The following is a 55,719-nucleotide window of genomic DNA, read 5'->3' on the forward strand; positions in this document are numbered from 1 at the left end:
GAAGTACCGCCACCCGAAGCACCGCCACCCGAAGCACCGCCACCCGAAGCACCGCCACCCGAAGTGCCGCCGCCCGAAGTGCCGCCACCCGAACCGCCGCTACCCGAACCGCCGCCACCCGAACCGCCGGTGCCGGACGCATTGCCTCCGCGGCCCGTGCCGCCTGACGTTGCGCCTGTCGCTCCACCAACACCAGCAGGTCCGACGGCACCGTTTCCGTTATTTCCACCGCTGCCGCTGCCGCCGCCGGGGTTTCCGCCACTGCCGCTCGCGCCGGCACCGTGACCACCGATGCCACCGCCCGCATAGACGAGCGACGCGCACGCAGCCGGATTGGCCGCGCACGACGAAGCGTCCTCGACCAGCATCATGACGGTGTCCGCGTCGGCGTTCGCGACGGGCGCGGAGTCGGGCGCCGCATTCTGCGCGACTGCATACGAGCAGCAGCACGCAAACGCAGCTGCGGCCATCAAGGTCGCGCGATAGCACCGTCCCGCCGCGCGGAACGGCTGTTTTGTCTTAAGCATCATGGCCTCCCGTGCGCGCGAAGTGTCGTAGCCGCGCGGCTATCTACGTGTGGTGCAGGGGGCCAGCAAAGATTCGTTATCCTTTCGGTCGCCGATTGCCTTCGGGCTGGCGCTTGAAGCCAGCCGCGAACGCGGATCGGCACGCGGGCCCGCCGTGCGAAGCCCTATCTGCGAGATTCGTGCCATCGGCCGCTTATGCCCGTGGCGCAAGGCGCACGCATGCGTGCGACGGCGCATGAAACGTCGTCGAGGGGGTTTTGTTTCCGAAATGAAACGTCTGAACGATGCTCAGCGCGCCGGCGCGTCGGCCGCGCGCTGCCAGCGGTGGAACAGGATCGATGCGATCCAGCAGACGAGGAACAGCGCGACGATGCCGTAGCCGATCGAGCCGAAGCGTTCGCCGAGCGCATCGAGCGCGTCGCGCACGGGGCCTGTCAGCGACAGCTTGTCGGCCAGCAGGCCGGCCGCCTCGATCCCGCCGATCGCAAGCGCGACGGCCGCCGAGACGAACGTGATGCTCGCGTTGTAGAGCAGCTTGCGCTGCGGATCGTCCATCGCCCAGCCATACGCATGAATCATCAGCACGTTGTCGGTCGAGTCGATCAGCGTCATGCCGGCGGTGAACAGTGCGGGAAACAGCATGACCGTATAGACCGGCAGGCTCTGGCTCGCCTGCGCGGCTGCGATCGCGAGCAGGCCGATTTCGGTTGCAGTATCGAAACCGAGCCCGAACAACACGCCGACCGGATACATGTGCCAGCTTTTCGACACGAACCGGAACAGCGGGCGCAGCAGCCGCGACACGAGTCCGGCCGGGCGGTGCACGTGCGGGGCGCCGTGCGCGTGCTCCGGCGCTCCGCGATAACGCCGCCACACGTCGCGCAGGATCATCAGGTTCACGCACGCGAGCACGAGCAGGAAGGTCGCCGACACCGCCGTGCCGATCGTGCCGCCGATCTCGCGAAACGCATCGAACCGGTCGCGCAGCGCGAACGCGGTCAGCGCGATGCCGAGCGTCGCGGCGATTACGATCGTCGAATGGCCGAGCGAGAAGAACAGCCCGACGCTCACCGGACGCTGGCCGTCCTGCATCAGCTTGCGCGTCGCGACGTCGATCGCCGCGATGTGATCGGCGTCGACCGCATGACGCAGCCCGAGCCCGTACGCGATCGCCGCGGTGCCGAGCAGCAGCGGATGGTCGCGCAGCACCGCGAGCGCCCACAGCCAGACGGCGACGTTCGCGGCGATCAGGCCGGCGTAGAGCATCAGCAGACGGCGTAGAGCATCAGCAGACGGCGCAGGGCAGGAGTGGGCGGCGGCATCGGGACGGTTCCATCAGACGAATCGCATTGCATTGTGGCATGCGAAAAAACGCGTGACGGGCCGATCAAAAAAGCCGCGGGCGGTGCGCATCGGACAAAAAAAACCCGTCCGGCGGAACCGGACGGGCTTTGCATGATGCGGCAGGGCGCAAGCGCCCGGCGCTTACTTCGTTTTCGCGTTGATCACGCCTTCCGACACGTTGGCCGGCGTTTCCGCGTAGTGCTTGAACTCCATCGAGTACGTCGCGCGGCCCTGCGTGGCCGAACGCAGCGACGTCGAATAGCCGAACATCTCGGCCAGCGGCACTTCGGCGCGCACGAGCTTGCCGCCGCCGCCCGCGATGTCCTCCATCCCCTGCACGATGCCGCGCCGGCTCGACAGGTCGCCCATCACGTTGCCCATGAAGTCCTCGGGCGTCTCGACCTCGACGGCCATCATCGGCTCGAGCAGCACGGGCTTCGCGCGGCGCATCGCTTCCTTGAACGCCATCGAGCCGGCCATCCGGAACGCGTTTTCGTTCGAGTCGACGTCGTGGTACGAGCCGAACGTCAGGTGCACCTTCACGTCGACGACCGGGTAGCCCGCGAGCACGCCGCTCTTCAGCGTTTCGGTGATGCCCTTGTCGACGGCCGGGATGAATTCGCGCGGAATCACGCCGCCCTTGATCTCGTCGAGGAACTCGTAGCCCTTGCCCGGGTTCGGCTCGAGCGTGATCACCGCATGGCCGTACTGGCCGCGGCCGCCCGACTGCTTGACGAACTTGCCCTCGACGTCGGACGCCGTCGTGCGCACCGTCTCGCGATACGCGACCTGCGGCTTGCCGACCGTCGCTTCGACGCCGAACTCGCGCTTCATCCGGTCGACCAGGATTTCGAGGTGGAGCTCGCCCATCCCCGAAATGATCGTCTGGCCGGACTCTTCGTCGGTCTGCACGCGGAACGACGGGTCTTCCTGCGCCAGGCGGTTCAGCGCGAGGCCCATCTTTTCCTGGTCGGCCTTCGTCTTCGGTTCGACGGCCTGCGAGATCACCGGCTCCGGGAATTCCATCTTCTCGAGGATGATCGGCTTGGTCGGATCGCACAGCGTGTCGCCCGTCGTCGCTTCCTTCAGGCCGACGGCCGCCGCGATGTCGCCCGCGCGCACTTCCTTGATCTCCTTGCGTTCGTTCGCGTGCATCTGCAGGATCCGGCCGAGCCGTTCCTTCTTGTCCTTCGTCGCGTTCAGCACCGTGTCGCCGGATTCGACGACGCCCGAATACACGCGGAAGAAGATCAGCTGGCCGACGAACGGGTCGGTCATGATCTTGAACGCGAGCGACGAGAACGGCTCGTCGTCGCTCGGATGACGTTCCGCCGGCTTTTCCGGATCGTGGAAGTCGTGGCCGAGGATCGCGGGTACGTCGACCGGCGACGGCAGGTAGTCGATCACCGCGTCGAGCATCGCCTGCACGCCCTTGTTCTTGAACGCGCTGCCGCACAGCATCGGCACGATCTCGTTGGCGACCGTGCGCTTGCGCAGCGCGGCCTTGATCTCGTCCTCGGTCAGCGATTCGTGGTCGTGCAGGTACTTCTCGAGCAGTTCCTCGCTGGCTTCCGCCGCGGCCTCGACCATCTTCTCGCGCCATTCATGCGCGAGCTCGACGAGGTTCGCGGGGATCTCCTCGTACGCGAACTTCACGCCCTGGCTTTCGTCGTCCCAGACGATCGCCTTCATCTTCACGAGATCGACGACGCCCTGGAAATGATCTTCCGCGCCGATCGGAATCTGGATCGGCACGGCGACGCCCTTCAGGCGCTCGCCGATCTGCCGCTGCACGCGGAAGAAGTCGGCGCCGACGCGGTCCATCTTGTTGACGAACGCGATGCGCGGCACCTTGTACTTGTTCGCCTGGCGCCACACGGTTTCAGACTGCGGCTGCACGCCGCCGACCGAGTCGTAGACCATGCACGCGCCGTCGAGCACGCGCATCGAGCGCTCGACTTCAATCGTGAAGTCGACGTGCCCGGGCGTGTCGATGATGTTGATCCGGTGTTCCGGGTAGTTGCCGGCCATGCCTTTCCAGAAGGCAGTGGTCGCCGCCGACGTGATCGTGATGCCGCGTTCCTGCTCCTGCTCCATCCAGTCCATCGTGGCCGCGCCGTCGTGCACTTCGCCGATCTTGTGGCTCACGCCGGTATAAAACAGGATGCGCTCGGTCGTCGTGGTCTTGCCGGCATCGATGTGAGCGCTGATCCCGATATTGCGATAGCGCTCGATGGGGGTTTTGCGGGGCACGTGAACCTCCTGGTGGTTCGGATCGTAAGCGGGCAGGCTGGACCGGCCCGGGTTTGGAACAAGCGAGACTTAAAGCATAGCGCTTGCGCGTGGCTTTTGCAGATGCGGCCAGCGCCGGCGGAATCAAGCCGGGCAGCGCCGACCGCAGGCGAAAAAAAAGCCGGCGCGCAACGGGCAGCCGGCTTCGGTCGGGGCGCGGCGCGAGGCCGCGGACCGCTGTTACTGCGCCTTCGGCAGGCCTTCGAGCTTCATGCCGGGCTTGATGCCCTTCGCGGCGAACCAGCCCTTGCTCATTTCGAGCGCATAGACGCCGTTGTTGCGCGGGCAGTGGTTGTCGGTCGTCTCTGCCTTCATCTCGTCGATGTCGGTGATCGTGCCGTCCGCGCGGATGAACGCGATCGACAGCGGGATCAGCGTGTTCTTCATCCAGAAGCAGTGCACGGCATTCTCGTTGAACACGAACAGCATGCCTTCGTTCGGCGCGAGCTGCGAACGGTACATCAGCCCCTGTTCGCGGTCGGCGTCGTTCGCGGCGACGGCCGCGTCGATCACGTACATGCCGGCGCGCAGCTTCAGGCGCGGGAACTCGCTCGGCTGCTTGGCGCCGGGCGGCATCTGCGCGCTGGCGGCCTGCATGCCGAGCGCGAGGACGGCGAGCGCGGCGGGAAACACGGCGGCGCGCGCAAGGCGGCCGAGCGACGAGCGCAGGGAGAATTGCACAGCGAGGCTCCTATCTGGAAAACGAGACCCGCATGGTACGCGATGCGCGCCGGCGGGCACAAAAAGAAAAAGGCAGATCGCCTTGCGGTGATCTGCCTTTCAACGCCGTAAGAACGGCAAGACTGCGTGTTCTTGACTGCGTTATTACAACCAGCTTGCTTAGTTCGAAGCAGCTGCCGGGGCTTCGGCTTCGCTTGCAGCCTTCTTCGCAGCGTGGTGCTTCTTAGCTGCGTGGTGCTTCTTGTGCGTTGCCTTCTTAGCCGGTGCCGAAGCAGCTTCTGCCGGAGCAGCAGCAGCCGGAGCGGCCGGAGCCGAAGCTTGTGCGAAAGCAGCCGTTGCGAAGAGACCAGCGACCAGAGCGGCGATCAGTTTGTTCATGTTGTGTTCCTCAGCTTTAGTTAATTAACCAAATGACCCGGCATAGGAGTCATGACGTCTAACGGTGCCATCCACCTTTCGGTTGACAGACGCTTCGAGAAATTTCTCATTGCGCTGCGGGCGCCGAATCGTATTCGAATAAAACGTCGCTTTCGTGACGCAAACACGTTCGGCTGCCAATGCCGGATAGCTCAGGGTGGCATCTGCGTGGTTTAACGCGCGATCTTCGCAGGCGGTTGACGAAAAAGATGACGAAAAAATCGCGCGCCGCGGATTCGTCATCCGGCGGGCGCGAAACCGTCCCACGGCGCGCGCGGCGGCAGTGCGATTGTTTCTCCCGGTGCAATGCCGAGCGCGAATATGTCCAGCGCACCGATGCCGACGCGCACCAGACGCAACGTCGGGAAGCCGACGGCCGCCGTCATCCGGCGCACCTGCCGATTCTTGCCTTCGGTGATCGCGAGCTCGATCCATGTGGTCGGGATCGCGGCACGGTAGCGGATCGGCGGGTTGCGCGGCCACAGCGCGTCGGGCGGCTCGATGAACTCGGCGCGGCACGGGCGCGTCACGTAGTCGCCGAGATCGACGCCGCGCGCGAGCGCCTTCAGGTCGGCCGGGCCGGGCGCGCCCTCGACCTGCGCCCAGTAGCGCTTGACCAGCTTGTGGCGCGGCTCCGCGATGCGCGCCTGCAGCGTGCCGTCGTCGGTGAGCAGCAGCAGACCCTCGCTGTCGGCGTCGAGCCGGCCGGCCGCATAGACGCCGGGCGTTTTTACCCAGTCGCCGAGCGACGGCCGCGTCTCGTGCGCGGAAAACTGGCAAATCGTGCCGAACGGCTTGTTGAGGGCGATCAGGTTCATGGCGGGGCGCCCGCCCGGCGCGCCGCGGGAAGCGGGGCAGGCGGTCTATGGCAAATGGCGGAATCTTAATGCATAATACGGAACGGCAAGTCCTCTGTCTTATATAAGACATAAGTGAGGTCTTGTACGCAGTGCCGCGCTTCATGCCGAAGTGCCCGGTTGGGGCGCTAGAATAGCGGCTCGCTGTTGCCGTCACGGGGTGGCCATGCCGCGCCCCCGACGCGCGCGCAGCTTCGACCAGCATCACCTGCTCAGCCACGTCACTGGAGTCGATCATGCCGTATCAGCACATCAAGGTTCCGGAAGGCGGTGACAAGATCACCGTCAACAAGGACTTCTCGCTCAACGTTTCCGATCAGCCGATCATTCCCTATATCGAAGGCGACGGTACGGGCTTCGATATCACGCCGGTCATGATCAAGGTCGTCGATGCGGCGGTCGCGCATGCCTACAAGGGCAAGCGCAAGATTCACTGGATGGAGATTTTCGCGGGCGAGAAGGCGACGAAGGTGTACGGTCCGGACGTGTGGCTCCCGGACGAAACGCTGCAGGTGCTGAAGGAATACGTGGTGTCGATCAAGGGGCCGCTCACGACTCCGGTCGGCGGCGGCATCCGTTCGCTGAACGTCGCGCTGCGCCAGGAACTCGACCTGTACGTGTGCCTGCGCCCGGTCCAGTACTTCAAGGGCGTGCCGTCGCCGGTGCGCGAACCGCAAAAGATCGACATGGTGATCTTCCGCGAGAACTCGGAAGACATCTACGCGGGCATCGAATGGGCCGCGGGCTCCGAGCAGGCGAAGAAGGTGATCAAGTTCCTGCAGGACGAGATGGGCGTGAAGAAGATCCGCTTCCCGGAAACCTCGGGGATCGGCGTCAAGCCCGTGTCGACCGAAGGCACCGAGCGCCTCGTGCGCAAGGCGATCCAGTACGCGATCGACAACGATCGCAAGTCGGTCACGCTGGTGCACAAGGGCAACATCATGAAGTTCACGGAAGGCCTGTTCCGTGACGCCGGTTACGCGCTGGCGCAGAAGGAGTTCGGCGGCGAGCTGATCGACGGCGGGCCGTGGATGCGCGTGAAGAACCCGAAGACGGGCAACGAGATCGTGATCAAGGATTCGATCGCCGACGCGTTCCTGCAGCAGATCCTGCTGCGCCCGGCCGAATACGACGTGATCGCGACGCTGAACCTGAACGGCGACTACATCTCCGATGCGCTGGCCGCGCAGGTCGGCGGCATCGGGATCGCGCCGGGCGCGAACCTGTCGGATTCGGTCGCGATGTTCGAGGCGACGCACGGCACCGCGCCGAAGTACGCGGGCAAGGATTACGTGAACCCCGGTTCCGAGATCCTGTCGGCGGAAATGATGCTGCGCCATCTCGGCTGGACGGAAGCGGCCGACACGATCATCGCGTCGATGGAGAAGTCGATCCTGCAGAAGCGCGTCACGTACGACTTCGCGCGCCTGATGGAAGGCGCGACGCAGGTGTCGTGCTCGGGCTTCGGCGAAGTGCTGATCGAGAACATGTAAGTCCCCTTGCGGGGTGGGCCGGAGCGTTTCCGGCCGCCCCGGCGCCTACTGCCGGCGCCGGGGCGTTTCGTGGATGGCAGGTTTGTTGGCAGGGCGGTCCGGCATGCGGGCCGCGGCGCCGCGATGCGGCCCGGATGCCCTGCAAGGTAGAACATGACGGCCCTCGCAATACCACCGCCCGGCTGAGCCGGCGTGCCCCTTTCGCGACCGACCCGGTCGCTCCCCGCCGGTTACCGCCGGCGCTCCTCAGTCCCACAATCACGTAGCAATGCTTTGACCACCATGTCCACTTCGCCCAAGATCATCTATACCCTCACCGACGAAGCGCCCGCGCTCGCGACCTATTCGCTGCTGCCGATCGTCAAGGCCTTCACGCGCTCGTCCGGCGTCGCCGTCGAAACGCGCGACATCTCGCTCGCCGGCCGCATCATCGCGGCATTCGCGGACGTCCTGCCGCAGGAGCAGAAGGGTTCCGACGATCTGGCCGAGCTGGGCCAGCTCACGCTGAAGCCGGAAGCGAACATCATCAAGCTGCCGAACATCAGCGCGTCGGTGCCGCAGCTCAAGGCCGCGATCGCCGAACTGCAGGCGCAGGGCTACGCGCTGCCGGCCTACCCGGAAGACCCGTCGACGGATGAAGAGAAGGCCGTCAAGGCCCGCTACGACAAGATCAAGGGCAGCGCGGTGAACCCGGTGCTGCGCGAAGGCAACTCCGACCGCCGCGCGCCGCTGTCGGTCAAGAACTACGCGCGCAAGCATCCGCACAAGATGGGTGCGTGGCAGGCCACGTCGAAGGCGCACGTCGCGCACATGAGCGAAGGCGACTTCTACGGCAGCGAGAAGTCGGCGCTGATCGCCGATGCGGGCAGCGTGAAGATCGAACTCACGACGACCGACGGCGCGAAGAAGGTGTTGAAGGAAAAGACGGCCGTGAAGGCCGGTGAAGTCATCGACGCATCGGTGATGAGCCGCAACGCGCTGCGCAGCTTCATCGAAGCGCAGATCGCCGATGCGAAGGCGCAGGGCGTGCTGTTCTCGGTGCACCTGAAGGCGACCATGATGAAGGTCTCCGATCCGATCCTGTTCGGCCATTTCGTGTCGGTGTTCTACCGCGACGCGCTCGCGAAGCACGCGGACGTGCTCGCGCAGGTCGGTTTCAACCCGAACAACGGGATCGGCGATCTGTACGCGCGCCTGAAGGACCTGCCGGCCGACACGCGCGAAGCGATCGAAGCCGACATCAAGGCTGAATACGCGGTGCGCCCGCGCCTCGCGATGGTCAACTCGGACAAGGGCATCACGAACCTGCACGTGCCGAGCGACGTGATCGTCGACGCGTCGATGCCGGCGATGATCCGCGAGTCGGGCTGCATGTGGGGCCCGGACGGCGAGCTGTACGACGCGAAGGCCGTGATTCCGGACCGCTGCTACGCGGGCGTCTACCAGGCCGTGATCGAGGACTGCAAGCAGCACGGGGCATTCGATCCGGTCACGATGGGCAGCGTGCCGAACGTCGGCCTGATGGCGCAGGCGGCCGAAGAATACGGTTCGCACGACAAGACGTTCCAGATCCCGGCGGACGGCGTCGTGCGCGTCACCGATGAAGCCGGCAACGTGCTGCTCGAGCACGCGGTCGAGTCGGGCGACATCTGGCGCATGTGCCAGACGAAGGACGCGCCGGTGCAGGACTGGGTCAAGCTGGCGGTGAACCGCGCCCGCGCGACCGGCGCACCGGCCGTGTTCTGGCTCGATCCGGCGCGCGCGCACGATGCGCAGGTCATCGCGAAGGTCGAACGCTACCTGAAGGATCACGACACGAACGGCCTCGACATCCGCATCATGACGCCGGAAGACGCGACCCGCTTCTCGCTCGAGCGCATCCGCGCGGGCAAGGACACGATCTCGGTCACCGGCAACGTGCTGCGCGACTACCTGACCGACCTGTTCCCGATCATGGAGCTCGGCACCAGCGCGAAGATGCTGTCGATCGTGCCGCTGATGGCCGGCGGCGGGATGTTCGAAACGGGTGCGGGCGGCTCCGCGCCGAAGCACGTGCAGCAGTTCGTCGAGGAAGGCTTCCTGCGCTGGGATTCGCTCGGCGAATTCCTCGCGCTGGCTGCATCGCTTGAACACCTCGGCCACGCGTACCAGAACCCGAAGGCGGTCGTGCTCGCGAAGACGCTCGACCAGGCGACCGGCAAGTTTCTGGACGAGAACAAGTCGCCGGCGCGCAAGGTCGGCGGCCTCGACAACCGCGGCAGCCACTTCTACCTGTGCCTGTACTGGGCGCAGGCGCTCGCCGAGCAGACCGAGGACGCGGCGCTGAAGGCGCAGTTCGAAGGCGTGGCGAAGGCGCTGTCCGACAGCGAAGCGCGCATCCTGGAAGAACTGGCAGCCGCGCAGGGCAAGCCGCAGGCAATCGGCGGCTACTACCGTCCGAGCGTCGACCTGACGAGCCAGGCGATGCGCCCGAGCGCAACGCTGAACGGTATCGTCGACGCGGTCGCCTGACGCCGGCCGCGCGATCGCGCGGGCCAGTGCGGAAGTCGGTGCGGCGGGTTTTACCGTCCGCCGCTCTACGCAAAAGAAAAACGCCCCGGACGCCCGGGGCGTTTTTCGTTGCAGGCTTGCCATTCAGACGTGAACGATTTCCCACTCGGCGATTTCGTGCGGCACTTCGAGCGTCGCCGTGTCCATGTCAGACAGTTGCGGGCAGTCGCCGCGGGAGATGTGGTCGGCAGCCACTTCGGGGCACGAGAACGCGCCGAGCAGGGCGTTGCCGAACGTCGCTTCCCAGCCGCCGTTACCCGGCAGGATGTAGAACGACCCGAGCGCTGAACCAAAGCGAAATCCCTTCATTTCCGTTCTCCCTTTCTGATCACAAGCGATTCTGTTGTGCCGCCTGCCGGCTCGGCCGGCTGTGGCTCGACTGGCTGCTTGCGCGGGGTTCCGTATCGAACCTCGTGGCGAAGCGTCAGTGCATGGAACAAAGTCTACGTCCGTGGCCCGCTCGGATGGTGCACGTAGAACAGCTTCTCGAAACAAAAATTCTCATTTAAAAACAATGCATTATTTTTGTCGTTTTGTATTGCGGAACGATTTTTGGCATCGCGAAACAGGAAATTTGTGCCCTGCACCACGAATTTTTACAACGCAGGGACTTGTTCCGCATCGTGAAATATTCCCAATTTCGCGGGGGATGGCGCGACGAGCGCTTATGCCGGGGCGAACGGCCGGCGCCAAGCGGTAGCCCGGAGTCCGGGATCCGAGCGGATGAGAGTGGCGGCGGCGGTCGCCGGTGAATAGGCGTGCATCACTGATCGACGATGCCGGTCGATGCGTGTCGAACCCGGCTCGGCAGCGCCGCGCACTGTGGCGTATCGCCGCCCGACCGGCGGCGGCGCGTTTCGACAGGGGCTCGCGGTTATGATGACGCGGGCATCGGGTTTCGCGTCGCACATCGGCATTCGAGCCGGCCGGCGCGGTCGTCGCGGCTGCCGCGCGACGCAGCATGGATAACGAGGAACGATTGATGATACGGAGAACCTTCCTGTCGCGCGCCATCGGTGTCGCGGCCGCGTCGCTGTTCGCGCGCACTGCTTGGGCGCAGCATGCCGGTCATGAGGGCATGGCCGGCATGGATTCGATGGACGACATGCCCGGCATGGCGGGCATGTCAGGGATGTCGGATCATGCGCCGCACGGCAAGCCCGCGCAGGCCGCGCTCGCGGCCGCCGACGCGCTGCCGGCCGGCGCGCCGCTCGCCGCGCTGCGCACGCTCGCGAACGAAAGCCGCGAGCCCGGCACGTTCCGGGCAACGCTCGTGGCGCAGCCCGTTGCGCGTCCGATGCTGCACGGTGCGCGGCCGACCACTTTCTGGCAGTTCGGCGCGGGCACGCAGGGGCCCGTCGTCGGTCCGCTGATCGACGTGCGCGAGGGCGACACGGTCGAGATCAGGTTCGTGAACAAGCTGCCGCAGCCGTCGACGATCCACTGGCACGGGCTGTCCGTGCCGCCCGACCAGGACGGCAATCCGTCCGATCCGGTCGCGCCCGGCGCGTCGCGCGTGTACCGCTTCACGTTGCCGAAGGGCAGCGCCGGCACCTACTGGTATCACCCGCATCCGCACATGATGACCGCCGAGCAGGTGTTTCGCGGGCTGGCCGGCCCGTTCGTGGTGCGCGCCGCTGACGATCCGCTCGCCGGCTGGCCCGAGCGCAACCTGTTCGTGTCGGATCTGAAGCTTGCGCGCGACGGCACGATTGCACCGAACGACATGATGGACTGGATGAACGGCCGTGAAGGTCAGTTCGTGCTGGTCAACGGCGCACGCCGACCACGAATCGACGTCGCCGGCGACGAGCGCTGGCGGGTATGGAACGCGTGCAGCGCGCGCTACCTGCGCGTCGCGTTCGACGACGGCCGTGCGTTCGAGCACGCGGGCACCGACGGCGGGCTGTTCGACGCGCCGCGCCGCGTGACGTCGCTGCTGATTGCGCCGGGCGAGCGCGCGGAGTTGCTGGTGCGCGCCGGCGATCGTGCGTCGCGCGCGGTGCTGCAGGCGGCCGAATACGACCGGCGCAAGATGGCGATGTCGCACGACGACGGCCACGGTAGCCTGCCGCCCGATCCGGCGCTGGCGCTGGCCGATGTCGCGTTTGCGCCTGCCGAGGCGCGCGCGCTGCCCGCCACGCTGCGCGCGGTACCGCCGCTAGGCGAGCCGGTTGCGCACAAGACGGTCGCGTTCGGCGAAGAAATGGACATGGACGCGATGATGAAGGGCGCGGCGCACGGCCGCCCGGCCGGCATGCGCTTCACGATCAACGACGAGACCTATGCGCCGCACCGCGCGACGCTGACGAGCCGTCGCGGCGACGTCGAACGGTGGGAGATCCGCAATGCCACCGACATGGATCACCCGTTCCACCTGCACGGCACGCAATTCCAGGTGATCGAGCGCGCGTCGGGCGGCTCGCGCGCGGCCGAACCGTTCCGCGCATGGCGCGATACCGTGAACGTACGCAGCGGCGAAACCGTGACGATTCTCGTCACGCAAGACATGCCCGGCGAGCGCATGTTCCATTGCCACATTCTCGAACACGAGGATCTCGGCATGATGGGCACCCTGAAGGTCGTGTAACGAAGGCGCTAATGTGTTTCACATGCCGGATCAGTTTCCGATCTGCATGCGTGACAAGACAATACGTGTTCAATAATCGGGATTGAACGAAAAGGCCGGCCAATCGATAATCGATTGGCCGGCCTCAAAAAAAGAAACCCGGCGCATTGCGCCGGGTTTCTTCGTCCGATATCCGATGCCTTTATGCGGCCTGGATGTTCGACGCTTGCTTGCCCTTCGGTCCTTGAACGACGTCAAAGCTCACCTTCTGGCCTTCCTTCAGCGTCTTGAAGCCATTCATGGTGATAGCCGAGAAGTGCGCAAACAGATCCTCACCGCCCTCGTCGGGAGTGATGAAACCGAAGCCCTTCGCGTCGTTGAACCACTTAACGATACCAGTTGCCATACCTACTTCCCCTGTCACACAGTCGCTGCTACTTACCACGAGCACGCTCGAAAAGCTAAACGACCGGAAAATGCAGCCGTTCCCCCCTCACAAGCTCACCTCGGCCTCATTCATTTCGCCAACCGGCAATATGAAAAAAGTGCCAGCTTGATTGTTGGCGCTCTTTATTGGAGTGTCAAGAGGAATTTTTAGACGTATGGAGGGCCGTTGTAAAGAACACATTTTCAGGGTTTTTCCGGCTTTGCTTCGCAGCATGCGGCCAAGCGCCGGGACTTGAAAAGCCGCATAATCGGCTCATATACCAGGCTCGAGTGACACGCGTTCGAGTCGTCCCGGCTTGTGGGATACTGGATGCGGATGCGACGTTCCGGTGCGGTTCCCCCTGACGGTTCGTGTTCCGCGCCACGCGTGAAAGCCGGCACCGCAGCCGGCTTTCGCATGGCGCGAAGACGATCGCGTGTTCCGGGATACCGGGGAGGGCGCCGGCCGGTCGGTCGGGTAATGGCAGGATTGCGGGCCTGTCCGAGTTGTTTAGAATGGGTGTATGGCGATTATCCCGGACAAGCAGGACAGTACCGTCCTGGAACGCAAGCAGCAGAAGCTCAAGCCGCCTTCGATGTACAAGGTGGTGCTGCTGAACGACGACTTCACGCCGATGGAGTTCGTCGTGATGGTGGTCCAGGAGTATTTCAAGAAGGATCGCGAGACGGCCACGCAGATCATGCTGAAGGTCCATCGCGAAGGGCGAGGGGTTTGTGGGGTCTATACGCGGGACATCGCGTCGACCAAGGTTGAGCAAGTCGTTACCCATGCGCGGCAGGCCGGGCATCCGCTGCAGTGCGTGATGGAGGAAGCATGATTGCCCAGGAATTGGAAGTCAGCCTGCACATGGCGTTCATGGAAGCACGCCAGGCGCGCCATGAGTTCATTACGGTCGAGCATCTGCTGCTGGCCCTGCTGGATAATCCGACGGCAGCCGAGGTGTTGCGCGCGTGCGCGGCAAACATCGAGGACCTGCGTCAGAACCTGCGCAATTTCATCCACGACAACACACCTACCGTCCCGGGCACCGACGACGTCGATACCCAGCCGACGCTCGGTTTCCAGCGCGTGATCCAGCGCGCGATCATGCACGTCCAGTCGACGTCGAACGGCAAGAAGGAAGTGACCGGCGCGAACGTGCTGGTCGCGATCTTCGGCGAGAAGGATTCGCACGCGGTGTACTACCTGCAGCAGCAGGGCGTCACGCGCCTCGACGTCGTGAACTTCATTTCGCACGGCATCGCGAAGACGAACGGCGGCGAGGCCGCCAAGTCGACCGACGCGAACGCGGAAAGCGAAGACGCGAATGCGCAGAAGGAAACGCCGCTCGCGCAGTTCACGCAGAACCTGAACCAGATGGCGAAGGACGGCCGCATCGATCCGCTGATCGGTCGCGAGCCCGAGGTCGAGCGCGTCGTGCAGGTGCTGTGCCGCCGCCGCAAGAACAATCCGCTGCTCGTCGGCGAGGCCGGCGTCGGCAAGACCGCGATCGCGGAAGGGCTCGCCTATCGCATCACGCGCGGCGAAGTGCCCGACATCCTCGCGAATGCGCAGGTCTACTCGCTCGACATGGGCGCATTGCTCGCGGGCACCAAGTATCGCGGCGATTTCGAGCAGCGCCTGAAGACGGTGCTGAAGGAACTGAAGGAGCGCCCGCACGCGATCCTGTTCATCGACGAGATCCATACGCTGATCGGCGCGGGCGCCGCGTCGGGCGGCACGCTCGATGCGTCGAACCTGCTGAAGCCGGCGCTGTCGTCGGGCACGCTCAAGTGCATCGGCGCGACCACGTTCACCGAGTATCGCGGCATCTTCGAGAAGGACGCGGCGCTGTCGCGGCGCTTCCAGAAGGTCGACGTGACGGAGCCGACCGTCGAGCAGACGGTCGCGATCCTGCGCGGGCTGAAGTCGCGCTTCGAGGAGCATCACGGCGTCAAGTATTCGTCGGGTGCGCTGTCGGCCGCGGCCGAACTGTCGGCGCGCTTCATCACCGACCGTCACCTGCCGGACAAGGCGATCGACGTGATCGACGAGGCGGGCGCCGCGCAGCGCATCCTGCCGAAGTCGAAGCAGAAGAAGACGATCGGCAAGAGCGAGATCGAGGAAATCATCTCGAAGATCGCGCGCGTGCCGGCGCAGAGCGTGTCGCAGGACGATCGCAGCAAGCTGCAGACGCTCGACCGCGACCTGAAGAGCGTCGTGTTCGGCCAGGATCCGGCGATCGACGCGCTGGCGGCATCGATCAAGATGGCGCGCGCGGGCCTCGGCAAGATGGACAAGCCGATCGGTTCGTTCCTGTTCTCCGGCCCGACCGGCGTCGGCAAGACCGAAGTGGCGCGCCAGCTCGCGTTCACGCTCGGCATCGAGCTGATCCGCTTCGACATGTCGGAATACATGGAGCGTCATGCGGTGAGCCGGCTGATCGGCGCGCCGCCGGGCTACGTCGGGTTCGACCAGGGCGGGCTGCTGACCGAAGCCGTCACGAAGAAGCCGCATTGCGTGCTGCTGCTCGACGAAATCGAGAAGGCGCACCCGGACATCTTCAACGTGCTGCTGCAGGTGATGGACCACGGCACGCTGACGGACAACAACGGCCGCAAGGCGGATTTCCGCAACGTCATCATCATCATGACGACGAACGCGGGCGCCGAGTCGATGCAGAAGGCGACGATCGGCTTCACGACGCGCCGCGAAACGGGCGACGAGATGACCGACATCAAGCGCCTGTTCACGCCGGAATTCCGCAACCGCCTGGATTCGATCATCAGCTTCCGCTCGCTCGATGAGGAAATCATCATGCGCGTGGTCGACAAGTTCCTGATCCAGCTCGAGGAGCAGCTGCACGAGAAGAAGGTCGATGCGCTCTTCACCGACGCGTTGCGCAAGCATCTCGCGAAGCACGGCTTCGACCCGCTGATGGGCGCGCGGCCGATGCAGCGGCTGATCCAGGATACGATCCGTCGCGCGCTGGCCGACGAGTTGCTGTTCGGCAAGCTCGTCAACGGCGGTCACGTGACCGTCGACGTCGACGAAAACGACAAGGTGCAGTTGTCGTTCGACAAGCTGGCGAATCCGCCGCACAAGCCGAACGAAGAGACGGTCGAAGTCGAGTAAGCGATAATTCGTTGTTCATGCGAACGGCGCGGGAAGTTCTCCGCGCCGTTTCGTTTTATCCGGCGCCGGCGGCGCAATGGTGGTGCAGGGGAGTGGTAACGCAGTGACACAACAACAACGGTCGTTCGACAACATCGTCGCGCGCGAACAAGGGTTGCGCCACGCGCTGACGTCGGGGCAGATGGCGATGATCGCGATCGGCGGCGCGATCGGCACGGGGCTGTTCCTCGGCAGCGGGTTCGCGATCGGGCTCGCCGGCCCAAGCGTGCTGGTCTCGTATGCGATCGGCGCGTTGATCGCGCTGCTGCTGATGGGCGCGCTCGCGGAAATGACCGTCGCGCATCCGACGGCCGGCTCGTTCGGCGCGTATGCCGAACACTACGTCGGCCCGCTCGCGGGTTTCCTGGTGCGTTATGCGTACTGGTTCGCGGTCGTGTTCGCGATCGGCACCGAGATCAGCGCGATTGCCGTGTTCATGAAGTACTGGTTTCCGGCCGTGCCTGGCTGGTACTGGGTGATCGGCTTTTCCGCGCTGCTGATCGCGGTGAACCTCGCGAGCGTCACGCTGTACGGCTCGGTCGAATATGCGTTCTCGCTGCTGAAGATTGCGGCGATCGTCGTGTTCATCGTGCTCGGCGCGTCCCTCGTGTGGTCGGCGCCGGCCGCATCGGGCATCGGCTTCGCGAACTACACCGCGCACGGCGGCTTCATGCCGAAGGGGCCGTGGGGCACCTGGGTCGCGGTGATCGTCGCGATCTTCAGCTACATGAGCATCGAGGCCGTCGCGATCGCAGCCGGCGAGGCGCGCGATCCGCAGCACGCGGTCACGCGCGCGTTCCGCTCGACGGTGTTCCGGCTGGTGCTGTTCTACCTGCTGACGCTGTCCCTGATGCTCGCGATCGTGCCGTGGACGCAGGCCGGCACCGACGAAAGCCCGTTCGTGAAGGTGATGGCCGCGACGCACGTGCCGTACGCGGCGGGTGTGATCAACTTCGTGCTGCTGATCGCGGCGCTGTCGGCGATGAACAGCCAGCTCTACGTGACGACGCGGATGATGTTCAGCCTGTCGCGCGCGCGGCTCGCGCCCGCGGTGTTCGGCCGGCTCGGCACGAACGGCGTGCCGCGTGCGGCGCTGTGGATCTCGACGAGCGGCGTCGCGGTGGCGGCCGTGCTGGTCGCGCTCGCGCCCGACACGGCGTTCACCGTGATGATGGCGATCGCGATGTTCGGCGCGCTGTTCACATGGCTGATGATCTTCGTCACGCACCTGTGCTTTCGTTCGCAGTATCGCGGCCCCGCGCTCCCGTTCCGGATGTGGGGTCACCCGTTCGGCGGCCTGCTCGGCGCGGGGCTCGTCGCGGCGATCCTGTTCACGACCGCGTTCACGCGCGAATTCCGGATGACGATGGTGGTCGGTGTCGTGTTCGTCGTGCTGCTGACGCTCGCGTATGCGCTGCACTATCGGCACCAGCACGCACGCTGACCGCGCCCGCCGGCCATTCCGTTCTTCACATTCGCTAAGGTTCCGTTAAGCCGGCGGCGACTACATTCGATCCTGTCTGCAACGCGGGCCGGCACGCGCCGGCTCGCCGCTTTCCTGCAAAAGGGGTTCGAATGAACAAACTTCCCGAAATCACGCTTGCGTTCTGGATCATGAAGATCTGCGCGACGACGCTCGGCGAAACCGGCGGCGACCTGCTGTCGATGACGCTGAACGTCGGCTATGCGGTGAGCTCGATCCTGCTGTTCGGCTTCTTTCTTGTGACGCTGGGCACGCAGCTCAAGACGACGGCCTATCGTCCGGCGATCTACTGGGCCGTGATCGTCGCGACGAGCACGGCCGGCACGACGATGTCCGACTTCATGGACCGCACGCTCGGCCTCGGTTATGCGGCCGGCTCGTCGATACTCGTCGCGATCCTGCTGGCGATCTTCGCGGTCTGGCGGCTCAGCGGCGAATCGCTGTCGGTCGACCTGATCCGCACGCGCAAGGTCGAGTTGCTGTACTGGATCGCGATCCTGTTTTCGAACACGCTCGGCACCGCGCTCGGCGATTTCCTCGCGGACAGCTCGGGCCTCGGTTTCGGCGGCGGCGCGCTGCTGATCGGTGGGTTGCTTGCGGTGATCGTGCTCGCGCACTATTTCACGCGGATTTCCGGCGTGCTGCTGTTCTGGGCTGCGTTCGTGCTCACGCGCCCGTTCGGCGCGACGGTCGGCGACCTGCTGACGAAGCCGGTCGCGAAGGGCGGCCTCGCGCTCGGTACGGTCGGTTCGTCGGCCGTGCTACTCGGCGTGCTGGTCGCGTTGGTGATCCATGCGAGCATCGCGCAGGCGCGGCGACGCGAACCGGTACCCGCGCGAATCGCGCAGCCGGCCAGCGAATGACGGCGATCGACGGCGAACGAAAAAAAGGGCCTCGCGGCCCTTTTTTTGTGTGTTGCGTCGTTCAGTGACGGCCGGTGCTGCCGAAGCCGCCTGCGCCGCGATCGCTTTCCGCGAAGTCGTCGACGATGTTGAACTGCGCCTGCACGACCGGCACGATCACGAGCTGCGCGAGCCGTTCGAACGGGTTCAGCACGAACTCGGTCTGGCCGCGATTCCACGTCGAGACCATCAACTGGCCCTGATAGTCGGAGTCGATCAGGCCGACGAGGTTGCCGAGCACGATCCCGTGCTTGTGGCCGAGGCCCGAGCGCGGCAGGATCAGCGCCGCATAGCCGGGGTCGGCGAGGTGGATCGCAAGGCCGGTCGGCACAAGCGTCGTTTCGCCCGGCTGCAGCGTGACCGGCGCGTCGAGGCACGCGCGCAGGTCGAGGCCCGCGCTGCCGCTGGTCGCATAGGCGGGCAGGTAGTCGCGCATGCGCGCGTCGAGAATCTTCAGGTCGAGTTTCATGCGGTCGTCGAATCGGTCGGGAAGGGCGCGGCGGCGAGGGCTGCCGCGCGGGAGATCAGATCAGGCGGTTGTCGGGCAGGCGCTTCGCGATTTCCGCGACGAGCGCGTGCGCGAGTTCGTCCTTTGGCGCGCGCGGCAGGCGCGTGAGGCCGGCGGCTTCGAACAGCACGACTTCGTTGTCGTCGCGGCCGAACGTCAGCGGGCCGAGGTTGCCGACGAGCAGCGGCACGTTCTTGCGTTTGCGCTTCTCGTCGCCGTGCACGTCGAGGTCGCCGCTTTCGGCCGCGAACCCGACGCAGAACGGCGGATTGGGCAGCGCCGCGACCGACGCGAGGATGTCGGGGTTCTCGACGAATGCGAGCGCCGGCATCTTGCGGTCGGCCGTCTTCTTCATCTTGTGCTCGGCTGGCTGGTCGACGCGCCAGTCGGCGACCGCAGCCACCGCGATGAAGATGTCGGCATCGGCGACTGCTTGCATCACCGCGTCGTACATCTGCTGCGCGGTCTGCACGTCCTGGCGGGTCACGCCCCACGGCGTGTCGAGCGCGACCGGCCCCGCGACGAGATGCACGTCGGCGCCGGCCTGCTGCGCGGCGCGCGCGAGCGCGAAGCCCATCTTGCCGCTCGAACGGTTCGTGAGGCCGCGCACCGGGTCGAGCGGTTCGAACGTCGGCCCGGCGGTGATCAGCACGCGGCGGTGCGCGAGCACCTTCGGCGCGAAGTGCGCGACGATCGCTTCATAGATCGCGTCGGGTTCGAGCATGCGGCCGTCGCCGACTTCGCCGCACGCCTGCGCGCCCGAATCCGGGCCGAGCACCGACACGCCGTCCGCGCGCAGTTGCGCGACGTTGCGCTGCGTGGCCGGGTTTTGCCACATCTGGCGGTTCATCGCGGGAACGACGAGCAGCGGACAATCGCGCGCGACGCATAGCGTCGACAGCAGGTCGTCCGCGAATCCGTGCGCGAGCTTCGCGAGGAAATCCGTCGACGCGGGCGCGATCACGATCGCGTCGGCTTCGCGCGACAGGTCGATGTGCGCCATGTTGTTGTCGATGCGCGCGTCCCACTGGCTCGTATAAACGGGCCGGCCCGACAGCGCCTGCATCGTGACGGGCGTGATGAATTGCGTGGCGGCGTCGGTCATCGCGACCTGCACGGTCGCGCCGGCCTTCGTGAGCAGCCGCGTGAGCTCGGCGATCTTGTAGCAGGCGATGCCGCCCGTCAGGCCGAGAACGAGGTGTTTTCCTGCGAGTTCTGCGTGTGCCAACTCAGGCCTCCAAGGGTCAAACGGGACGGCCGGCGCGAGGCCGGCCGTCGACGCCGAGTATGCGCGCTTAGCGCGAGCCGCGCACGCGACGCAGTTCGTCGTAGATCAGCAGCACCGCGCCGACCGTGATCGCGGAATCGGCGAGGTTGAACGCCGGGAAGTGCCAGGCGCCGAGGTGGAAATCGAGGAAGTCGATCACGTGGCCGTACACGAGCCGGTCGATCACGTTGCCGAGCGCGCCGCCGAGGATCAGCGCGAGCGACACGCTGAACAGCCGCTGGTGACCGTGGCGCTTCAGCAGGAAGCAGATCACGAGCGTCGCGCCGATGCCGAGCGCGGTGAACGCCCAGCGCTGCCAGCCGCTCGCGGTCGACAGGAAGCCGAACGCGGCGCCGCGGTTGTACACCAGCACGAGGTTGAAGAACGACGTCAGCGCATGCTGCGCGCCGTACGCGAACGTTTTCAGGATCGCGATCTTCGACAGTTGATCGAACAGGATCACGATCAGCGAAATGCCGAGCCAGGGCGCAAGCGCGCCGCTGGCCGGTTTCGACAGGGTTTTCGCCATAGTTAAGCAGCGCTCCGGATTTCGCCGTTTTCAAAGAGGTTCGAGAAGCAGCGGCCGCACAGCGTCGGATGATCGGCGTGCGCGCCGACATCTTCGCGGTAGTGCCAGCAGCGTTCGCACTTCTGGTACTTCGATGCGGCCACGTCGACGCTTTCCTGCGCTTCGTCGTCGACCTTGACGACCGTCGCGGCCGACGTGATCAGCACGAACTTCAGGTCTTCGCCGAGGCTCGTGAGCGCGTCGTAGCGCGCGCCGCTCGCGTGCACGGCCACTTCGGCCTGCAGCGACGAACCGATGCGGTTCGCGGTGCGCGCTTCCTCGAGCGCCTTCGTCACGTTGCCGCGCACGTCGCGCAGCAGCGCCCACTTCTCGATCAGCGCGGCCGAGCTGGCGACTTCCGGATACGCATAGTAGGTTTCCGTGAAGATCGTGTCGCTGGCCGGCTGGAACACCTTCCATGCCTCTTCGGCCGTGAACGACAGGAACGGCGCGAGCACGCGCAGCAGGCCGTGCGTCAGGTGGTACAGCGCCGTCTGCGCGGAGCGGCGTGCGCGCGAATCGGTCGCGCTCGTGTACAGGCGATCCTTCAGCACGTCGAGGTAGAAGCCGCCGAGATCCTCCGAGCAGTACGTCTGCAGCTTCGCGACGACCGGGTGGAATTCGTACTTCTCGTAATGGCCGAGCAGTTCCGCCTGCAGTTGCGCCGAGAACGCGACCGCATAACGGTCGATCTCGAGCCATTCGCCGACCGGTACCGCGTGCTGCGTGTAGTCGAAGTCCGACAGGTTCGCGAGCAGGAAGCGCAGCGTGTTGCGGATGCGGCGATAACCTTCGGTCACGCGCTTCAGGATTTCCTCGGAGATCGCGAGCTCGCCCGAGTAGTCGGTCGACGCGATCCACAGGCGGATGATTTCCGCACCGAGGCGGTTCGCGACTTCATGCGGGTCGATGCCGTTGCCGAGCGACTTGCTCATCTTGCGGCCTTCGCCGTCGACCGTGAAGCCGTGCGTGAGCAGGCCCTTGTACGGTGCGTGGCCGTCGATCATCGACGCGGTCAGCAGCGACGAGTGGAACCAGCCGCGATGCTGGTCCGAGCCTTCGAGGTACAGGTCGGCCGGGAACTGCAGTTGATCCTTGTGCGAGCCACGCAGCACGTGCCAGTGCGTCGTACCCGAATCGAACCACACGTCGAGCGTGTCGCGGTTCTTTTCGTACAGGTTCGCGTCGTCGCCGATCAGCTCGCGCGGGTCGAGCGTCTGCCACGCCTCGATGCCCGACTGCTCGACGCGCTTCGCGACTTCCTCGAGCAGCTCGAGCGTGCGCGGGTGCAGCTCGCCGGTTTCCTTGTGCACGAAGAACGCCATCGGCACGCCCCATTGGCGTTGGCGCGACAGCGTCCAGTCGGGACGGTTTGCGATCATGCTGAACAGGCGCTGCTTGCCCCACGACGGGTAGAACGCGGTCGCGTCGACGCCTTCGAGCGCCGTTTCGCGCAGCGTCTTGCCGCCGTCGCGCGGCGTCACGTCCATGCCGGCGAACCACTGCGACGTCGCGCGGTAGATGATCGGCGTCTTGTGGCGCCAGCAGTGCATGTAGCTGTGCGTGTACTTCTCGCTGCGCAGCAGCGAGCCGGCCGCGTTCAGCGCGTCGACGATCTTCGGGTTCGCGTCCCAGATCGACAGGCCGCCGAACAGCGGCAGCGATTCGATATAACGACCGTCGCCCATCACCGGGTTGATGAAGTCCGAATCGGTCATCCCGTGCGCCTTGCAGGACATGAAGTCCTCGATGCCGTACGCGGGCGACGAGTGCACGACGCCGGTACCCGTGTCGGTCGTCACGTAATCGCCGAGGTAGACGGGCGCGGTGCGCTTGTAGCCGGGGTGGGCCGGTGCGAGCGGGTGGTGGAAGCGCAGGTTCGCGAGCTTCACGCCCGGCGTGGTCGCGACGACGCGGCCCGTCAGCTTGAACTCTTCCATGCATGCGGCGACGCGCTCTTCGGCGATGATCAGCAGCCCGCGCTCGGTGTCGACCAGTGCGTAGACGATTTCCGGATGGAGGTTCAGCGCCTGGTTCGCCGGGATCGTCCACGGCGTGGTGGTCCAGATCACGATGCCGCCTTCGGCGCGCGGCAGTGCCGGCAGGCCGAACGCGTGAGCGGTCTTTTCCGGTTCCGCGAATGCGAACATCACGTCGATCGTCGGATCGGTGCGGTCCTTGTACTCGACTTCAGCTTCCGCGAGCGCCGAGCCGCAGTCGAAGCACCAGTTCACCGGCTTCAGCCCGCGATACACATAACCCTTTTCGATGATCTTGCCGAGCGCGCGGATCTCTTCCGCCTCGTTGACGAAGTTCATCGTCTTGTACGGGTTGGCCCAGTCGCCGAGCACGCCGAGGCGCTTGAAGCCGACCTTCTGCTTCTCGATCTGCTCGGTCGCATACGCGCGCGCCTTGCTCATCACTTCGGCCGCCGGCAGCGACTTGCCGAACTGCTTCTCGATCTGGATCTCGATCGGCATCCCGTGGCAATCCCAGCCCGGCACGTACGGTGCGTCGAAGCCGGCCATGTTGCGTGACTTGACGACGATGTCCTTCAGGATCTTGTTGACGGCGTGGCCGAGGTGGATGTCGCCGTTCGCATACGGAGGGCCATCGTGCAGGATGAACTTCGGCCGGCCCTTGCTGGCCGCGCGGATCTTCTCGTAGATGCCGCGCTCTTCCCATTCCTTGACCCATTGCGGCTCGCGCTTGGGCAGGTCGCCGCGCATCGGGAACGGCGTGTCGAGCAGGTTGACCGGATACTTGGCCTGCGGTTTCGAATCGGCTTTCTTGTTGCTCATGATGGGATCGCTATCAAATCGGGGGACGCTCGTGCGTCGTGAATCGGGTATGCGCGCGAGTGTGCGGCGCGTGGGTGCGGCGCGGGGCGCCGCCGTCCGGATCAGCTAATTCGGTCGGTTGCCGACGTCGAGAAGCCCGTTGCGCGGCTGCCCGGCGCACGGTCGCGCTCGATGAAATACGCGCGCGCATTCGCGACGTCCAGTGCGATCGCGCGCGACAGCGCCTCGAGATCGTCGAATTTCGCTTCGTCGCGCAGCTTCTTCAGGAATTCGACGCGGATGAGCTTGCCGTATGCATCGCCGTGCCAGTCGAGCAGGTGGACTTCGAGCAGCACGCGCCCAGAATCGTCGACGGTCGGGCGCAGGCCGAGGCTCGCGACGCCCGGCAGCGGAGCGGGGCCGAGGCCGTGCACCTGCACGACGAAGATGCCCGCGAGCGCCGGCCGCTTGTGCGCGATCGGCAGGTTCAGCGTCGGGAAGCCGAGGTCGCGGCCGAGCTTCAGCCCGTGCGCGACGTGGCCGCTGATCGCATAACCGTGGCCGAGCGCCTGCGCGGCGGCGTCGAGATCGCCGGCCGCGAGCGCGGCGCGCACGCCCGAGCTCGAGATGCGCGTGCCGTCGCTGCCGGCCACCGTGCCCATCTGCTCGACTTCGAAGCCGTATTGCTCGCCGGCCGCCTTCAGCGTGTCGAAGGTGCCCGCGCGTTTCGCGCCGTAGCAGAAATCGTCGCCGACCATCATCCAGCGCGTGTGCAGCCCGTTCACCAGCGTGCGCTCGACGAACGCCTGCGGCGACTGGCTCGCGAACGTGTGGTTGAAGTGCTCGACGACCACGCGGTCGACGCCGTGCTCGCGCAGCGCCTCGAGTTTGTCGCGCAGCATCGCGATGCGCGGCGGCGCGCCGGCCGGGTTGAAGAATTCGCGCGGGTGCGGCTCGAAAGTCATCACGCACACGGGCAGGCCGCGCGCGTCCGCTGCCGCGCGCACGCGCGCGAGCAGGGCCTGGTGACCGCGATGGACACCGTCGAAGTTGCCGATCGTCAGCGCGCACGGGGCGCGGCTCTCGGCGTTGGGCAGGCCGCGGAAGACTTTCACGATAGCGGATGCAGCGTCGGGGAATGGGCGGTGGGATGCCGCAAAGCAGAAGATTATAAACGTTCGGGCGGGCCGGCGGCCGAGAAGGCGGGAAACGCGGGGGCGAATGGTAAAATTCGCGGATGAAAAAACTCGTGATCCTGATTTCCGGTCGCGGCAGCAACATGGAGGCCATCGTCCGCGCGTGCGCGCAGGAACGCTGGCCGGCCGAGGTCGCTGCCGTGATCGCCAACCGGCCCGATGCGGCCGGCCTGGCTTTTGCCGCGTCGCACGGGGTGGCGACCGCGGTGGTCGACCACCGGTCGTTCGACGGCCGCGACAGCTTCGACGCGGCGCTCGCCGCCGAGATCGACCGCTTCGCCCCCGATCTCGTGGTCCTCGCGGGCTTCATGCGTATCCTCACGCCGGCATTCGTCAGACGATACGAAGGCCGACTGCTGAACATCCACCCCTCGCTGCTGCCGAGCTTCAAGGGCATCCACACGCACCAGCAGGCGCTCGACGCGGGTGTCGCGCTGCACGGCGCGAGCGTGCACTTCGTGATTCCCGAGCTCGACAGCGGCGCGATCGTCGCGCAGGGCGCGGTGCCGGTGCGCGCGGGCGACGACGCAGCCGCGCTCGCGCGGCGCGTGCTGACGGTCGAGCATGTGCTGTATCCGCGCGCGGTGCGCTGGTTCGTCGAGGGGCGCTTGCGCCTCGAGAACGGCCGGGCAGTGGTGGCGCCGGAAGAGGCGCGCTGGATTTTCGCGGATCAACCGCATACCGAAACGAGTGAGGGCGTATGAAGCTGCACGGATTCCTGATCGGCCAGACCGAGACTTTGCTGGCCGAGGTGCTGAAGTTCGCCGGCCCCGCCGACGCGACGACGAGCCGGTTCTTCCGCGCGCACCCGAAGCTCGGGCATGCCGAGCGCGGCGTGATCGCCGAGGCCGTGTTCGCGGTGCTGCGCCGGAAGATGGAGTTTTCACATCTGGCCGAGAGCGGCACGGGTAGCCCCGCGCGGCGCCTCACGCTGCTCGGCCTGATGCAGACGGCCGGCCGCAATGCGCTGAAGCCGTTCTTGTCCGACACCGAGTCCGCGTGGCTCGAACACGTGTCGAAGATCGATCCGGCGAGCCTGCCGGTGCGCGTGCGCACGAACCTGCCGGACTGGATCTATCAGGCGCTGTCGGCCCGATTCGACGCGGAGGAACTCGGTCAGCTCGCCGCCGCGTTGAACTACCCGGCGCCGCTCGACCTGCGCGCCAACGCGCAGAAGGCGACCCGCGACCAGGTGATCGACGCGCTGCGCGCGAACGGCATCGATGCGGGTGCGACACCGTTTGCGCCGTTCGGCGTGCGCGTGGTCGGCAAGCCGGCGCTGACGCGCCTGAAGCTGTTCGAGGAAGGCGAGATCGAGGTGCAGGACGAGGGTAGCCAGTTGCTGTGCTCGCTGGTCGCGCCGCGCCGCGGCGAGATGGTCGTCGATTTCTGCGCGGGCGCGGGCGGCAAGACGCTCGCGTTGGGCGCGATGATGCGCTCGACCGGGCGCCTCTATGCGTTCGACGTGTCGGAAAAGCGCCTTGCGAAGCTGAAGCCGCGCCTCGCGCGCAGCGGGCTGTCGAACGTGAACCCCGTGCTGATCGACAGCGAGCACGACGCGAAGATCAAGCGGCTCGCCGGCAAGATCGACCGCGTGCTGGTCGACGCGCCGTGCAGCGGCCTCGGCACGCTGCGCCGCAATCCGGACCTGAAGTGGCGCCAGACGCGCACGGCGATCGACGAATTGACGCCGAAACAGGCGTCGATCCTCGCGAGCGCCGCGCGCCTCGTGAAGAAGGGCGGCCGGCTCGTCTACGCGACCTGCAGCGTGCTCGACGCCGAGAACGAGCGCATCGTCGAGCAGTTCCTGGCCGACCATCCCGAGTTCGTGCTGGTGCCTGCGCAGAAGGTGCTGGCCGACCAGCGCATCGAGCTCGAGACGGGCGACTACCTGGCGTTGTGGCCGCACCGTCACGCGACCGACGGCTTCTTTGCCGCGGTGCTCGAGCGGCGCGCGCAGTAACGGCGGCCCGGACGGACGATGGAGAATCTGCAGAGCCGCCTGTTGTCGCACCGGCTGGCATCGGTGATTCGCGATTTTCACCAGCCGGTGATGATCTGGCAGGCGGCGATCCTCGTCGGCGCGCTGTGTTTCGCGTGGGTGGCCGCGCGCTTCGTGCACGGCCGGATCGATGCGCGCCGTCGGGCGGCCGGACGCGCGCCCGGCGCGGGTGCGCAAAGCCTGAAGCGTGCGTTGTTCCCGTTGTTCGGCGGCATCTTCGTGGGGGTCGCGCAGCTCGCGTTCGACCCGTTCATGTCGACGTCGCTGCTGTCGCTCGCGCTCGTGCCGTTGTTCGGCATCGGGCTGATCTACGTGCTGTTCTTCTTCGCGCGGCGCGTGTTCGCGCGCGACGGCCACACGCATGCGTGGCTGTCGATCGTCGAGAAGATCGTGTCGACCGTCGTGTGGGCCGCGATGGTGCTGACCGTGCTCGGCATCCAGCGCGACGTGCTCGGCTGGCTCGACAGCGTGCAGTTCCGCGTCGCCAATGCGCACCTCACGCTGTTGTCGCTGATTTCCGGCGCGCTGTGGGTGTGCGTGACGCTGATGGTCGCGATGTGGCTCGGCTCGGTGCTCGAGGATCGCCTCACGCGCGCGAGCACGCTCGATGCGAACCTGAAGGTCGTGCTGTCGCGGGTCGGCCGCGCGCTGCTCGTGTTCGCGGCGATCCTGATCGGGCTGTCGCTCGTCGGCATCGACGTGACGGTGCTCGGCGTGTTCGGCGGCGCGGTCGGCGTCGGCCTCGGCTTCGGGCTGCAGAAGATCGCGAGCAACTACGTGTCGGGCTTCATCATCCTGCTCGACCGCTCGCTGCGGCTCGGCGACGCGATCAGCGTCGGCGGCCTGCAGGGCATCGTCACGCAGATCCGTACACGCTACACGGTCGTGCGCGGCCTCGACGGCAACGAGACGCTGATCCCGAACGAGAAGCTGATCACCGACGTCGTGCAGAACCAGTCGTCGTACCTGACGCGCGGCTATGCGAAGGTCGCGGTGCAGGTCGCATATACGAGCGATGTCGAGCACGCGCTCGCGCTGCTCGCCGACGCCGCGAAGGACGTGCCGCGCGTGCTGGCGGAGCCCGCGCCGACCCCGTATCTGGTGAGTTTCGGCGCGGACGGGATCGACCTGGAGCTCGGCTTCTGGATCGAGGATTCGGCGAAAGGCACGTCGGGCGTGCGTTCGGCCGTGAACCGCAACATCTGGCGGCTGTTCAACGAGCACGGGATTTCGATTCCGTTTCCGCAGCGAGAAGTGCGCGTCGTCGGGTTGCCGGACGGTTTTGCCGCCGCGGGCGCGGCGGCGGGGCACGATCCGGCGGCCGGTAACGGCGCGGTGGACGCTCGTGCGCCGGCCGCATAGCGCGCGTCGGTCGTCAATTGTATCGAACCCGCGGTCGGAACCGGATCGCGGGCCTTTCCAAGTCCGCCCGTGGACTGTTCCGGTTGCGCCAGGGCAAGAAAATATTCATTTTTTACAAAGACTTGGAACGGTTGAAGTAAAATCCAAGTCTATTCGCGGTATGCTTTCATTTTTCTGACGCCTGCGCGAGCCGGCGTCGCTCTCATCTCATCACAGGTAACTGCCTTGTTGAATTCCCTGCTCGATTTTCTTTCCCACGGGCTCCTGCATTTTTCGTGGTGGCAGGTCGCGCTGTTCGCGCTCGCCGTCACGCACGTCACGATCATCGGCGTGACGGTCTACCTGCACCGCTGCCAGGCGCACCGCGCGCTGGAGCTGCATCCGATCGCGAGCCATTTCTTCCGGCTCTGGCTGTGGATGACGACCGGCATGCTGACCGGCCAGTGGGCCGCGATTCACCGCAAGCACCATGCGAAGTGCGAGACCGAGGAAGATCCGCACAGCCCGCAGACGCGCGGTATCTGGAAGGTGTTCCTCGAGGGCGCCGAGCTGTATCGCGCGGAAGCGAAGAATGAAGAGACGATGCGCAAGTTCAGCCACGGCACGCCGAACGACTGGATCGAACGCAATCTCTATTCGAAGTACCCGATCCTCGGCGTGAGCATGATGATGGTGATCGATGTCGCGCTGTTCGGCGTGCTCGGCCTGACCGTGTGGGCCGTGCAGATGGTCTGGATTCCGTTCTGGGCGGCGGGCGTCGTCAACGGCTTCGGCCACTTCTGGGGCTACCGCAACTTCAACTCGGCCGATGCGAGCACGAACCTGTTCCCGTGGGGCATCGTGATCGGCGGCGAAGAACTGCACAACAACCACCACACGTTCGCGACGTCGGCGAAGCTGTCGAACAAGTGGTACGAGTTCGACATCGGCTGGATGTACATCCGCATCATGTCGGCGTTCGGTCTCGCGAAAGTGAAGAAGGTCGCGCCGACGCCGCGCCTGAACAAGCCGAAGATGGTGCTCGACCAGGAAACGCTGCAGGCCGTGCTGTCGAACCGCTACGAAGTGATGGCGCGCTACGGCAAGGCCGTGAAGCGTGCGTACCGCCAGGAGCTCGCGCACCTGAAGGAACTCGGTTCGAGCGAGAAGTACCAGTTGATGCGCGGCGCGCGCAAGTGGTTCCACAAGGACGCCGACGGCCTCGACGAGCCGCAGAAGAAGCTGCTGCCGGAAATCTTTGCGAACAGCCAGAAGCTGCACACCTACTTCCAGTTGCGCCAGGATCTCGCCGCGATCTGGGATCGTTCGACCGCGTCGCGCGAACAGCTTCTCGCGCAATTGCAGGATTGGTGCCATCGCGCAGAACAAAGCGGCATCAAGGCGTTGCAGGAATTCGCGATGCGCCTGCGCCGCTACGCCTGATTCGAAATCGATTAGAATCTCAGGACGTCAAAAACCCCGCGTTGGCGGGGTTTTTTCATTTGGGCGACCGGTTTTTGACGGAAGCGATCGGTACGGCTCGAATTCGTATGAGGCTTGGGGCAGCGGCGCAATGGTGCCCCCGGCGAGCGTAGAGGATGGGATCGGAGTAGTGTTGAAGCGCTGATTCTGGTCGACCGCGAAGCATGGGACCAGAGTAAGCGCTAAAGCGCTAACTCTGGTCGACAGGAGATATGGAGATGCAATCGACGATCAAACCCGTCGAGTACGACCGGCCCATTGCAGCAGGGACCGTGTGCGGCGTGGGACAGGCGTGGGCCAAGGTGCCCGATGCACCGTCCCCCGAGGAGCGCGCTGCGCTGAAGGCGCGTATCAAGGCGCTGCTCGTGCGTGAAAAGGCCGTGCTGGTCGCGCACTACTACGTGGACGCCGAGCTGCAGGAACTCGCCGACGAAACCGGCGGCTGCGTCGCCGACTCGCTCGAAATGGCCCGCTTCGGCCGCGATCACGACGCGCAGACGCTGGTCGTCGCCGGCGTGCGCTTCATGGGTGAAACCGCGAAGATCCTGAGCCCGAACAAACGAATCCTGATGCCCGATCTCGATGCGACCTGTTCGCTCGACCTCGGCTGTCCGGTCGATGAATTCTCGGCGTTCTGCGATGCGCATCCCGACCGCACCGTGGTCGTCTACGCGAACACCAGCGCGGCCGTGAAGGCACGCGCGGACTGGATGGTCACGTCGTCGATCGGCCTCGAGATCGTCGCCGACCTGCATGCGCGCGGCGAGAAGATCATCTGGGCGCCCGATCGCCATCTCGGCAGCTATATCCAGAAGAAAACCGGTGCGGACATGCTGCTGTGGCAGGGTTCGTGCCTCGTCCATGACGAGTTCAAGGGCATCGAGCTCGACCTGCTGCGCGCCGAATATCCGGACGCGAAGGTGCTCGTCCATCCCGAGTCGCCGGAAAACGTCGTTGCGCAGGCCGATGTCGTCGGCTCGACCACGCAGCTGATCGACGCGGCCGTCAAGTTCGACGCGACGCGCTTCATCGTCGCGACCGATCTCGGCATCCTGCACAAGATGCAGCTCGCGGCGCCCGGCAAGACCTTCATCGCGGCACCGACGGCCGGCAACAGCGCAACCTGCAAGAGCTGCGCGCACTGCCCGTGGATGGCGATGAACGGCCTCGCGAACCTCGCCGACGTGCTGGAACGCGGTCACAACGAAATCTTCGTCGATCCCGCGATCGGCGAGCGCGCACGCTTGCCGATCGACCGGATGCTCGATTTCGCGGCCGCGCACAAGAAGCGCGTGCAGGCGAGCGGCGATCTACAGCGCGACCAGCAACTGTTTGCGAACGTGGGGGCGGCATGACCCGTGCAGTCTCCCCGCTTTACGACATCGTTCGCGAGCAATACGGCTCGGCATTCGACGACGCGATCGCGCGCAACGTTGCCGATGCGATTGCGGAAGACGTCGGCACCGGCGACCAGACCGGGCGGCTCGTGCCGGCCGGCGGGCGTCGCCGCGCGCGCATCATCGTGCGCGAGGAAGCCGTGCTGTGCGGCGTGCCGTGGTTCGAGGCCGTGATCGGCCGGGTCGATCCTGCGATCACCGTGCAATGGCGCTATCGCGAAGGCGACCGGATGACGCCCGATTCGACCGTCTGCGAACTCGAAGGGCCGGCGCGCGCGCTGTTGACAGCCGAACGCAACGGGCTGAACTTCCTGCAACTGCTGTCGGGTGTCGCGACCGCGACGCGTCGTTATGTCGACCGCGTCGAAGGCACGCGCGCGAAGATCCTCGATACACGCAAGACGCTGCCGGGCCTGCGGCTCGCGCAGAAGTACGCGGTGCGCGTCGGCGGAGGCGAGAACCAGCGTCTCGCGCTGTACGACGGCATCCTGATCAAGGAGAACCACATCGCGGCGGCGGGCGGCGTCGGCGAGGCGCTCGACGCGGCGTTCGCGCTCGATTCGGGCGTGCCCGTGCAGGTTGAAGTCGAGACGCTTGCGCAGCTCGACACGGCGCTCGCGCATCGCGCGCAGTCGGTGCTGCTCGACAACTTCACGCTCGACATGATGCGTGAAGCGGTGCGCGTGGCGGCCGGCAAGGCGGTGCTCGAAGTGTCGGGCGGCGTCAGTTTCGATACGGTGCGCGCGTTCGCGGAGACGGGTGTCGATCGCATCTCGATCGGTGCGCTGACGAAGGACGTGCGCGCGACGGACTATTCGATGCGGATCGTCGACTGACCGAGCGTCATGTGATCAGACAAAAAGCCGTTGGCGCGCAAACGCCAACGGCTTTTTTCCTGTGCGGCCGCAGCCGGGAAGGGTGCGCCGCTCAGCGACGCGCGCGCGGCGTGAGCACGCTCGGCAGCGCCTTCGGCAGCGTGTGCGGCCAGTCGCGGCTGTAGTGCAGCCCGCGGCTTTCGCGGCGCGACTGCGCGCTTTTCACGATCAGCGTCGCCACGTCGACGAGGTTGCGCAGTTCGAGCAGGTCGCGCGTCACGCGGAAGTTCGCGTAGTACTCGTGGATCTCGTCGCGCAGCAGCGACAGCCGGTGCTTCGCGCGTTCGAGGCGCTTGTCGGTGCGCACGATGCCGACGTAGTTCCACATCAGGCGACGCAGTTCGTCCCAGTTGTGCGCGACGACGACTTCCTCGTCCGCATCCGACACGCGGCTTTCGTCCCATGCGGGCAGCGTGGCCGGCGTTTCCGAATCGAAGCCTGCCGCCTCGATCGCTTCGGCCGCCGCACGGCCGATCACGAGACATTCGAGCAGCGAGTTGCTCGCGAGCCGGTTCGCGCCGTGCAGCCCCGTGTACGACGTTTCGCCGACTGCATACAGGCCCGCGAGATCGGTGCGCCCGGCGAGATCGGTCACGACGCCGCCGCACGTGTAGTGCGCGGCCGGCACGACGGGGATCGGCTGTTTCGCGATGTCGATGCCGAATTCGAGGCAGCGCGCATGGATCGTCGGGAAGTGTTCGCGCAGGAACGCTTCCGGCTGATGGCTGATGTCGAGATACACGCAGTCGATCCCGCGCTTCTTGATCTCGAAGTCGATCGCGCGCGCGACGATGTCGCGCGGCGCGAGCTCGGCGCGCGGATCGTGCGCGGGCATGAAGCGCGTGCCGTCGGGCAGCTTCAGCAGGCCGCCTTCGCCGCGCACGGCTTCCGAAATCAGGAACGATTTCGCGTACGGATGGAACAGGCAGGTCGGGTGGAACTGGATGAATTCCATGTTCGACACGCGGCAGCCCGCGCGCCACGCCATCGCGATGCCGTCGCCGGTCGCCGTGTCGGGGTTCGTCGTGTACAGGTAGACCTTGCCGGCGCCGCCCGTTGCGAGCACCGTATGCGGCGCCTCGATCGTGATCGTGCGGTCGTTGTCGACGTCGAGCGCATACAGGCCGTGACAGCGGCGGCCGGGCAGGCCGAGCCGGTTCGATGTGATCAGGTCGATCGCGTGGTGATTTTCGAAGAACGTGATGTTCGGATGCTGGCGCGCGCGCTCCGACAGCGTCGCAAGCACCGCATGGCCGGTCGCGTCGGCCGCGTGAATGATCCGGCGGTGGCTGTGGCCGCCTTCGCGCGTCAAGTGGAAGCCGAGCTCGGCCGCATCGTCCTTCGTGAACGGCACGCCTTGCGAGATCAACCATTCGATTGCTTCGCGGCCGTGCTCGACGATGTAGCGCGTCGCGCCTTCGTCGCACAGGCCGCCACCGGCGACCAGCGTGTCGTCGACGTGGTTCTCGATGCTGTCCGCCGAATCGAGGACCGCCGCGATGCCGCCCTGCGCGTTATCGCTTGCGCCCTCCATCATCGAACGTTTCGCGATCAGCGCGACACGTCGCGTGCTGGCCAGATTGAGTGCGACCGACAGCCCTGCCAGGCCGCTGCCGACGATCGCCACGTCGAATTTCATGCTGCATCTCCATCGTTACGCTTTTGATCTTGTGCGTTCCGGCGGCCATGGCCGCGGAAAGGGGAGAGCATACCGCGTCGGGCCCGAGCGTGCGCGCAAAACAAAAAGCCCCGCATGCGCGGGGCTTTTCGGTCGCCGTCAGGCTGGCAGAAACCGGAGATTACTTGATCTTGGTTTCTTTGTATTCCACATGCTTGCGGACGACGGGATCGAACTTCTTGATCGCCATCTTTTCCGGCATGTTGCGCTTGTTCTTCGTGGTCGTGTAGAAGTGACCCGTACCAGCGGTCGACTCGAGCTTGATCTTGTCGCGTGCGCCTTTTGCCATGATTGTGCTCCTTGGGCTTAGGCTTCGCCGCGTGCGCGCAGGTCAGCGAGCACGGAATCGATGCCGTTCTTGTCGATCAGGCGCAGGCCCGCGTTCGAAACGCGCAGGCGCACCCAGCGGTTTTCGCTCTCTACCCAGAACCGGCGGTTTTGCAGGTTCGGGAGGAAGCGGCGCTTCGTCTTGTTGTTGGCGTGGGAAACGTTGTTGCCGCTCATCGGCGCTTTCCCAGTTACTTGGCATACGCGTGCCATGAGAGCACTCCTAATACGCTAAATTCGGGGTTCGATCGCCGATGAAGGTTCTCATTGCACCGCCACGTGATCCATGGCCGCACTCTCAGAACGCCGTAGCCCTTGCAGACAAGGCCCTTCGATGGCTAGAACTGGTTGGAAAAAAGACAGACGGCGATTCTAGCAGAAAAAGTTCAGGAAAATCAAACCTAATTTCGCTTCGCCGTTGCGGCACCCCGGGGTGGGTCGCCGCGCCACAGTCTACAACCAACCGGCACGTGCGAACGAGAAAGTGTCGCTGGTGCCGACGACGACATGATCGAGCAGCCGGACGTCGACCAGTTCGAGCGCGTCGCGCAGCACGCGGGTCAGGCGGCGGTCCTCCGCGCTCGGCTGTACCGCGCCTGACGGATGGTTGTGCGCGACGATCAGCGCAGCGGCGTTGTGCGTCATCGCGCGGCGCACGATCTCGCGCGGGTAGACGGCCATGCGCGTCAGCGAGCCGCGCGTGATTTCCTCCGCCTCGATCAGGCCGTGGCGGGCGTCGAGGTACACCGCGACGAACACTTCGTGCGGGTATGCGCCGATCTTCAGCCGCAGATAATCCTCGACCGCGCCGGGCGAATCGATCGGCGTCCGCTCGCGTGCCTTCTCCTTCAGCATGCGTCGCGCGATCTCGGTGACCGCGGCCAGCCGCGTGGAGCGTGCGGGGCCGATGCCGGGGTGCGCCTCGAAATCGTCGGTCGTCGCCTCGAGCAGCCCGCGCAACGTTCCGAACTGCTTGACCAGTGCGCGGGCGCTGACGAATACGTCGTGCCCGGGCTTGCCGGTGCCGAGCAGCAGCGCGATCAATTCGTCGTCGGTCAGTGCGGCCGGCCCGCGCTCCAGCAATCGCTCGCGCGGCCGCTCGGGCCGCCAGTCCACCGGGCGGCGCTTGCGCCGGCGGAGCGGGAGGACGCGGCAGGGCGGATCGGCCGGCGCATCGGCGGCGTCGCGGCATTCGACCGGCGGCAGGGTGAGGCAGGATGACAGCATGCTTGAAACTCCATTGGCGGCGGGCGCGCTGCGCGACGTCGTCGCACTTTCCGCCTTGCGCGCTCAGGTGACTTACAATATCGGCTTTGCGCCGGGCCTTTCGGCCGTATCGGGCGCCGACTGAACGAGTAATTCATGAGCCTCATCGATCTATCCGAAGTGAAGCCCGGTTCCCACGTCACGTTGCATTACCGGCTGGCGCTGGCCGACGGCGCCGACATCGTCAACACCTTCACCGACAAGCCGGCCACGCTGCTGCTCGGCGCGGGGCAACTGGCGCCGTCGCTGGAACAGATTCTGCTCGGGCTCAGGGTTGGAGACCACTCGACTTTTCAGCTAACGCCCGAACAGGGGTTCGGTCCCCGGAATCCCGACATGCTCCAGCGCGTGACGCTGTCGACGCTGCGCGAGAACGGGATGGTCGGCGACGATTTCACGCCGGGCGAACTGATCGAGTTCAATGCGCCGGACGGCGGCCGGTATGCAGGGGTGCTGAAGGAAGTCGGCGAAACCTCGGCGCTGTTCGACTTCAATCATCCGCTCGCGGGCCAGGCGCTCACGTTCGAAGTGAAAATCATCGGAATCCTGTAATCATGAGCACCACCGATACGCTGTCCGGGCAGACCGTCGCCGCCGACGCCGAAATCCTGCTGGCCCAGCCGCGCGGCTTCTGCGCGGGCGTTGACCGCGCGATCGAGATCGTCGAGCGCGCGATCGCGATGCACGGTGCGCCGATCTACGTCCGTCACGAAATCGTCCACAACAAGTACGTGGTCGAGGATCTGAAGAAGAAAGGCGCGATCTTCGTCGAGGAACTCGAGGAAGTGCCGGCCGGCAATACCGTGATCTTCAGTGCGCACGGCGTGTCGAAGGCCGTGCGCGACGAGGCCGACGTGCGCGGGTTGCGCATTTACGACGCAACCTGCCCGCTCGTCACGAAGGTGCACGTCGAGGTGGCGAAGATGCGCCAGGACGGCGTCGACATCGTGATGATCGGGCACAAGGGCCACCCGGAAGTCGAAGGCACGATGGGGCAGGTCGAACGCGGCATGCATCTCGTCGAGAGTGTCGAGGACGTGCAGAAGCTCGAGCTCGCCGATCCCGAGCGCATCGCGCTCGTCACGCAGACGACGCTGTCCGTCGACGATGCGGCCGAGATCATCGCCGCGCTGAAGACGAAGTATCCGAAGATCCGCGAGCCGAAGAAGCAGGACATCTGCTACGCGACGCAGAATCGCCAGGATGCCGTGAAGTTCATGGCGCCGCAGTGCGACGTCGTGATCGTTGTCGGCAGCCCGAACAGCTCGAATTCGAGCCGCCTGCGCGAAGTGGCCGAGAAGCGCGGTGTGGACGCGTACATGGTCGATGCGCCCGACCAGATCGATCCGGCATGGGTCGCAGGCAAGCGCCGCATCGGCGTGACGGCCGGCGCGTCGGCACCCGAAGTGCTCGCCCAGGCCGTGATCGCGCGACTGCGCGAACTCGGCGTGCGCAACGTTCGCGCACTCGATGGCATCGAGGAAAACGTGTCGTTTCCGCTGCCGCGCGGGTTGAACCTGCCGCCCTCCGCCTGATTGCCGCATCGCACCCGCGGAACACCGAAGCGCGCCTCCCGGCGCGCTTTTTTTTGTGTGTCGAAATTGCAATCGCAACCATAATTCATGGCCGTGGTGCAACCCGGTTGCTCCGGGCGTTCGTAACTGTCTCTCAAAATTGGTTGCAATGCAGGAAAACCCCATCGAATCAGGATTATTGGCGTCCTATAAATGGAGTTACAATGCGCCCGTTTTCAGGCCTGAATGGCTTTGAAATCGGATTTGGGCAAGGCGCGGGAGACCATTCAATGCATGTGAAGTTGGCTTACGCCGTGTCCGTCGCCGCACCGGTTGCAATGCTTGCCGGTTGCAGCAAAAAGAGCGACGACGGGGCGGGCAGGGAGGCTGCGGTGTTCGCGGCAGCGCCGGCCAGCGGCGTGCGCGTCGCCGGAACCGGTCGTGCGGCACCATCGGTGTGCCGCATCGCGCAGCAATTGGGCAAGGACAAGGAAAACGGGGCACGTTTGGCGATCGAGGAAATCAACGCGCTTGGCCTGGCGAACGGTCGGGCAGCGGGCATGCAGGTTGCATCGCAGCAAGCCGCCGGTCGTGGCGTGACAACGACCGGGCGCGCCGATCGACGGATGCCGGCTACGGCGCCGCACGCATGCAGCGGTGCGGGCAGCGTGCGGATGTCCCCGGCCCCCTTTCATTTCGATTCGACGAAACAGCGTGTCGCCGCGGGCGGTGGTGTCGTGGCGCGCGGCCTGGTTCGTACGATGGATTCCGACGCAGCCCTGACGAATGTCGGGCGCGGCTTTCGCGATGCCTTGCCAGGCGACGCGGCACGGAATCCGATCCGCCCGGATGCGGGGCTTGCCTCGCACCGGACGGGAAAAGGCACGGATGCCGGGCAACCGGACGATGGCCGTCACGGCATGCTGCCCTACGACTTCAAGGAGGCCTCGAACACCGTCCTCGACGTCGTGACGATTTAGCGACGGGACTCACGACGGCACCGGAACAGTGCGGTGCCGTTTTTGTATCCGCTCCGGCGGCAGGTCCGGCCGTACAGGCCGGGCGGCGCACGCCGGGACGATCCACACCCTTACCGGTATCGACTAGTACCCGCAGTGTCGCCGAGAAGGCGCGATTCCTCGCTTACCCGCGGGGCGCAACGTCCTCCGGCAGCACGGGCCAAGGAGCTTTAAATGGATATTTTCGTCCAGCAGGTTCTCAACGGGCTGGTGCTCGGCAGTGTGTACGCCATCATCGCGTTGGGTTACACGATGGTGTACGGCATTCTCGGCATCATCAACTTCGCGCACGGCGACGTGCTGATGATCGGCGCGATGGTCGCGTTGTCGGCCATCACCGTGCTGCAGAACCATTTCCCCGGACTCGGCAACATCGCGACGCTGACGATCGCCCTGGGCATTGCCGCGGTCGTCTGTGCATTCGTCGGCTTCACGATCGAGCGCGTCGCATACCGGCCGCTGCGCCGCGCGCCGCGCCTCGCGCCGCTGATCACCGCGATCGGCGTGTCGATCCTGCTGCAGACGGCCGCGATGATCATCTGGTCGCGCAACCCGCTGCCGTTCCCGCAATTGCTGCCGACCGACCCGATCAACGTGATCAAGGCCACCGACACGACGCCCGGCGCCGTGATCTCGGTAACTGAAATCGTGATCATCGCGGTGGCGTTCATCGTGATGGGCGGCCTGCTGCTGCTCGTGCACAAGACCAAGCTCGGCCGCGCGATGCGCGCGATCGCCGAAAGCCCGAACACGGCAAGCCTGATGGGCGTGAACCCGAACTTCGTGATTTCCGCGACGTTCATGATCGGCTCCGCGCTCGCCGCGCTGGCCGGCGTGATGATCGCGTCCGAATACGGCAACGTGCACTTCTACATGGGCTTCATCCCCGGCATGAAGGCGTTCACGGCGGCGGTGCTCGGCGGGATCGGCAACCTCGGCGGTGCGATGGTCGGCGGCGTGCTGCTCGGCCTGATCGAGCAGCTCGGTGCGGGCTACATCGGCAACCTCACGGGCGGCGTATTCGGCAGTAACTACCAGGACGTGTTCGCCTTCATCGTGCTGATCATCGTGCTGGTGTTCCGTCCGTCGGGCCTGCTGGGCGAACGTGTCGCGGATCGCGCGTAACGGAAGGGAGCAAACAACATGACATCCATTCAACCGATCGAATCCTCGACGTCGCTCGTCGAAGAGCGCAACACCACCAAGACCGTCGTCATCGGCATCCTGACCGCTGCGTTCGTGATCGCCGCGCCGATCATCATCGGCTCGGCCGGCGGCAACTACTGGGTCCGCGTGCTCGACTTCGCGATGCTGTACGTGATGCTCGCGCTCGGCCTGAACGTGGTGGTCGGCTTCGCCGGCCTGCTCGACCTCGGCTACATCGCGTTCTACGCGGTGGGCGCGTACACGGCGGCGTTGCTGAGCTCGCCGCACCTGACCTCGCAGTTCGAGTGGATCGCGGCCCTCGCGCCCGGCGGGTTGCACATCCCGTTCCTGATCATCGTGCCGATCGCGATGGCGCTGGCGGCGACCTTCGGGATCCTGCTCGGCGCGCCGACGCTGCGACTGCGCGGCGACTACCTGGCGATCGTCACGCTCGGCTTCGGTGAAATCGTCCGGATCTTCATGAACAACCTCGACCGTCCGGTGAACATCACCAACGGCCCGAAGGGGATCACGGGGATCGATCCGGTGCATGTCGGCGGTTTCAACCTGTCGCAGACGCACTCGCTGTTCGGCCTCCAGCTGCCGTCGGTCTACATGTACTACTACCTGTTCGTGCTGTGCTCGCTGCTGGTGATCTGGACGTGTACGCGCCTGCAGCACTCGCGTATCGGCCGCGCATGGGCGGCAATCCGCGAGGACGAGATCGCGGCGAAGGCGATGGGCATCAACACCCGCAACGTGAAGCTGCTCGCGTTTGCGATGGGCGCATCGTTCGGTGGCCTGTCGGGCGCGATGTTCGGCTCGTTCCAGGGCTTCGTGTCGCCGGAATCGTTCACGTTCTGGGAATCGATCGTGGTGCTGGCGTGCGTGGTGCTCGGCGGCATGGGCCACATCCCGGGCGTGATCCTGGGTGCGGTGCTGCTCGCGATCTTCCCGGAATTCCTGCGCTCGACGATGAGCCCGCTGCAGCATGCGCTGTTCGGTCATGACATCGTCGATACGGAAGTGATCCGCCAGGCGCTGTACGGCCTCGCAATGGTGATCATCATGCTGTACCGCTCGGAAGGCCTGTGGCCCGCGCCGAAGCATGAGGACAAGATCGCGAAACTGGCGAAGCGCAACACCAAGAAGCCGGTGCGCGCGTAACGAACGGACAAGGGGATATACACATGAGCGACAAGCAAATCCGACTGTCCGTCAAAGGCGTGAACAAGCGCTTCGGCGGCTTGCAGGCACTGTCCGACGTCGGCCTCGAGATCAAGGAAGGCGAGATCTACGGTCTGATCGGCCCTAACGGCGCCGGCAAGACGACGTTCTTCAACGTGATCACGGGCCTTTACACGCCGGACTCCGGCGAGTTCAAGCTCGACGGCACGGAATACAAGCCGACCGCGGTGCACCAGGTCGCGAAGACGGGCATCGCGCGCACGTTCCAGAACATTCGTCTGTTCGGCGGGATGACCGCGCTCGAGAACGTGATGGTGGGCCGCCACGTGCGGACCAAGCACGGGCTGCTCGGCGCGGTGTTCCAGACGCCGGCGGAACGCCAGGAAGAGCGTGAGATCAAGGAGCGCGCGATCGAGCTGCTCGAATACGTGGGCGTGCTGCAGTACGCCGACTACACGTCGCGCAACCTGTCGTATGGCCACCAGCGCCGGCTGGAAATCGCCCGCGCGCTGGCGACCGACCCGAAGCTGCTTGCGCTCGACGAGCCGGCGGCCGGGATGAACGCGACCGAGAAGGTCGAACTCACGCGCCTGCTCGACAAGATCCGCTCGGACGGCCGCACGATTCTGCTGATCGAGCACGACGTGAAGCTCGTGATGGGGCTGTGCAACCGGATGACGGTGCTCGATTACGGCAAGGTGATCGCCGAGGGTCTGCCGCAGGACGTGCAGAAGAATCCGAAGGTGATTGAGGCATATCTCGGCGCAGGGGTGCACTGATGGCAGCGGCAATGTTGAAAATCAAGGGCTTGCAGGTCAACTACGGCGGCATTCAGGCCGTCAAGGGCGTTGACATGGAAGTCCGTCAGGGCGAGCTCGTGACGCTGATCGGCGCGAACGGCGCAGGCAAGACCACGACGATGAAGGCGATCACGGGTCTGAAGCCGTATTCGGCGGGCGACATCGAGTACGACGGCAAGTCGATCAAGGGCATCCCCGCGCACGAACTGCTCAAGCGCGGCCTCGCGATGGTGCCGGAAGGCCGCGGGATCTTCGCGCGGATGTCGATCGTCGAGAACATGCAGATGGGCGCGTACCTGCGCAACGACACCGAGCAGATCAAGAAGGACGTCGACCGGATGTTCGGCTTCTTCCCGCGCCTGAAGGAGCGTGCATCGCAGCTCGCGGGCACGCTGTCGGGCGGCGAGCAGCAGATGCTGGCGATGTCGCGCGCGATTCTCTCCAAGCCGAAGCTGCTGCTGCTCGACGAGCCGTCGATGGGGCTGTCGCCGATCATGGTCGAGAAGATCTTCGAAGTGGTGCGCGAGATCTCGAAGGAGGGCATCACGGTGCTGCTCGTCGAGCAGAACGCACGCCTCGCGCTGCAGGCGGCCGACCGTGGCTACGTGATGGACTCGGGCATGGTCACGATGGAAGGCGACGCGAAGCAGATGCTCGACGATCCGAAGGTGCGTGCAGCGTATCTCGGCGAGTAAGTGGATGAATGAGCGGGCCCGGTGACGCCCGGCGGCAGATGCCGCGTGCGTCATGCAAGGGCTTTCGAAAGGCTGTCACGGGATGCCGTGACAGCTTTTTTTTTCGTGTCGTGCGATTCGTGTCGAACTGTGCGCGCGGAGGCGACTCCATTCGACTGTTGCGCTGCGCACACGGCGCGGGAAACGACAGGGCCGGTCGCCCGCAGCCGGTCGCCCGCAGCCGGTCGCCCGCAGCCGGTCGCCCGCAGCCGGTCGCCCGACGCCGGTCGCCCGCAAACCGACACACGGGCCGCGTAGCATCGACGGCCCATCGGCACACGGAGAACACGCATGAGTCTGGACTACGGTTTCGTGAAGGCGAAGGTGACATCGGTGGCGAAGCTGAAGGGCTCGCCGCACGGCAGCGAGATCCAGTATCACATCCACCTGACGCTGGCGTTGCCGGGAGGCGACTGGGATGTCGCGATCAACGTCGGCACCAGCGATGCGGACGACTTGCTGAACTACAAGCTCGTCTACGATTTCCACCATCCCGTCACGCAGACGCTTGCGGCCGCGGCGGAAGGCTACACCGACCTCACGGGGCAGGCCGCGCTGCCCGCGCTCGACTACCTGCGCAGCGACATCCTGAACGAGACGGGTGCATGGCGCGCGAGCGCGGTGATGGACGGCACCGAGAACCCGGAGCCGATCCCGTCGCTGCTGCGGCTCGTCAGTGCCGCGCAGTCGCAGGGCCTCGACGTCGTCGTGTTCGGTCGCACGTATGCGGAAGGCAACGGGATCCACGACACGCACATGAACCAGGGTTCGACGGGCCCGAACTATCTGCATCGCGCGGGAGACGACCACAACGACCACAACGACGTCTGGCAGGACGGCGCGCTGATCGTGCGCGTGAGCGATACGCAGTGGGCCGCGTATTTCGCGGCGTTCGAACAGCAGGACGTGCCGACCGACGCGCTCGGCAATCCGCTGCCGGGCGCGGGGCCGATCACGCGTTGAAGCAGGCCACTGTCGCCGCCGGCTGCATCACGCGGCCGGCAGCGTCTTGCCGAACGAGATGCGCTCCTCGACGCGATAGCCGAGCGCCGCATAAAAGCGGCACGCATCGTCGTTGCCGGGCAGCACCTGCAGGTTGATCTTCAGGCAGCCGCGCGCGGCGAGCGCGCTTTCCGCGTGCGCGATCAGCGCGCGGCCGACGCCGAGCCGCCGCGCGTCGTTGGCGACGCCGAACGAGTAGAGCCAGCCGCGATGTCCGTCGAAACCCGCCATCAGCGTGCCGACGACGCGCGCACCGCTGGTCGCGACGAAGAACAGCTCGGGCTGCGTCGCGAGCTTCAGCTCGATCGATCGCAGCGGGTCGCGGTGCGGCGGCGCGCCGGCTTCGTCGTACTGCGGGAACGCGTCGCGCCATACCGCGAGCACGGCATCGGTGTCGGCGCGTTCGAACGGGCGGATAGCGACAGCATCGGCGGCGGCATCCATCGCGGCGGTCTCCTTAGAGCGTGTCGAGGATCGACCGCAGCATCGCCATCATCTGGTCGATCTCTTCGGTCGTCACGTTCAGCGCGGGCATGAAGCGCAGCAGGTTCGGCCGCGCGGCGTTCAGCAGCAGGCCGTCGGGCTGCATGTCGCGCGCCTTCTCGACGATCTGCGGGCCGATGTCCTTGCCGAGCAGCAGCGCGCGCAGCAGGCCTTCGCCGCGTTCGCCTTCGAAGCCGCGCTCCTCCGACAGCTCGAGCAGCTTGCGCTTCAGGTATTCGCCGCGTGCACGCACGCCTTCGAGGAAGCCGGGCGCGACCAGCTGCGAGATCACCGAATAGCCGGCCGCCGTCATCAGCGGGTTGCCGTTGTACGTGCCGCCCTGGTCGCCGGCCTCGAACACCGCGACATCGGCCTTCGACAGCAGTGCCGCGAGCGGCACGCCGCTGCCGATGCCCTTGCCGAGCGTCATGACGTCCGGCTCGATGTCGGCGAGCTCGTACGCGAACAGCGTACCCGCACGGCCGCAGCCGCTCTGCACTTCGTCGACGATCAGCAGCAGGTTGTGCTGCTTCGTCAGCGCGCGCAGTTCGCGCATGAATTCGCGCGTTGCCGGAATCACGCCGCCTTCGCCCTGGATCGGTTCGAGCATCACGGCGACGGTCTTGTCGGTGATCAGCTTCTCGACCGAGTTGATGTTGTTCAGCTCGGCCTTCGGGAAGCCCGGCACCTGCGGCGCGTAGATCGTGTCCCAGCCCGGCTTGCCGCTGGCCGACATCGTCGCGAGCGTGCGGCCGTGGAAGCTGTGGTCGAACGTGATGATCTCGTATGCGCCGTTGCGGAACTTGCGGCCCCACTTGCGCGCGAGCTTGATCGCGCCTTCGTTCGCCTCGGCGCCGCTGTTCGTGAAAAACACCTTGTCGAACACGCTGTGCTGCGTGAGCAGGCCCGCGAGCTTCGCCATCGGTTCGTTGTAGAACGCCGGAGAAGGGTTCAGCAGCTTTTCGGCCTGCGTCTTCAGCGCTTCGACGACACCGTCGTTGCAGTGGCCGAGGCTGTTGACGGCCCAGCCCTGGATGAAGTCCAGATAGCGCTTGCCCGTATGATCGTAGAGCCACGAACCCTTGCCGTGCGTAAACACGATGTCGGGGCGGTTCGTGATGTACATCAGCGAGTCGATCGGGTAATCGTTCAAGGGCATGGCAGCAGACTCCAGCGGGCGTTGAAAGGGAAACGGGCAATAAAAAAGCCACGGAAGGCCGTGGCTGGTGGGTTCGAACAGCTTGTGCGTAACCGGTGAAGCAGTATGGGGGTTACGCGCGAGTCCGTGACGAGCCTGCGGCATCCGGGAGGAGCGGCGAGCGGCGACGTCGGAGAGCGGACAGGAAGCGGTTCATGTGCGCAAGCATAAGGCATCCCGCGCCCCACTGTAAACCGCCGCGATGCCACGGATGTGACATCGCGGCGCGGGCCGCGGGTGTGCGGTACTCAGACCGGATGGGCGAGATCGGCGGCGCTCGTGAACGAGTCCGCGTAGAACTCGTCGGCCGGCAGTGCGTGGTGCTGCGTGAAGTCGCGCTGCGCGGATTCGACCATCACCGGCGCGCCGCACGCGTACACCTGATGGCCCGACAGATCGGGCAGGTCCTCGATCACCGCGCGATGGACGAAGCCCGTGCGGCCCGTCCACTGGTCGCCGTCGTCGGGTTCGGAGAGCACCGGCACGTACTTGAAGTTCGGGATTTCGCTGGCCCACTGCTCGGCGAGCTCGCCGAGGTAGATGTCCTTCTTGCGGCGTGCGCCCCAGTAGAGCGTCATCGGGCGCGTGATACCGCGGTGCTTCACATGCTCGATGATCGCCTTGATCGGCGCGAAGCCCGTGCCCGATGCAAGCAGTACGATCGGCTTGTCGGAATCCTCGCGCAGGAAGAACGTGCCGAGCGGGCCTTCGAAGCGCAGGATGTCGCGTTCCTTCATCGCGCCGAACACGTGGTCGGTGAACTTGCCGCCCGGCATGTGGCGGATGTGCAGCTCGATCGGGCCTTCCTCATGCGGCGCGTTCGCCATCGAGTAGCTGCGGCGCGAGCCGTCCTTCAGGATGAACTCGACATACTGGCCCGCGAGGTACTGCAGGCGTTCGTTGGCAGGCAACTGCAGCTTCACGACCATCACGTCGTCGGCCTTGCGCTCGAGCGCGGCGATCCGGCACGGCAGCTTCTTGACCTGCACGCCGTCGACGCCGGCGATTTCGCGCACGTCGATCTCGAGATCGCATTGTGCTTTCGAGCAGCACAGCAGCGCGAGACCGCGCGTGCGCTCGTCATTGGACAGCGCCGACGCGGCATGCGGGCCCTGCTCGATCTGGCCCGACACGATCTGGCCCTTGCAGGAGCCGCACGCGCCGTTCTTGCAGCCGTACGGCAGATGGACGTTCTGGCGCAGCGCGGCCGCCAGCACGGTTTCGTCCGACTCGACCTGGAATTGCCGGCCGCTTTGCTTGAGAGTGACGTTGAATGCCATAGAACCAAACTAGAACAAAATGTGGGGACCGTGCATGTCGAGCACGGCAGCTACAATGCAAACCCGTTGCGCGTCGCGCAACGGTGGCTACTGATTTCGCAACCAACATGATCGCGACACGAATCCTGCGCCGGCCGCGCGCACTGATCGTCGGCTGCGGCGACGTCGGCATGCGCTGCGTCGCGCAATGGCGCGACACGCGCCGCAACCTGCGGATCTTCGCGCTGACGAGCCACCCGGCCCGCCGCGACGAACTGCGTGCCGCAGGCGCGACGCCGATCGTCGGCGACCTCGATCGCCCGGCGACGCTCGGCCGCCTCGCGGGCCTTGCCGGCACGATCCTGCATCTCGCGCCGCCGCAGTCCGACGGCCGCGACGACCGGCGCACGCGTGCGCTGATCGCCGCAACGACCGTGCCCGCGCGGCGCCCGGCGGCACCGCCGGCTCCGGCGGTCGGCCGGCTCCGAACGCTGCGCGCCGCTGCCCGGCAGGCCCGCGCGCCCGTTCGGGCAGCGCGTATTGTACCCGACGGTCTTCGCGCGCCGAGGCTCGTCTACGCGAGCACGACGGGCGTATACGGCGATTGCGGCGGCGCGCGTATCGACGAAACGCACCCGCTGCATCCCGCGAATCCGCGCGCGTTCCGGCGCGTATCGGCCGAGCGGCAACTGCGCGCGGCGACGGTGCGCGGCGTGCTGTCCGCGCGCATCGTGCGCATCCCGGGCATCTACGCGGCGAACCGTCTGCCGGTCGCGCGGCTCGAGCGCGGTACGCCGGCGCTGGAGCCGGCCGACGACGTCTACACGAACCACATCCACGCGGATGATCTCGCGGCGATCCTGCGCCGCGCGGCCGAGCGCGGCAGGCCGGCGCGCGCCGTGCACGCGTCGGACGACAGCGAACTGCGGATGGGGGAGTATTTCGACCGGGTCGCGCAGGCGCTCGGCCTGCCGCGGCCGCCGCGCGTCAGCCGCGCGGACGCCGAACGCCAACTCGAACCGGCGCTGCTGTCGTTCATGCGCGAGTCGCGGCGCCTGTCCAATGCACGGCTCAAGGCCGAATTGTGCGTGACGTTGCGTTATCCGACCGTAGACGATTTCCTTCAAACGCTTGCGCCGGGTAGCGGGTCAGGTCAGCGCCGGTAACGCCTCGATCAGCAGGAAGCACAGCAGCGCGCCGATCAGCGCGCCGATCAGGTTCGGATGATATTTGTGCTTCCGGTGCATCGCGGCCAGCAGCCCGCCGATCACGATGACACCGACGACCGCGAACGCGATCATCACGTACGACAGTTCGAAAGAATGGTTGATGGTCATGATGTCTCCCCTGCATCGCTGCTCGTGCAGCTTGTGATTTGAGTATAGCGGGGGATCGTACGGCCGAGACGCGGCCGGACACCGAACGGTCGTGCGGATTTTCCCTTACAGGGTTTTGACGGGATTGCGCAACGCTGAAAGGTCGGCGTCATCGAGCCACCGCCACGCGCCGGGTTCAAGGTCGTCCGGCAGCGCGAAGCCGCCGATGCTTTCGCGGTGCAGCAACACGACGCGGTTGCTCGCCGCCGCGACCATGCGTTTCACCTGGTGATACTTGCCTTCCAGGACGGTCAGCGCGAGCGCGTGCGTGTCGCGCGCGTCGGCGGCGACCGCCGCGATCGGCTTCGGCTCGCCGTGGAGCTGCACGCCGGTACGCAGCGCGTGCAGTTGCGCATCGTCGAGCGGGTGGCGCACGGTCGCTACGTAAGTCTTCGGCACCTTGCGCTTCGGCGACGTGTACGCGTGCACGAACTGGCCGTCGTCGGACAGCAGCAGCAGGCCCGTCGTGTCCTGGTCGAGACGGCCGACGCACTGCACGCCGCGCGCGACGAGCGGCGCGGGCAGCAGGCTGAACACGCTTGAATGGTGTTGCGGATCGCGTGAACACTCGTAGCCGGCCGGCTTGTTGAGCGCCAGATAGGCACGTGCGTGGAACGGCCAGGCCGTATCGTCGACCGAGAATACGAGGCCGTCGGTGTCGAACGACGCGTCGGGGTCGTTCGCGCTGATGCCCGCGATGGCGACGCGGCCGGCTTCGATCAGGCCGCGGCACTGGCGGCGCGAGCCGAAGCCCTGGGTGTAGAGAATGCTTTCGAGATCCATAGCGGGCGCATTCTATCAAGCGGCGCGCGACCGGCATGAACATGCTTGCGCTGGTAAGCTGCCGGAACGCCGCGCGGGGTGCGGCGCCTGTTCATTCTTCACGGAAAGTCCATGCATTTCGATTCGTTCCCGTTCGGCCGCAAGGCTGCCGCCGTCATCGTTGCCGCGACCGTTTCGTCGGCCGCGTTCGCGCATGCGCATCTCGCGAAGAGCGATCCGGCGGCGGGCGCGGTGCTGGCCGCCGCACCGGCCGCCGTTACGATCGATTTCACCGAGCCGCTGGAGCCGGCGTTCAGCTCGATCGTCGTCGTCGACGGCGACGGCAGGACGATATCGGACGGCAACGCGCGCATCGATGCATCGAACCGCAAGCGGATGACGGTGCCGCTCACGGCGGTCGGCACGGGCGCCTATACGGTGAAATGGGTGGCCGTCGCGACCGACGGACACCGTACGCAGGGTGCGTACGGCTTCAGCGTGAAGTAACGCAACTGCGGCGGCAGGCCCGTGCCAGGGCTGCCGCCGCTCTTATCCGACAGGGAGTTTCCCGCATGAATCCGACGACGCTCGATGCACTCGCCGATTTCCCCCGTCTGCTCGAAGCCCATTTCGCGGCCGTGCCCGACGGCTACGCGCGCTGGACGCCCGACGACTGGGCCGGGATACCGAGCGAGCACTTCTCGCCGCTCGGGCAGCTTTGCCATGTGCGCGACATCGAGATCGACGGTTATCACGTGCGGCTGCGGCGGATGCTCGACGAAGATCGGCCGCTGCTCGTGTCGATCGACGGCGATGCGCTCGCGATCGAACGCCGCTACAACGATGCCTATGCGTCCGACGTGCTCGCGGCGATCCGCGTAGCGCGGCGCGAGACGCTAGAGCTCGTGTCGCGCCTCACCCCCGAGCAGTTCGAGCGTGTCGGCGAGTTCGACGGCTACGGTTCGCTGACCGTGCGCGGGCTCGTCCATTACCTGTGCAGCCACGACCAGCAGCATCTGGCCGGCATGCAGTGGCTGCTCGGCAAGATCGACGCGGCGTTGTACGCGCGCTGAGCCTGCCGGCGGACACGCCGCCGCGCGAGCGAATTCCGGCTCGGTTGTCGGTGCGGCAGACCACGCTGCGACGTTCCGATTGGATCGGTTTTCTGGATAATCCATCCAGCCGCGACCGGCTGACCGGCGCGTCGCGCGTGCCTACACTCCTAGCTTCGTTCAACGAGGAAAGGAGTCAACCGTGGCAACTCACACGCTCGCAGACAAGGTCGTCCTGATCGCAGGCGGCGCAAAGAATCTCGGCGGCCTGATCGCGCGGGACCTGGCGGGCCACGGCGCGAAGGCCGTGGCGATTCACTACAACAGCGCGGCGTCGCAGGCGCAGGCCGAGGAGACGGCCGCCGCGGTGCGCGCGGCCGGTGCCGAGGCCGCAACGTTCCAGGCCGACCTGACGACGGCCGCCGCGGTCGAGAAGCTGTTCGACGACGCGAAGCAGCGCTTCGGCAAGATCGACATCGCGATCAACACGGTCGGCAAGGTGCTGAAGAAGCCGTTCACCGAGATCAGCGAAGCCGAGTACGACGAGATGTTCGCGGTCAACAGCAAGTCGGCGTTCTTCTTCATCAAGGAAGCGGGGCGGCACCTCGAGGATCACGGCAAGCTCGTCACGCTCGTGACGTCGCTGCTCGGTGCGTTCACGCCGTTCTATGCGGCGTACGAAGGGTCGAAGGCGCCGGTCGAGCACTTCACGCGCGCGGCGTCGAAGGAATACGGCGCACGCGGGATCTCGGTGACGGCCGTCGGGCCCGGCCCGATGGACACGCCGTTCTTCTATCCGGCCGAAGGCGCCGATGCGGTCGCGTATCACAAGACGGCGGCCGCGCTGTCGCCGTTCAGCAAGACGGGCCTGACCGACATCGAGGACGTCGTGCCGTTCATCCGCCATCTCGTGACCGACGGCTGGTGGATCACGGGCCAGACGATCCTGATCAACGGCGGTTATACGACCAAGTAACCGACCGGATAAGCGGTCACATACCGGGCCGCGTCGGCCGCCGCCGGCGCGCGGTGCCCTGTGCACCGCAATGTGCCGATTGCGTGGACAATGGACGGGCGCGCAACCGCGAGGCCGCGCGCCCGTTTTCTCCGTGCCGCCGGACCCTGCCGCGATGCGCGGCGGCTGCCCCGGCGACGGTCGTCCGAACCCACGTTCCCCGCCGATGGACAAGCTGGATCAGGTCAGAATCTTCCTGCAGGTTGCCGAGATGGGCAGCTTCATCAAGGCCGCGCATGCGCTCGACGTGCCGCGCGCGACCGTGTCGGCGGCCGTCCAGCAGCTCGAGGCGGGGCTCGGCACGCGGCTCTTGCACCGCACGACGCGCCAGGTGCAGTTGACCGCCGACGGCGTGCTGCTGCTCGAACGCGGCCGGCGCCTGCTCGCCGAGGCCGACGACCTCGACCGACTGTTCCGCCGCCGCGACCGCGACGTGGTCGGGCGGCTGAACGTCGACGTGCCGAGCCGGATCGCGCGCCGCGTGATTGCGCCCGCGCTGCCGTCGCTGTTTCGCCGCTACCCGAAGCTGCAACTGTCGCTCGGCTCGACGGACCGCTCGATCGATCTCGTGCAGGAGGGCGTCGACTGCGCGATCCGCGTCGGGCGGCTCGCGGACAGCAGCCTCGTCGTGCGGCCGCTCGGGCAGTTCACGCTGATCAACTGCGCGAGCCCCGACTACCTGCGCGAATGCGGCGTGCCCGAGCATCCGGATGCGCTCGCGCATGGGCACTGGGCGATCGGTTATGCGTCGCCGACGACGGGGCGCGAGCTCGGGTGGGAATACTGTGTGGACGGCGAGCGGCACACGCTGACGCTGCCGAGCCGCGTGATCGTCAACAACGCCGAAACCTATATCGCCGGCTGCATCGCCGGGATGGGGCTGATCCAGATTCCGCGGTTCGACGTCGAGCATCTGCTGGACAGCGGCGCGCTCGTCGACGTGATGCCCGGCCACCGCGCCGAGCCGATGGACGTGTCGGCCGTGTATCCGCACCGGCGGCACCGGTCGCGCCGGCTCAATGCGTTCGTCGATTGGTTCGGGGAACTGATGGCGGACGCGTTGACGGGGGCAGCGGCCGGGAAGGGCGCGGAAGGCGATTGACCGGGGCGGCCGGTTTGCGTCGTGCGCCGTCGCGCGTGTTTCAGTCGGCTAGCGCCGCGAACCGCCGGTTGCGCCCGGTTTCCCGCACCGCTTCGATCAAAGCCGCGCCGGCGCCGTCCGGTTTCGACGCGAACGCATGAAAACGCGCGGCCGGCAGCGCGGGCAGGCCGTCCTGCGGCCCGCACGCGCGCAGCCCGTCGCGTAGCTGGCTGCGCGCCAGCGCGGTGACCGCGAAGCCCGCGAGCGCGGCCGACACGCAGCCGGCCATGCTGCCGCTCTCGAACAGCACGCGGAACGGCCGCAGCGCGGCGGCGAGCGCCGATACGGCGGCCTCCCGATAGACGCACGGTTCCGGAAACAGCGCGAGCGGCACTTCGCCGCCGGCGTCGAGCGTGCGGTCCGACGCGAATGCCCACACGAGCGGTTCTTCCCACAGCAGTTCGCCCGGCGCGTCGACCTGCCGGCACTGCTTGCCGAACACGACATCGAGCCGGCCGAGCGCCTGCTCGCGCAGCAGCGACGCGGTGATCCCGACCTTCAGCTCGATTGCCGTACGCGGGTGGCGATCCCGGAACGTGCGCAGCACCTGCGGCAGCCACGCACCCGCGAAATCCTCCGATGCGCCGACGCGCAGCCGCCCGTGCGCCGGCGCGCCGCGCAGCCTTGCGCGCACTTCGCGCTCCAGGTCGACGATGTTGCGCGCGTATGCGTACAGCGTGTCGCCGGCCGGCGTGAGTGCGATACGGCGCGTCGTGCGCGCGAGCAGCACGGTGCCGGCCGCTTGTTCGAGCCGCTTGATATGGCCGCTGACGGCCGACGGCGTCAGCGCGAGGCGCTCCGCGGCCGGTGCGAACCCGCGGCTGTCGACGACTTCGAGGAAGGTGCGCAGCAGCGCGATGTCGAGCGAGGTCGACGCGGGATCGGTCAGCGGTTCCATGGGTCAATTCAACGCGATATTCGAAGAATGAATCATGATACTCCGTGAATCGTGATGAAAGGCCGGCCTACCATCGTTCGCTCAAGTTGACCCGACGGAGAACACGATGACTGCCTATGCGCATGCGACGACCGCGTCGCTCGATATCGCCTATCTCGAATGGAACCCGCGCGGCGAACGCGTGGCCGTGCTGCTGCACGGCTGGCCGGACAGCCCGGTCGGCTGGGAGTCCATGGCGGCGGCGCTTGCCGCGCATGGCTACCGCGTACTCGCGCCCGCGCTGCGCGGCTTTGAGCCGACGCGCTTTCGCGACGCATCCGTGCCGCGCAGCGGCCAACTCGCGGCGCTCGGGCGCGACCTGCTCGAACTCGTCGATGTGCTCGGCGTCGAGCGGCCCGTGCTGGTCGGGCACGACTGGGGCGCCCGCGCGGTCGCGAACGCGTGCGGGCTGCGCAACGGCGTCGCATCGCATCTGGTGATGCTGTCGGTCGGGTACGGCACCAACGATCCCGGTCAGCCGCTGTCGCTGCAGCAGGCGCGCAACTACTGGTATCACTGGTTCATGGCGACACCGCGCGGCGAGCAGGCGCTGCGCGACGATCGCCGCGCATTCGCACGCCTGATGTGGGATACGTGGTCGCCGCCCGGCTGGTATCGCGACAGCGATTTCGATGCGGCTGCCGCCGCGTTCGACGGGCCCGACTGGATCGACGTCGTGCTGCATTCGTACCGGCATCGCTGGGGTTTCGCACCGGGTGCGCCGGCCTATGCCGATGACGACGCGCGGCTGAATCCGTCGCCCGTGCTGTCGGTGCCGACGCTCGTGCTGCACGGCGGCGCGGATACCGTCAACCACCCGGACAGCTCGGTCGGGCGCGAACGGTTCTTTACGGGGCGCTATGAACGGCAGGTCCTGGACGGCGTGGGGCATTTTCCGCAGCGCGAGGCGTCGGCGGCGGTCGCCGACGCGATTCTGCGGTTCTGCGAGCTCGGCTGAACGCGCGGCTTGCGCCACGGCGCACGGTCGGTCGAACCGGTCATTCGGTGCGATGCGGAATGTTGTCCGGGAACGGATAGGGCGCATGCGGCCCCGGCCAGTCGGGCACGGGCGGCTCGCGCAGCAGGTCGCATCCGCCAAGCATGATCAAGAGAAGCGCGGCGAGCACGCCGCGGCGAATCGGGCTTGAAATGGCGTGCGTTGACATGGCCTGCCTCCGTGCTGCGTTCCCTGATGCTTGGACCGCCGGGCGAGGGCATGCGTTGCGGTGAACGTCGCACGCGGCAAAAACAAAAAACCCGCGAAGCGGCGAGCTTGCGCGGGTTTCGACAGGTGCAGCGCGTGACGCTGCGAAATTCTGGTGCCCAGGGCCGGAATCGAACCGGCACGCCTTGCGGCGGGGGATTTTGAGTCCCCTGCGTCTACCAATTTCACCACCTGGGCTTGATTCTGGCCGCGCATGCGATTGTGCGCGGCGAAACGCGAATTATGGCTGAAATCCCGGCACCGGGCAAGCCACTCGCTGCCGTCCGTCCCGTCACTGGCTCAGGTAGACGAACCGGCCCTGCTTCACGATCCCCATCACGCTCGCGCGCTGGTCGAGCCCCACATGATCCTTGTCGCTGGTATTGACGACGCCGTTCGGCACGACGAGCTCGTGCGCGCGTTCGAACTCGTGGCGCAGTGCCGCGCGGAATGCCGGCGTGCCGGGCTGCGCGGTCTTCAGGGCGCGGCCGACCGCGTCGGCGAGGCGCGGGTAGACGCCCGCCGCGTCGCCCGCGAACTGCGTGACGGTGCCGGCGCCGTACTTCGCCTCGTACGTGTCGACGAACGCGAGCGCGGCCTTGCGGGCCGGATGGTCGGCAGGCAGCGTGCGTGCGACGACGACCGGCTGGGTCGGGAACAGCGTCCCGTCGACGTCCTTGCCGCCGAGCTTGATGAATTCCGGCGTCGCGATCCCGTGCGTCTGGTAGATCGCGCCCTGGTAGCCACGTTCGATCAGCGTGCGCTGCGGCAGCACGGCCGGCGTGCCCGAGCCGGCGATCAGGATCGCGTCGGGCTTCGCCGCGATCAGCTTCAGCGCCTGGCCCGTGACGCTCGCGTCGGTGCGGTTGAAGCGCTCGGTCGCGACGACGCGGATCTTGCGCAGGTCGGCGAAGCGCGTGAACTCGTTCAGCCAGCTGTCGCCGTAACTGTCCGCGAAGCCGATGAAGCCGACCGTCTTCACGCCGTGATTCGCCATGTAGCGCGTCATCACGTCGGCCATCGCGCGGTCGCTCTGCGCCATCTTGAACGCCCAGGTGCGCGCGCCTTCCTGCGGTTCGACGATCGCGCCTGAGCCGACCAGCGTGATCATCGGCGTCTGTCCGGCGGCCACCGCGTCGAGCGCCGCGAGCGCGGCCGGCGTGATGTTCGGCCCGACCACGACGTCGACGTGATCCTCGTCGACCAGCTTGCGGATGTTGCGCACCGCGATGCCAGGGTCGGACGCGTCGTCGAGCACCGTCACCTGTACCGGCTGTCCGGCAATCGTCTTCGGCCACATCAGCATTGCGTTCTTGCTCGTGATGCCGATCGCGGCGGCGGGGCCGGTCGACGACAGGTCGACACCGACCTTCAGGTCGGCCTGCGCGGCCGTGCATGCCATCACGAGGGCGGCGCCGGCGGCGCGGCGCAACAGGGCGGAAAGCGTCATGCGGGAATCTCCGTCGGACAGCAAAAAGGGGCGCGATATGTGCCCCTGTATTTATACACGCCGATTTCAAGAAAACGCCGGGCCGCCCCAGGTTTTCCGCCCCGAAGGAAGTCCCCTCGGGGATAACCGCCTCGGGGGCCTGGCGCGAAGCGACAGGTCCGGGGCGCTTACAACTCGTACGATTCGGATTCGCCCTTGAGCGCCTGCTCGATCAGCTTGCGGTTCAGCGTCGGCGACAGCAGTTCGACGAGCGTATACACATAGCTGCGCAGGTAGGCGCCCTGCTTGAGCGCGACGCGCGTCACGTTGCTGCCGAACAGGTGGCCGACCGGGATCAGGCGCAGGTTGCGGTCGCGCTCGGGATTGAACGCGATGTCGGCCATGATGCCGACGCCGAGGCCGAGTTCCACATAGGTCTTGATCACGTCGGCGTCGATCGCCTCGAGGACGATGTCCGGCGACAGCCCGCGCAGCGCGAACGCCTGGTTGATCTTCTTGCGGCCCGCGAACGCGTCATCGTACGTGATCAGCGGATATTGCGCGAGATCGTCGAGCGACGGCGGCTTGCGTTCGAGCAGCGGGTGATCGGCCGGCACGACCGCTGCGTGATGCCACTGGAAGCACGGCAGCGACACGAGTTCCTTGTAGTCGGCGATCGCCTCGGTCGCGATCGCGAGATCGGCCTGGTCGTGGATCACCATCTCGGCCACCTGCGTCGGGCTGCCCTGCAGGATCGACAGGTGCACCTTGGGGAAGCGCTTCTTGAATTCGGCGATCGCGGCCGGCAGCGAGTAGCGGGCCTGCGTGTGGGTGGCCGCGATGGTCAGGTTGCCCTGGTCCTGCGCGGCGTAATCCTTCCCGACCCTTTTAAGGCTTTCAACCTCCTGCAGGATCCGCTCGACCGACGCGAGGATGATCCTGCCCGGCTCGGTGAGCGAGCGCACGCGCTTGCCGTGCCGCGTGAAGATCTCCACGCCGAGCTCGTCCTCGAGCTCGATGATCGCCTTCGATACCCCCGGTTGCGACGTGTAGAGCG

The 55,719-nt window shown here is 66.1% G+C and carries 53 protein-coding genes, 1 tRNA gene and 1 pseudogene (1 of these 55 only partly in view); 28 read left to right on the plus strand and 27 right to left on the minus strand.

Features of this window, described 5'->3' with window-relative positions; translation table 11 throughout:
• The 6 genes and pseudogenes from OEJ37_RS23445 to OEJ37_RS23470 form a co-directional block, all read right to left on the minus strand.
• Positions 1-527 (minus strand): annotated as a pseudogene (locus OEJ37_RS23445) (hypothetical protein); the annotation flags it as partial.
• A 288-nt stretch (positions 528-815) separates the two neighbouring features.
• Positions 816-1,793 carry a HoxN/HupN/NixA family nickel/cobalt transporter gene (locus OEJ37_RS23450; protein ID WP_263346031.1) on the minus strand — a complete coding sequence of 326 codons (978 nt, stop codon included), beginning with the start codon at positions 1,791-1,793 and terminating at the stop codon, positions 816-818.
• Positions 1,794-2,012: 219 nt separating this feature from the next.
• Entirely contained in the window at positions 2,013-4,124 is a 2,112-nt protein-coding gene (gene fusA, locus OEJ37_RS23455) for an elongation factor G (RefSeq protein WP_174419980.1), read from the minus strand.
• Positions 4,125-4,343: 219 nt separating this feature from the next.
• On the minus strand, positions 4,344-4,844 hold the full coding sequence (locus OEJ37_RS23460) for a DUF192 domain-containing protein (RefSeq protein WP_174419981.1): 501 nt from the start codon (positions 4,842-4,844) through the stop codon (positions 4,344-4,346).
• A 159-nt stretch (positions 4,845-5,003) separates the two neighbouring features.
• Positions 5,004-5,222, minus strand: a complete 219-nt coding sequence (locus OEJ37_RS23465) for a hypothetical protein (protein ID WP_072444916.1) — start codon at positions 5,220-5,222, stop codon at positions 5,004-5,006.
• Between the two features lie 278 nt (positions 5,223-5,500).
• Positions 5,501-6,079 (minus strand): pseudouridine synthase, encoded by a 579-nt coding sequence (locus OEJ37_RS23470; RefSeq protein ID WP_174419982.1) that lies wholly within the window; start codon positions 6,077-6,079, stop codon positions 5,501-5,503.
• Between the two features lie 275 nt (positions 6,080-6,354).
• Here OEJ37_RS23470 and icd point away from each other — a divergent pair, with 275 nt between their 5' ends.
• On the plus strand, positions 6,355-7,611 hold the full coding sequence (gene icd, locus OEJ37_RS23475; protein ID WP_034178829.1) for an NADP-dependent isocitrate dehydrogenase: 1,257 nt from the start codon (positions 6,355-6,357) through the stop codon (positions 7,609-7,611).
• Between the two features lie 282 nt (positions 7,612-7,893).
• A complete protein-coding gene (locus tag OEJ37_RS23480; RefSeq protein WP_174419984.1) occupies positions 7,894-10,122 on the plus strand; it encodes an NADP-dependent isocitrate dehydrogenase in 2,229 nt (742 codons plus the stop codon).
• 123 nt (positions 10,123-10,245) lie between these two features.
• On the opposite strand, the gene OEJ37_RS23485 is transcribed toward OEJ37_RS23480, so the two are convergent.
• On the minus strand, positions 10,246-10,470 hold the full coding sequence (locus tag OEJ37_RS23485) for a hypothetical protein (protein ID WP_034178827.1): 225 nt from the start codon (positions 10,468-10,470) through the stop codon (positions 10,246-10,248).
• Between the two features lie 673 nt (positions 10,471-11,143).
• Between OEJ37_RS23485 and OEJ37_RS23490 the strand changes: the two genes are divergently transcribed.
• A complete protein-coding gene (locus tag OEJ37_RS23490; RefSeq protein ID WP_263346039.1) occupies positions 11,144-12,751 on the plus strand; it encodes a multicopper oxidase family protein in 1,608 nt (535 codons plus the stop codon).
• Between the two features lie 181 nt (positions 12,752-12,932).
• On the opposite strand, the gene OEJ37_RS23495 is transcribed toward OEJ37_RS23490, so the two are convergent.
• Complete coding sequence (locus OEJ37_RS23495) at positions 12,933-13,136, minus strand: cold-shock protein (protein ID WP_006478030.1); 204 nt, start codon at positions 13,134-13,136, stop codon at positions 12,933-12,935.
• 544 nt (positions 13,137-13,680) lie between these two features.
• Between OEJ37_RS23495 and clpS the strand changes: the two genes are divergently transcribed.
• From clpS to OEJ37_RS23515, 4 genes are all read left to right on the plus strand, one after another.
• The gene (gene clpS, locus OEJ37_RS23500) at positions 13,681-13,995 is read left to right on the plus strand and encodes an ATP-dependent Clp protease adapter ClpS (protein ID WP_006398529.1); all 315 of its coding nucleotides are present in this window, start codon (positions 13,681-13,683) and stop codon (positions 13,993-13,995) included.
• Positions 13,992-16,292 carry an ATP-dependent Clp protease ATP-binding subunit ClpA gene (gene clpA / locus OEJ37_RS23505; protein WP_011657720.1) on the plus strand — a complete coding sequence of 767 codons (2,301 nt, stop codon included), beginning with the start codon at positions 13,992-13,994 and terminating at the stop codon, positions 16,290-16,292. Before clpS ends, clpA begins: the two co-directional genes overlap by 4 nt.
• Before the next feature lie 103 nt (positions 16,293-16,395).
• A complete protein-coding gene (locus OEJ37_RS23510) occupies positions 16,396-17,775 on the plus strand; it encodes an amino acid permease (protein WP_174419986.1) in 1,380 nt (459 codons plus the stop codon).
• Between the two features lie 131 nt (positions 17,776-17,906).
• Positions 17,907-18,677 (plus strand): hypothetical protein, encoded by a 771-nt coding sequence (locus OEJ37_RS23515; protein ID WP_174419987.1) that lies wholly within the window; start codon positions 17,907-17,909, stop codon positions 18,675-18,677.
• Positions 18,678-18,738: 61 nt separating this feature from the next.
• On the opposite strand, the gene dut is transcribed toward OEJ37_RS23515, so the two are convergent.
• From dut to OEJ37_RS23540, 5 genes are all read right to left on the minus strand, one after another.
• Entirely contained in the window at positions 18,739-19,185 is a 447-nt protein-coding gene (gene dut, locus OEJ37_RS23520; protein ID WP_174419988.1) for a dUTP diphosphatase, read from the minus strand.
• A 55-nt stretch (positions 19,186-19,240) separates the two neighbouring features.
• Positions 19,241-20,452: a bifunctional phosphopantothenoylcysteine decarboxylase/phosphopantothenate--cysteine ligase CoaBC gene (gene coaBC / locus OEJ37_RS23525; RefSeq protein WP_263346046.1), complete on the minus strand. Its 1,212-nt coding sequence runs from the start codon at positions 20,450-20,452 to the stop codon at positions 19,241-19,243.
• Positions 20,453-20,519: 67 nt separating this feature from the next.
• Positions 20,520-21,020, minus strand: a complete 501-nt coding sequence (gene lspA, locus OEJ37_RS23530) for a signal peptidase II (RefSeq protein ID WP_047898830.1) — start codon at positions 21,018-21,020, stop codon at positions 20,520-20,522.
• Between the two features lie 2 nt (positions 21,021-21,022).
• The gene (ileS, locus tag OEJ37_RS23535) at positions 21,023-23,860 is read right to left on the minus strand and encodes an isoleucine--tRNA ligase (RefSeq protein WP_263346048.1); all 2,838 of its coding nucleotides are present in this window, start codon (positions 23,858-23,860) and stop codon (positions 21,023-21,025) included.
• A gap of 101 nt (positions 23,861-23,961) precedes the next feature.
• On the minus strand, positions 23,962-24,954 hold the full coding sequence (locus tag OEJ37_RS23540) for a bifunctional riboflavin kinase/FAD synthetase (RefSeq protein ID WP_096471573.1): 993 nt from the start codon (positions 24,952-24,954) through the stop codon (positions 23,962-23,964).
• Positions 24,955-25,076: 122 nt separating this feature from the next.
• On the opposite strand from OEJ37_RS23540, the gene purN reads away from it, so the two are divergent.
• From purN to nadC, 6 genes are all read left to right on the plus strand, one after another.
• Positions 25,077-25,739 carry a phosphoribosylglycinamide formyltransferase gene (gene purN / locus OEJ37_RS23545; RefSeq protein WP_152861111.1) on the plus strand — a complete coding sequence of 221 codons (663 nt, stop codon included), beginning with the start codon at positions 25,077-25,079 and terminating at the stop codon, positions 25,737-25,739.
• Positions 25,736-26,998 (plus strand): RsmB/NOP family class I SAM-dependent RNA methyltransferase, encoded by a 1,263-nt coding sequence (locus OEJ37_RS23550; RefSeq protein WP_174419992.1) that lies wholly within the window; start codon positions 25,736-25,738, stop codon positions 26,996-26,998. The genes purN and OEJ37_RS23550 overlap by 4 nt, the downstream gene beginning before the upstream one ends.
• Positions 26,999-27,016: 18 nt before the next feature.
• Positions 27,017-28,399: a mechanosensitive ion channel family protein gene (locus tag OEJ37_RS23555; RefSeq protein WP_174419993.1), complete on the plus strand. Its 1,383-nt coding sequence runs from the start codon at positions 27,017-27,019 to the stop codon at positions 28,397-28,399.
• 225 nt (positions 28,400-28,624) lie between these two features.
• Complete coding sequence (locus tag OEJ37_RS23560; protein ID WP_174419994.1) at positions 28,625-29,821, plus strand: acyl-CoA desaturase; 1,197 nt, start codon at positions 28,625-28,627, stop codon at positions 29,819-29,821.
• A gap of 257 nt (positions 29,822-30,078) precedes the next feature.
• On the plus strand, positions 30,079-31,215 hold the full coding sequence (nadA, locus tag OEJ37_RS23565; protein ID WP_175919218.1) for a quinolinate synthase NadA: 1,137 nt from the start codon (positions 30,079-30,081) through the stop codon (positions 31,213-31,215).
• Positions 31,212-32,093: a carboxylating nicotinate-nucleotide diphosphorylase gene (nadC, locus tag OEJ37_RS23570; RefSeq protein WP_174419995.1), complete on the plus strand. Its 882-nt coding sequence runs from the start codon at positions 31,212-31,214 to the stop codon at positions 32,091-32,093. Before nadA ends, nadC begins: the two co-directional genes overlap by 4 nt.
• A gap of 91 nt (positions 32,094-32,184) precedes the next feature.
• On the opposite strand, the gene nadB is transcribed toward nadC, so the two are convergent.
• From nadB to radC, 4 genes are all read right to left on the minus strand, one after another.
• Positions 32,185-33,771: an L-aspartate oxidase gene (nadB, locus tag OEJ37_RS23575; protein WP_174419996.1), complete on the minus strand. Its 1,587-nt coding sequence runs from the start codon at positions 33,769-33,771 to the stop codon at positions 32,185-32,187.
• A gap of 160 nt (positions 33,772-33,931) precedes the next feature.
• A complete protein-coding gene (rpmG, locus tag OEJ37_RS23580) occupies positions 33,932-34,099 on the minus strand; it encodes a 50S ribosomal protein L33 (protein WP_006478046.1) in 168 nt (55 codons plus the stop codon).
• A gap of 17 nt (positions 34,100-34,116) precedes the next feature.
• Positions 34,117-34,350 (minus strand): 50S ribosomal protein L28, encoded by a 234-nt coding sequence (rpmB, locus tag OEJ37_RS23585; protein ID WP_004186391.1) that lies wholly within the window; start codon positions 34,348-34,350, stop codon positions 34,117-34,119.
• Positions 34,351-34,590: 240 nt separating this feature from the next.
• The gene (gene radC / locus OEJ37_RS23590; RefSeq protein ID WP_174419997.1) at positions 34,591-35,364 is read right to left on the minus strand and encodes a RadC family protein; all 774 of its coding nucleotides are present in this window, start codon (positions 35,362-35,364) and stop codon (positions 34,591-34,593) included.
• Between radC and OEJ37_RS23595 the strand changes: the two genes are divergently transcribed.
• The 9 genes from OEJ37_RS23595 to OEJ37_RS23635 all read left to right on the plus strand — a co-directional run bounded on the left by OEJ37_RS23595 (position 35,363) and on the right by OEJ37_RS23635 (position 42,767).
• Positions 35,363-35,488, plus strand: a complete 126-nt coding sequence (locus OEJ37_RS23595) for a hypothetical protein (RefSeq protein ID WP_263346064.1) — start codon at positions 35,363-35,365, stop codon at positions 35,486-35,488. The genes radC and OEJ37_RS23595 overlap by 2 nt on opposite strands.
• An 11-nt stretch (positions 35,489-35,499) precedes the next feature.
• A complete protein-coding gene (locus OEJ37_RS23600) occupies positions 35,500-35,955 on the plus strand; it encodes a peptidylprolyl isomerase (RefSeq protein ID WP_034178811.1) in 456 nt (151 codons plus the stop codon).
• Positions 35,956-35,957: 2 nt separating this feature from the next.
• On the plus strand, positions 35,958-36,938 hold the full coding sequence (gene ispH, locus OEJ37_RS23605) for a 4-hydroxy-3-methylbut-2-enyl diphosphate reductase (protein ID WP_174419998.1): 981 nt from the start codon (positions 35,958-35,960) through the stop codon (positions 36,936-36,938).
• Between the two features lie 269 nt (positions 36,939-37,207).
• Complete coding sequence (locus OEJ37_RS23610) at positions 37,208-37,897, plus strand: amino acid-binding protein (protein WP_254624644.1); 690 nt, start codon at positions 37,208-37,210, stop codon at positions 37,895-37,897.
• Between the two features lie 213 nt (positions 37,898-38,110).
• A complete protein-coding gene (locus tag OEJ37_RS23615) occupies positions 38,111-39,061 on the plus strand; it encodes a branched-chain amino acid ABC transporter permease (RefSeq protein WP_047898817.1) in 951 nt (316 codons plus the stop codon).
• A gap of 18 nt (positions 39,062-39,079) precedes the next feature.
• Positions 39,080-40,249 (plus strand): ABC transporter permease subunit, encoded by a 1,170-nt coding sequence (locus OEJ37_RS23620; protein ID WP_096471564.1) that lies wholly within the window; start codon positions 39,080-39,082, stop codon positions 40,247-40,249.
• A gap of 23 nt (positions 40,250-40,272) precedes the next feature.
• Entirely contained in the window at positions 40,273-41,049 is a 777-nt protein-coding gene (locus OEJ37_RS23625; protein WP_011352945.1) for an ABC transporter ATP-binding protein, read from the plus strand.
• Entirely contained in the window at positions 41,049-41,765 is a 717-nt protein-coding gene (locus OEJ37_RS23630; RefSeq protein ID WP_034178805.1) for an ABC transporter ATP-binding protein, read from the plus strand. Before OEJ37_RS23625 ends, OEJ37_RS23630 begins: the two co-directional genes overlap by 1 nt.
• Before the next feature lie 330 nt (positions 41,766-42,095).
• Positions 42,096-42,767 carry a DUF2278 family protein gene (locus tag OEJ37_RS23635; protein ID WP_175944763.1) on the plus strand — a complete coding sequence of 224 codons (672 nt, stop codon included), beginning with the start codon at positions 42,096-42,098 and terminating at the stop codon, positions 42,765-42,767.
• 27 nt (positions 42,768-42,794) lie between these two features.
• Here OEJ37_RS23635 and OEJ37_RS23640 read toward each other — a convergent pair whose 3' ends face one another.
• The 3 genes from OEJ37_RS23640 to OEJ37_RS23650 all read right to left on the minus strand — a co-directional run bounded on the left by OEJ37_RS23640 (position 42,795) and on the right by OEJ37_RS23650 (position 45,767).
• A complete protein-coding gene (locus tag OEJ37_RS23640) occupies positions 42,795-43,250 on the minus strand; it encodes a GNAT family acetyltransferase (protein WP_111016302.1) in 456 nt (151 codons plus the stop codon).
• Positions 43,251-43,263: 13 nt separating this feature from the next.
• Positions 43,264-44,448, minus strand: a complete 1,185-nt coding sequence (locus OEJ37_RS23645; RefSeq protein WP_174420001.1) for an acetylornithine transaminase — start codon at positions 44,446-44,448, stop codon at positions 43,264-43,266.
• A gap of 287 nt (positions 44,449-44,735) precedes the next feature.
• Positions 44,736-45,767 (minus strand): CDP-6-deoxy-delta-3,4-glucoseen reductase, encoded by a 1,032-nt coding sequence (locus OEJ37_RS23650; protein WP_034178801.1) that lies wholly within the window; start codon positions 45,765-45,767, stop codon positions 44,736-44,738.
• Between the two features lie 107 nt (positions 45,768-45,874).
• Between OEJ37_RS23650 and OEJ37_RS23655 the strand changes: the two genes are divergently transcribed.
• Complete coding sequence (locus OEJ37_RS23655; RefSeq protein ID WP_175919222.1) at positions 45,875-46,912, plus strand: NAD-dependent epimerase/dehydratase family protein; 1,038 nt, start codon at positions 45,875-45,877, stop codon at positions 46,910-46,912.
• Here OEJ37_RS23655 and OEJ37_RS23660 read toward each other — a convergent pair.
• Together OEJ37_RS23660 and OEJ37_RS23665 are read right to left on the minus strand one after the other, a co-directional pair.
• Entirely contained in the window at positions 46,895-47,083 is a 189-nt protein-coding gene (locus OEJ37_RS23660; protein ID WP_174420003.1) for a hypothetical protein, read from the minus strand. The two genes, OEJ37_RS23655 and OEJ37_RS23660, sit on opposite strands and share 18 nt — an antisense overlap.
• 105 nt (positions 47,084-47,188) lie before the next feature.
• Positions 47,189-47,905 (minus strand): 16S rRNA pseudouridine(516) synthase, encoded by a 717-nt coding sequence (locus OEJ37_RS23665; protein ID WP_175919223.1) that lies wholly within the window; start codon positions 47,903-47,905, stop codon positions 47,189-47,191.
• Between the two features lie 111 nt (positions 47,906-48,016).
• Here OEJ37_RS23665 and copC point away from each other — a divergent pair, with 111 nt between their 5' ends.
• The 4 genes from copC (at position 48,017) to OEJ37_RS23685 (ending at position 51,053) form a co-directional block, all read left to right on the plus strand.
• Complete coding sequence (gene copC / locus OEJ37_RS23670; protein ID WP_174420005.1) at positions 48,017-48,391, plus strand: copper homeostasis periplasmic binding protein CopC; 375 nt, start codon at positions 48,017-48,019, stop codon at positions 48,389-48,391.
• A gap of 65 nt (positions 48,392-48,456) precedes the next feature.
• Positions 48,457-48,957 (plus strand): DinB family protein, encoded by a 501-nt coding sequence (locus OEJ37_RS23675; protein WP_174420006.1) that lies wholly within the window; start codon positions 48,457-48,459, stop codon positions 48,955-48,957.
• Positions 48,958-49,138: 181 nt separating this feature from the next.
• Entirely contained in the window at positions 49,139-49,912 is a 774-nt protein-coding gene (locus tag OEJ37_RS23680) for an SDR family oxidoreductase (RefSeq protein WP_006478064.1), read from the plus strand.
• A 205-nt stretch (positions 49,913-50,117) separates the two neighbouring features.
• Positions 50,118-51,053, plus strand: coding sequence for a LysR family transcriptional regulator (locus OEJ37_RS23685; protein WP_175919224.1), 936 nt, complete (start codon positions 50,118-50,120; stop codon positions 51,051-51,053).
• 40 nt (positions 51,054-51,093) lie between these two features.
• Here the strand turns inward: OEJ37_RS23685 and OEJ37_RS23690 are convergent, their stop codons facing one another.
• Positions 51,094-51,990 carry a LysR family transcriptional regulator gene (locus OEJ37_RS23690; protein WP_174420009.1) on the minus strand — a complete coding sequence of 299 codons (897 nt, stop codon included), beginning with the start codon at positions 51,988-51,990 and terminating at the stop codon, positions 51,094-51,096.
• Positions 51,991-52,096: 106 nt separating this feature from the next.
• On the opposite strand from OEJ37_RS23690, the gene OEJ37_RS23695 reads away from it, so the two are divergent.
• Positions 52,097-52,987 (plus strand): alpha/beta fold hydrolase, encoded by an 891-nt coding sequence (locus tag OEJ37_RS23695; RefSeq protein ID WP_175919225.1) that lies wholly within the window; start codon positions 52,097-52,099, stop codon positions 52,985-52,987.
• A gap of 40 nt (positions 52,988-53,027) precedes the next feature.
• On the opposite strand, the gene OEJ37_RS23700 is transcribed toward OEJ37_RS23695, so the two are convergent.
• The 4 genes from OEJ37_RS23700 to OEJ37_RS23715 all read right to left on the minus strand — a co-directional run.
• The gene (locus OEJ37_RS23700; protein ID WP_175919226.1) at positions 53,028-53,195 is read right to left on the minus strand and encodes a hypothetical protein; all 168 of its coding nucleotides are present in this window, start codon (positions 53,193-53,195) and stop codon (positions 53,028-53,030) included.
• 151 nt (positions 53,196-53,346) lie between these two features.
• Positions 53,347-53,431: transfer RNA gene (locus tag OEJ37_RS23705), tRNA-Leu, on the minus strand.
• A 94-nt stretch (positions 53,432-53,525) separates the two neighbouring features.
• Positions 53,526-54,683: an ABC transporter substrate-binding protein gene (locus OEJ37_RS23710; RefSeq protein WP_263346090.1), complete on the minus strand. Its 1,158-nt coding sequence runs from the start codon at positions 54,681-54,683 to the stop codon at positions 53,526-53,528.
• Positions 54,684-54,850: 167 nt separating this feature from the next.
• Positions 54,851-55,719 carry the 3' portion of a CysB family HTH-type transcriptional regulator gene (locus OEJ37_RS23715; protein ID WP_096471548.1) on the minus strand. 73 nt of this gene lie beyond the right edge of the window, so the window shows 869 of its 942 coding nt (coding positions 74-942); its start codon lies off the right edge, out of view — the gene reads right to left on this strand; the stop codon is at positions 54,851-54,853.

The sequence above is a fragment of the Burkholderia sp. BKH01 genome (assembly GCF_025685725.1).
Lineage (GTDB): Bacteria > Pseudomonadota > Gammaproteobacteria > Burkholderiales > Burkholderiaceae > Burkholderia > Burkholderia pyrrocinia_C.

What these genes read in the sequence shown, in the direction of transcription:
- clpA (WP_011657720.1), top strand. Translation starts at nt 13,992, where the DNA reads ATGATTGCCCAGGAATTGGAAGTCAGCCTGCACATGGCGTTCATGGAA.
- icd (WP_034178829.1), top strand. Translation starts at nt 6,355, where the DNA reads ATGCCGTATCAGCACATCAAGGTTCCGGAAGGCGGTGACAAGATCACC.
- OEJ37_RS23465 (WP_072444916.1), bottom strand. Translation starts at nt 5,222, where the DNA reads ATGAACAAACTGATCGCCGCTCTGGTCGCTGGTCTCTTCGCAACGGCT.
- OEJ37_RS23650 (WP_034178801.1), bottom strand. Translation starts at nt 45,767, where the DNA reads ATGGCATTCAACGTCACTCTCAAGCAAAGCGGCCGGCAATTCCAGGTC.
- nadA (WP_175919218.1), top strand. Translation starts at nt 30,079, where the DNA reads ATGCAATCGACGATCAAACCCGTCGAGTACGACCGGCCCATTGCAGCA.
- OEJ37_RS23515 (WP_174419987.1), top strand. Translation starts at nt 17,907, where the DNA reads ATGAACAAACTTCCCGAAATCACGCTTGCGTTCTGGATCATGAAGATC.
- OEJ37_RS23480 (WP_174419984.1), top strand. Translation starts at nt 7,894, where the DNA reads ATGTCCACTTCGCCCAAGATCATCTATACCCTCACCGACGAAGCGCCC.
- copC (WP_174420005.1), top strand. Translation starts at nt 48,017, where the DNA reads ATGCATTTCGATTCGTTCCCGTTCGGCCGCAAGGCTGCCGCCGTCATC.
- OEJ37_RS23620 (WP_096471564.1), top strand. Translation starts at nt 39,080, where the DNA reads ATGACATCCATTCAACCGATCGAATCCTCGACGTCGCTCGTCGAAGAG.
- OEJ37_RS23690 (WP_174420009.1), bottom strand. Translation starts at nt 51,990, where the DNA reads ATGGAACCGCTGACCGATCCCGCGTCGACCTCGCTCGACATCGCGCTG.
- OEJ37_RS23710 (WP_263346090.1), bottom strand. Translation starts at nt 54,683, where the DNA reads ATGACGCTTTCCGCCCTGTTGCGCCGCGCCGCCGGCGCCGCCCTCGTG.
- rpmG (WP_006478046.1), bottom strand. Translation starts at nt 34,099, where the DNA reads ATGGCAAAAGGCGCACGCGACAAGATCAAGCTCGAGTCGACCGCTGGT.
- clpS (WP_006398529.1), top strand. Translation starts at nt 13,681, where the DNA reads ATGGCGATTATCCCGGACAAGCAGGACAGTACCGTCCTGGAACGCAAG.
- OEJ37_RS23655 (WP_175919222.1), top strand. Translation starts at nt 45,875, where the DNA reads ATGATCGCGACACGAATCCTGCGCCGGCCGCGCGCACTGATCGTCGGC.
- OEJ37_RS23555 (WP_174419993.1), top strand. Translation starts at nt 27,017, where the DNA reads ATGGAGAATCTGCAGAGCCGCCTGTTGTCGCACCGGCTGGCATCGGTG.
- OEJ37_RS23550 (WP_174419992.1), top strand. Translation starts at nt 25,736, where the DNA reads ATGAAGCTGCACGGATTCCTGATCGGCCAGACCGAGACTTTGCTGGCC.
- rpmB (WP_004186391.1), bottom strand. Translation starts at nt 34,350, where the DNA reads ATGGCACGCGTATGCCAAGTAACTGGGAAAGCGCCGATGAGCGGCAAC.
- ileS (WP_263346048.1), bottom strand. Translation starts at nt 23,860, where the DNA reads ATGAGCAACAAGAAAGCCGATTCGAAACCGCAGGCCAAGTATCCGGTC.
- OEJ37_RS23485 (WP_034178827.1), bottom strand. Translation starts at nt 10,470, where the DNA reads ATGAAGGGATTTCGCTTTGGTTCAGCGCTCGGGTCGTTCTACATCCTG.
- OEJ37_RS23615 (WP_047898817.1), top strand. Translation starts at nt 38,111, where the DNA reads ATGGATATTTTCGTCCAGCAGGTTCTCAACGGGCTGGTGCTCGGCAGT.
- radC (WP_174419997.1), bottom strand. Translation starts at nt 35,364, where the DNA reads ATGCTGTCATCCTGCCTCACCCTGCCGCCGGTCGAATGCCGCGACGCC.
- OEJ37_RS23675 (WP_174420006.1), top strand. Translation starts at nt 48,457, where the DNA reads ATGAATCCGACGACGCTCGATGCACTCGCCGATTTCCCCCGTCTGCTC.
- OEJ37_RS23450 (WP_263346031.1), bottom strand. Translation starts at nt 1,793, where the DNA reads ATGCTCTACGCCGGCCTGATCGCCGCGAACGTCGCCGTCTGGCTGTGG.
- OEJ37_RS23625 (WP_011352945.1), top strand. Translation starts at nt 40,273, where the DNA reads ATGAGCGACAAGCAAATCCGACTGTCCGTCAAAGGCGTGAACAAGCGC.
- OEJ37_RS23630 (WP_034178805.1), top strand. Translation starts at nt 41,049, where the DNA reads ATGGCAGCGGCAATGTTGAAAATCAAGGGCTTGCAGGTCAACTACGGC.
- ispH (WP_174419998.1), top strand. Translation starts at nt 35,958, where the DNA reads ATGAGCACCACCGATACGCTGTCCGGGCAGACCGTCGCCGCCGACGCC.
- OEJ37_RS23700 (WP_175919226.1), bottom strand. Translation starts at nt 53,195, where the DNA reads ATGTCAACGCACGCCATTTCAAGCCCGATTCGCCGCGGCGTGCTCGCC.
- OEJ37_RS23695 (WP_175919225.1), top strand. Translation starts at nt 52,097, where the DNA reads ATGACTGCCTATGCGCATGCGACGACCGCGTCGCTCGATATCGCCTAT.
- OEJ37_RS23610 (WP_254624644.1), top strand. Translation starts at nt 37,208, where the DNA reads ATGCATGTGAAGTTGGCTTACGCCGTGTCCGTCGCCGCACCGGTTGCA.
- OEJ37_RS23635 (WP_175944763.1), top strand. Translation starts at nt 42,096, where the DNA reads ATGAGTCTGGACTACGGTTTCGTGAAGGCGAAGGTGACATCGGTGGCG.
- OEJ37_RS23640 (WP_111016302.1), bottom strand. Translation starts at nt 43,250, where the DNA reads ATGGATGCCGCCGCCGATGCTGTCGCTATCCGCCCGTTCGAACGCGCC.
- OEJ37_RS23660 (WP_174420003.1), bottom strand. Translation starts at nt 47,083, where the DNA reads ATGACCATCAACCATTCTTTCGAACTGTCGTACGTGATGATCGCGTTC.
- purN (WP_152861111.1), top strand. Translation starts at nt 25,077, where the DNA reads ATGAAAAAACTCGTGATCCTGATTTCCGGTCGCGGCAGCAACATGGAG.
- nadB (WP_174419996.1), bottom strand. Translation starts at nt 33,771, where the DNA reads ATGAAATTCGACGTGGCGATCGTCGGCAGCGGCCTGGCAGGGCTGTCG.
- lspA (WP_047898830.1), bottom strand. Translation starts at nt 21,020, where the DNA reads ATGGCGAAAACCCTGTCGAAACCGGCCAGCGGCGCGCTTGCGCCCTGG.
- dut (WP_174419988.1), bottom strand. Translation starts at nt 19,185, where the DNA reads ATGAAACTCGACCTGAAGATTCTCGACGCGCGCATGCGCGACTACCTG.
- OEJ37_RS23470 (WP_174419982.1), bottom strand. Translation starts at nt 6,079, where the DNA reads ATGAACCTGATCGCCCTCAACAAGCCGTTCGGCACGATTTGCCAGTTT.
- OEJ37_RS23665 (WP_175919223.1), bottom strand. Translation starts at nt 47,905, where the DNA reads ATGGATCTCGAAAGCATTCTCTACACCCAGGGCTTCGGCTCGCGCCGC.
- OEJ37_RS23645 (WP_174420001.1), bottom strand. Translation starts at nt 44,448, where the DNA reads ATGCCCTTGAACGATTACCCGATCGACTCGCTGATGTACATCACGAAC.
- OEJ37_RS23490 (WP_263346039.1), top strand. Translation starts at nt 11,144, where the DNA reads ATGATACGGAGAACCTTCCTGTCGCGCGCCATCGGTGTCGCGGCCGCG.
- OEJ37_RS23595 (WP_263346064.1), top strand. Translation starts at nt 35,363, where the DNA reads ATGCTTGAAACTCCATTGGCGGCGGGCGCGCTGCGCGACGTCGTCGCA.
- nadC (WP_174419995.1), top strand. Translation starts at nt 31,212, where the DNA reads ATGACCCGTGCAGTCTCCCCGCTTTACGACATCGTTCGCGAGCAATAC.
- OEJ37_RS23495 (WP_006478030.1), bottom strand. Translation starts at nt 13,136, where the DNA reads ATGGCAACTGGTATCGTTAAGTGGTTCAACGACGCGAAGGGCTTCGGT.
- OEJ37_RS23685 (WP_175919224.1), top strand. Translation starts at nt 50,118, where the DNA reads ATGGACAAGCTGGATCAGGTCAGAATCTTCCTGCAGGTTGCCGAGATG.
- OEJ37_RS23600 (WP_034178811.1), top strand. Translation starts at nt 35,500, where the DNA reads ATGAGCCTCATCGATCTATCCGAAGTGAAGCCCGGTTCCCACGTCACG.